This window comes from Lysinibacillus sp. NPDC058147 (assembly GCF_042884205.1).
GTDB lineage: Bacteria > Bacillota > Bacilli > Bacillales_A > Planococcaceae > Lysinibacillus.
Genome location: NZ_JBHVUJ010000008.1, coordinates 1 through 57,671 on the forward strand (window position 1 = coordinate 1; position 57,671 = coordinate 57,671).

Here is a 57,671-nt window from a genome sequence, read left to right on the forward strand (position 1 = left end):
CGTTCGTCCTGAGCCAGGATCAAACTCTCCATAAAAGAAATTTGATTAGCTCAAATTGTTTTGCTGGCATCATGTTTGATGTCCAAAATTGTGTTTCGTTCACTAACTCAAGGTTAGCTACTAAAAACTTTATTGATTACGTTTTGCTTGTTCAGTTTTCAAGGTTCATTACTTTATTTTAAGTGTCACCTCTTGGCGACTCACTAATAATATCAAGAATCTAAAACTATGTCAACACTTTCTCAAAATAAATCCAATAGTTTTTTTAAATCTATTATTCTCCTTCTACATCACTACGTTAAGAAGATTTAACTAGCCTTAATTTAATAATTTAAAAGAGATAATTTTCTCTATTTGACTTGGTTTTTAAAATATTAATATTCTCGCACTTAGCTCGTTACATTTGGATGTTTTGATTTCGACCCTAAATATTTGTCGATTGAAATAATAATAAAAAGGGCAAACACCAATATTAATGGGCTGCCCTTCAATTTTATAAATTTGTTATAATACGTGAAATATAGAAGGTACGATTTTTACCTAAATCAAATATCTCCCCTGAATGGCTTAGTTTGATAAGTGGTCGAGTTGGTGCAAATTTATTTACAAACATTACTTCGCCTTGTTCCAAATTAGATAGTTCAACTATTGTTCCTAAAGGAAGGTCAGCAACAATATCTATCAGTGCACGAACTACTTTAATATCAAACTTCCCAAACTCTGATTCATTAATCATCTCTATGACTTTAAATGAAGATTGCTTAGCTCTATACACTCGCTCACAAGTCATTGCATGGAATACATCTGCAACCGCGATAATTTGAGCAAAAGTAGAAATATTAGCGATTTTTTCTCCTTTCGGATAGCCACTACCGTTTAAACGCTCATGGTGCTGGAAAATAGCCTCTTTCATCGTATCCTTTAAGATCGTTAAATCTTTGACCATATTGTAGCTATAAATCGGATGCTTATAAATTTCATCAAACTCTTGCTCAGTTAAGGTTGTTTTTTTATCGCGAATACGTGGATGAACTTTTGCCATTCCACAATCTGCTAATAACCCTCCAATTGCAACTTGAATTGTAATTCCTTTGTCATAGCCTAATTTTTGTGCAATCACTGAAGAAATCAATGCTGTTGCTACACAATGATGGTACAAATAGTCTTTTGGATTTGAATACTCATTTAATTCAAAAATGATGGTACGATCTTCTAAAACCATTTCTAATAATGGCAAAATGATTTTACGTGCTTTCGCAATATCTACCTTTGCACCAGCTTCCCAATTTTTAAATTCCTTTTTCAACTGTTCAACAGAATTATCATAAACCTTTTTGAAAGTTGGAACAGAATCTATTGGAACAACTAAGTCTGTTTCTTTTATCTCCGTTCGAGTCTCTATACCATCTTTATAAACAGGGACTCTTGAAATATTAAAAGCAAAAAAAACTTGTAAATGCTCATGGGAAATTATCGTGTTTTTAAAAATTATCGGATATTGTGTATTAGCAAAAATATCTTCTGAAATAACTTTACCAACGCGTAACTCTGAAATTGGGACATGTATAGTTTCCACGCAATTAACTCCTCTTCACTATTTCACTCGCTTTAATATAAGGTTAATTTCATTTTATCATGGTTTTCAAAATAATTACTTATTTTTCATGATTTATGCTAAAAAAACCGATGAACGGCAACATGAGCTGTCGTCATCGGTCTTTTAATTATTCTTCTACTGGATCATTTTCTTCGTTAGCTTCTTCTTCTTCTTTTTCAACCTTCGCTACAGTTGCAACAAGCTCTTCATCGCCTAAACGAATTAAACGAACTCCCTGTGTACTACGGCCAATTAACGAGATATCATTCACATCCATACGGATTAGCATGCCGTTAATTGTAATAAGCATTAAATCTTCTGAACCGTCAACAGTTTTTACAGCTACCATTGGACCGTTTTTATCAGTGATTTGAATTGTTTTTAATCCTACACCGCCACGGCTCTGTAAGCGATATTCCTCTTCAGAAGTACGTTTACCGTAACCTTTTGCTGTAACAACTAAAATTTCCTGTCCTGGTTCAACGATTTCCATACCAACTACTTCGTCACCATCACGTAGTTTAATACCTCGTACACCACCTGCAGTACGGCCCATTGAACGAATATCATCCTCTTGGAAACGTACAAGCATACCATCGCGAGTACCGATAATCACTTGTTTATCGCCATCTGTTAAACGAACAGAAATAAGATCATCATCTTCACGTAAACTTATAGCTATTAAGCCATTTGTTCGGATGTTAGCGAATTGAGAAACTGGTGTACGCTTTGTAATACCTGTTTTAGTAGTGAAGATAAAGTACGCATCTTCATCAAATGAACCTACACGGATCATTGCTGTTACTTTCTCACCTTTTTCAATATTGAGTAAGTTAACAATCGGTAATCCTTTCGCTGTACGCCCAAATTCCGGAATCTCATAACCTTTTGCTCTAAATACTTTTCCTTTTGAAGTGAAGAATAAAATTGTATCGTGTGTAGATGTATTCATAAGATGTTCTACAAAGTCATCTTCATTTGTGCCCATACCTTGCACACCACGACCACCACGTTTTTGACTGCGATATGTATTCGCCGCTAAACGTTTAATATAACCATTGTGCGTTAAAGTTACTACCGAATTTTCGACTGGGATTAAATCCTCGTCCTCAATCATTTCTAAACCGCCAGAAGTAATCTCAGTACGTCGTTTATCGTTAAAGCGTTCTTTTAGTTCTAATATTTCAGTACGAATAATATCAACAATTTTAGCTTCATCCGCTAAAATCGCTTTTAATTCAGCAATTAAAATTTGAAGCTCTTGATATTCTGCTTCAATTTTTTCACGCTCTAATCCACTTAAACGAACTAAACGCATATCTAAAATTGCTTGTGCTTGACGTTCAGATAAATTGAATCGTTCCATTAATTGAGGTTTCGCTTCCTCACCACTACGTGAACCACGAATAATAGCAATAATTTCATCGATATGATCAAGGGCAATACGTAAGCCCTCTAAAATATGTGCACGATCTTCTGCTTTTCTTAAGTCAAATTCCGTACGACGACGAATAATAACCTTTTGGTGCTCTAAATAATGATGCAGCATTTCTTTTAAGCCCATTACTTTAGGTTGACCATTTACTAATGACAGCATATTAATACCGAAGCTCGATTGCATGGCTGTTTGTTTATATAAATTGTTTAAAACTACATTGGCATTTGCATCTTTACGAACTTCAATGACTACTCGCATACCACGTCGGTCAGATTCATCACGTAAGTTTGTAATACCATCAATTTTTTTATCGCGTACAAGCTCTGCTATTTTTTCAATAAGCTTAGCTTTATTGACTTGGTATGGTAATTCATGAATAAGAATTGTTTCTCTACCATTTGACTTTTGTTCAATCTCTACCTTTGCGCGAATAATGATGGAGCCACGACCTGTTTCGTAAGCACGGCGAATACCACTACGACCTAAAATTAATCCCCCAGTTGGGAAATCAGGTCCTGGAATAATTTCCATCAATTCTTCTGTTGTAATAGCAGGATTTTCAGAAAGTGCTATCACTGCATCTATCGTTTCACCTAGTTGATGTGGCGGAATATTTGTCGCCATACCTACCGCAATTCCTGCCGCTCCATTTACTAATAAGTTTGGATAGCGACTTGGAAGGACAATCGGTTCCTTTTCTGAACCATCATAGTTATCTGTATAATCAATTGTGTCTTTATTGATATCACGAAGCATTTCCATTGCAATACGAGACATACGTGATTCTGTATAACGCATCGCTGCCGCTCCGTCACCATCGACAGATCCAAAGTTACCATGACCATCGACTAGCATGTAACGATAGCTGAAATCTTGCGCCATACGTACCATTGCATCATAAATGGATGAGTCACCATGTGGGTGGTATTTACCCATTACGTCCCCAACGATACGTGCTGATTTTTTGTACGCTTTATCAGCTGTATTCCCTAGCTCTTGCATACCATATAAAATTCGGCGATGTACAGGCTTTAACCCATCTCGTACGTCTGGTAATGCACGAGAGACGATTACACTCATCGCATAATCGAGGAAAGATGTTTCAATTTCTTTTGTTATATTAACTCCTTTAACACCGGAGCGTTCTTGTTCTGACAAAGTGTAGACCTCCTCTCAAGAAAAATTAAATATCTAAATTAGCATATACAGCATTTTCTTCGATAAATTGACGACGCGGTTCAACTTCATCGCCCATTAAACGCTCAAATGCTTGGTTTGCTTTAATTGCATCATCTAATTCAACTTGTAACAATGTGCGGTGCTCAGGATCCATTGTAGTTTCCCAAAGCTGCTCTGCATTCATTTCACCTAGACCTTTGTAGCGTTGCACATTTGGTTTTGGCATTTTTGGTAGTCGCTCTAAAATTTCTTTTAATGTTTCTTCATCATAGCAATATTCAACATGCTTACCCTGCTTTACTTGATAAAGAGGTGGCTGTGCAATATAAATATAACCTGCCTCTACGAGAGGTCGAAGGAAACGGAAGAAGAATGTTAATAGTAATGTGCGGATGTGGGCACCATCAACATCGGCATCTGTCATAATAACGATTTTATGATAACGAGCCTTTTCTAAAGTAAACTCTTCACCAATACCTGTACCAAATGCTGTAATCATTGCACGAATTTCTGCATTCGATAAAATTTTATCTAAACGTGCTTTTTCGACGTTAAGGATTTTACCACGTAACGGTAAGATTGCTTGGAAATGTCGGTCACGTCCAGATTTCGCTGAACCACCGGCAGAATCACCCTCAACGATATAAATTTCACATTCAGATGGATTCGTTGATGAACAGTCAGCTAATTTACCTGGTAAACTTGATACTTCAAGGGCATTTTTACGACGTGTAAATTCACGTGCTTTTTTAGCAGCGACACGTGCACGAGCAGCCATTAAACCTTTTTCTACAACTTTACGAGCGACAGTTGGATTTTCTAACATAAATCGTTCAAAACCGTCTGAGAATAAGGAGTTAGTAATTTGGCTAACTTCAGAGTTACCAAGCTTTGTTTTCGTTTGTCCTTCAAATTGTGGATCAGGATGCTTAACTGACACAATAGCTGTTAACCCTTCACGAACATCCTCACCAGTAAGATTTGCATCTGATTCTTTTAATAGTCCATTTTTTCGTGCGTAATCATTAATAACACGTGTTAAAGCGGTTTTAAAACCAGACTCATGTGTACCGCCTTCATACGTATTAATGTTATTAGCAAATGAAAAAATATTTGAAGAGAATCCAGCATTATATTGCATTGCAATTTCAACTGAAATACCATCTTTTTCACCAAGAACATCAATTGGTTCATGGATAGGCTCTTTAGATTGGTTTAAATGCTCTACATAAGAACGGATACCACCTTCATAATGGTACGTAGTAGAACGTTCTTCACCTTCGCGTTCATCAGCAATTGTAATCCCAATGCCACGATTCAAATAAGCTAATTCACGAATACGATGTGCTAAAATATCATATTCATAAACAGTCGTTTCTTTAAATATTTCAGGGTCTGCCTTAAAACGTGTAGTTGTTCCATTACGATCAGAGTCACCAATAATCGTTAGCTCTTGAACAGTTTTCCCACGTTCAAATTTAATTTCATGAATATGACCCTCACGATGAACTTGAACAATTGTCTCAACTGATAGAGCATTTACAACAGATGCCCCTACACCATGAAGACCACCTGATACTTTGTATCCTCCACCGCCAAACTTACCGCCAGCATGGAGCACTGTCATAATAACTTCAACAGCAGGCTTACCCATTTTCTCTTGAATACTTACCGGAATACCACGACCATTGTCTTCTACACGAATCCAATTGTCTTTTTCTATCGTTACTTTTATATCTGTACAAAATCCTGCAAGTGCTTCATCAATACTATTATCAACAATTTCCCATACTAAATGGTGAAGACCTTTAGAGCTTGTTGAACCGATATACATCCCCGGTCTTTTACGTACTGCTTCTAAACCTTCTAATACCTGTATCTGATCGGCTTCATAAGCTTGATTTTGTAAACCTTCGTTCTCTATAGCCACGGCTTTCATCTACTCCTTCATAACATCATTGTGTGTAAATGAATGAACAGTCAACCGAGCTGACTATTACCATTCTTTTGTAATCTAAAAAACTCCCCGGGCTAACTTTCTTCAATCGCTCCCTGTTTCACGTGAAACAGCTGTGCATGCTCCATCGTTTCATGATGAATTCCATCAACACTTGTAGTCGTAACAAAGGTTTGAACTTCACCTTGAATGGTATTTAATAAATGCGATTGGCGATAATCGTCGAGTTCCGACAATACATCATCTAAAAGTAGTATGGGTGTTTCATTTGTTTCTTGTTTAATTAATTCAATTTCAGCAAGTTTTAATGAAAGAGCGGTTGTACGTTGCTGGCCTTGTGAACCATATGTCTGAACGTCATAGCCATTTACTAAAAACTGCAAATCGTCTCGGTGTGGACCAACAAGTGTTACACCTCGATCAAATTCACGCGGCTTAGCTTCAATTAGCTTTTTATGCAAGAAGTCTTCAATTTCACTGGAAGTATGTTCTTTTTCAATACCAGCTACTGTGCGGTATTTAATAACTAACGTCTCCTTCCCTTGTGAAATACCTGCGTGAATTGGCTCTGCCCACTCCTGCAATAAATCCATAAATTGAAATCTTTTTCGAATAATTTGGGTAGCTGCGTGAATATATTGTTCATTATAAACCTCGTACATCACGTCATCTGGCATTGCTTTACCTTGGTTCATCTTTAAAAAGTGGTTACGTTGCTTTAAAACTTTTTGAAAGGTTAATAAATCGTGTAAATAGACAGGCGAAATTTGCCCAATCTCCATATCAATAAAACGTCGTCGTATTTGCGGACTTCCCTTTACAACATTTAAATCTTCGGGTGCAAACATCACGACATTCATTTGGCCAATATAATGACTTAGGCGACTTTGTTCTATGTGATTTATCTTACCTTTTTTGCCTTTTTTCGTAATCGTAAGCTCAATTGGTAAAATACCATGCCTTTTTTGAACGGCCCCTTCTATTTTACCATAGTCTGAATCCCAACGTATTAATTCTTTATCGTTCGTCGTGCGGTGGGATTTGGCCATCGCCAATACGTAAATAGATTCCATAACATTTGTTTTCCCTTGAGCATTTTCACCAATGAAAACATTAATTTTTGGAGAGAAGTTTAAAGCTAAGGCATCATAGTTACGATAATTTGTAAGTTTTAATTGCTCTATATGCATAATCTACTGTCCAGCGGTACCAACGATACGAAATCGACCACATCCAGGAATATTTACAATATCACCGTCACGTAATTTACGACCGCGGCGATCATCTACTTCTCCATTTACATATACATCATTTTCATGTAAAAACCACTTGGCCATGCCACCAGAGCTAATGGCATCAGTCATTTTTAAAAGTTGCCCTAATGTGACAAACTCTACATCAATTTCAATGTCCTTCATAGCTGAGTTCCCCTCCAAATACAGACTGTCTATCTCTCTATCATACCTAAAAATTCGCCATAAGTAAAAAAAGATAGCCGCAACTAGCGACTATCATAACGTTTTTCAAAGTATTTAGAGTTTGAAATGATGGAGTTTATTCTCTCCATCAAAAATTGTTTAAATTTTAGTAAGTACGTACAGGTAAAATCAACTGTAAAATAGCATCGTCATGAACTGAACGTAAAATAAACGGTCTCATTGCTCCTGTAAATTGAATGACTACATCTTGACCATCTATTGCTTTCAATGCTTCCATCATGTATTTCGCACTGAAAGAAATTTTCAAGTTTTCCCCCTCTAATGATTCAACAGGAATTTCCTCTTGAACCTTACCTATTTCTGGAGAATTAGAAGAAACTTCAACAGCTTGATTACCTAAAATCTCAAAACGGACAACATTATTACGATCGCCACGAGCAACAAGAGATGCACGATCGATTGCTTGTAATAACGATTTACCGTTAATTGTTAGATTTGTTTGATACTCTTCTGGAATTAAACGTGATGTATCTGGGTAGTTACCTTCAAGTAAGCGAGAGAAGAATAACACTTCTCCAGTTTTAAATAACACTTGTTGGCTTGTCATAACAATTTGCACAAGATTTGTAGAATCTTCTAAAACTTTATTTAACTCATTTAAACTTTTACCAGGAATTACAACGCTGTGTTCAACTTCAGGTAAATTTTCCAGTTGAACTTTACGTCTTGCCAAACGGTGGCTATCTGTTGCAACACAGATTAATGTTTCGTTTTTTATCTGCCAGTTTACACCTGTCAACACCGGTCTACTTTCTGAAGTGGCAACAGCGAATACTGTTTCACGGATAATTGACTTTAATAGATCTGCAGGAATAGTAAATTTTTGATCCTCTGTTAATTCGGGTAATAAAGGATATTCAGCAGCATCAGAGCCAATTAAGTGGAATTCAGATTTACCTGAACGGATATGAGTTTGGAAACCAGTTGTTACTTGAATTTCAACCTCATTTGTTGGTAACTTACGTACAATTTCATTAAACATACGAGCTTGTACAACAATTGATCCTGTTTCTGTAATATGAATTATTTGTTGACCATCTTCTTCAACTGGAATAAATGTTTGAATTGTAATATCAGCATCACTACCTGTTAAGCGAATACCCTCATCTGTTACATCAATTTTTATCCCCGTTAAAATTGGAATAGTCGTTTTTGAACTTACGGCTTTCATGACATCATTTAAACCCTCTAATAAACGGTCACGTAAAATATCAAATTTCATTCGTTTTCCCTCACATATTTATATTATTTATTTATATAAAATAAAAAAGATATAGTAATAGGCCCTGTGGATTTGTGGATAAGTGTTTTCAAGTGAATAAAATCAGTCTATCCACATGTAGATAGACTGTGTATAAGTTTGTGTTTAAACATTAGTGTTGTCCACAGAATTATTTTCCTAGCATGCTTCGAATTTGTTTAATATCTTGCTGTAGTTGAGCGTCATTTTTCAACATAGAAGATATTTTTTCGTGAGCATGAATAACAGTAGTATGGTCACGTCCACCAAATTCTTCGCCAATTTTCGGCAGCGAAAAATCTGTTAATTCGCGAGATAAAAACATGGCGACTTGACGTGGAAAGGCAATTAACTTTGTACGTTTTTTCGCGGCAAAATCCTCTAATCGAATGTTAAAGTGCTCTCCTACTGCATTTTGAATGTCTAATATTGTGACAGTTCGTGGCTTTGAATTAGGGATAATATCCTTTAATGCTTCAGCAGCCAAAGTCGCATTAATATCCTTGTTAACAAGTGATGAATAGGCAACGACGCGAATAAGCGCACCTTCAAGCTCCCGAATATTGGAGTCAATCTGGTTCGCAATATAGAGCATGACTTCATTTGGCACTTCTAGACCATCAGCCTTTGCCTTTTTTCGAAGAATGGCGATACGAGTTTCCAAATCAGGAGGCGCAATATCTGTAATTAGCCCCCATTCGAATCTAGAACGTAAACGATCTTCCAATGTCGGTATTTCCTTAGGAGGACGGTCACTGGAAATAACAATTTGTTTCGATTCTTCATGCAATGTATTAAAAGTATGGAAAAATTCTTCTTGAGTTGATTCTTTTCCAGCTAGAAATTGAATATCATCAATTAGCAGTACATCTACATTGCGATATTTATTGCGGAAATCAAGTGCCTTATTATCTCGAATTGAATTAATAAATTCATTTGTAAATTTTTCAGATGATAAATATACCACTTTCGCATTTGGATTATGTTCCAGTACATAATGACCAATCGCATGCATTAAGTGTGTTTTGCCAAGCCCTACTCCCCCATAGATAAAAAATGGGTTATAAGCCTTCGCAGGCGCTTCTGCGACAGCTAGCGAGGCAGCATGTGCAAAGCGGTTACCAGAGCCAATAACAAACGTATCAAAAGTATATTTCGGGTTTAACATACCTGGTGAAATATCATGGTGATCGTCATTTTTTGCTTGGATAATCGGCGCTGGTAAATCGAAATCGTCCGAATCCTGGTTTTTTTGAACAACAAATTTAATAAGCAAGTCTTCGCCTGTAAGCTCCGTTAATATACCTGTAATCAAATGAATATAATGATTTTCAAGCCAGTCTCGAGCAAACGAATTTGGCGCAGCAATTGTCACAGTAGAACCACTACCATTGTAGGAAAGTAGTTTAGTAGACTTTAGCCACGTTTCGAAGCTTGGTTTAGAAATTTTTTGTTCAACTTGAGCCAGGACATTATTCCATAGTTCTTCTAAATGTTCCAAGCTGCTAATCTCCTTTTCAGTTCAATACAATTACAATACTAAAAGCGCATTTATAGAAACGGTAAATACGTTCATTTTACAACTAGTCCACAAACTCACAAGTTGTGGATAAAAGTTAACCAAAGGCTGTGATAAAAATTATCCACAGCATATTAACAGTTGTGGATAAAATAAAAGTTCATTTCAGTTTTCAACAAAGTGAAGCACAGATATCGTATCAGAAAAACAAAGCTATTTCAATAGTTTGTGAAACTTATCCACACACCTTTCATTTATGCACTCCCAAGTTGTCCACAAGGTCTGCTTATGTGAAAAAGGTGTAGATAAATGTTGTGGATAAAAAATAATGCAAAAAATACTATACACAACTCTGTGTAAAAAAAACAAGTATTCTGTGGATAATTTATATTTGTATCAGTAGAAGATGATCGTAGTAAAAAGATAGACATAGACTCGCTTAATATAGAAATTTATAAAATTCATTGACAAAATCACTAGTTACTTTATATAATATTCAGGTCTGTATGTTGAAAAATTCAACTCAATCAGGAGGTGTCTATATAAATGAAACGTACTTACCAACCAAAAAAACGTAAGCACAGCAAAGTTCACGGTTTCCGCGCACGTATGAGCACGAAAAACGGTCGCAAAGTTCTTGCTGCTCGCCGTCGTAAAGGAAGAAAAGTATTATCAGCATAAAATAAGTCCACTGAGACACATCAGTGGTCTTTTTTTTCTTTATTTTTGGTAAACCTAGAAATGAGGATTAAAGGATAATTATCGAGTAGCAGGTGAAAGAAATGAAAAAACGCCAACGAGTGAAGAAAAACGATGATTTTCAAAAGGTGTTTAAAAAGGGTAAATCTTTCGCTAATCGTCAGTTTGTCGTATATTTTTTAGAAAAAGAGGGACAAGCAGAATTTCGTGTAGGATTATCGGTTAGTAAAAAGCTTGGTAATGCAGTAACACGCAACCAGATCAAACGCTATATTCGACAAAGTATTCATGAATTAAAGGATGAGCTAAAGTCGAATATGGACTATGTTATTATCGCCAGACAACCGGCGGCCACTATGGATTTTCATGAAATAAAACAGAGTTTGCAGCATGTACTACGAATCGCAAAAGTATTAAAGAAGACGTAATATGGATGGCAACCAAAGTGGTGAATAGAAGCGTTTCTGCGCAAAAGTGAAGTTGCTGGAAATACTCACTAGGGTATTTTTAAATAGAATTTCACTACAATATATGAATTATTAGTAACATTACTTAGTAAATATGTGCACATTGTTAGAATATTTAGTAGAGTGAAACGTTATATGCATGATAAAATAACTGATAACTTTATTCAGTAGCAGGAAACTGTAAATGTCTAAAGAAGAGAACGCATATAGTTTTAGAAAAAGTGAATAGTATTTGTAGGGGGAAAAAGGTTGAAGAAACAACTTTGGGTAATTTTGTCGCTAGCATCTGTAGCATTACTACTATCTGGTTGTACAGAATTCAAAGAACCAATCTCCAAAGAAAGCACAGGCTTCTGGAATGAATTCATTGTTTGGCCTTTAGTGTCAGCGATTAAATACTTTGCTGATATGCTCGGTTCATATGCATGGGGGATTATTGTTGTAACGATTATTATTCGTTTAGCGGTTCTTCCATTAATGATTAAACAAACAAAGAGCTCTAAAAAAATGCAAGAAATTCAGCCGAAATTGAAAGAATTGCAAAAGAAGTATGCTTCTAAGGATGCACAGACACAGCAACAGTATCAAAAAGAGATGATGCAGCTTATGAGTGAGTCTGGTGTCAATCCACTTGCTGGATGTTTACCTGTATTCATTCAAATGCCAATTTTAATTGGTTTCTATCATGCGATTAGTCGTATGAATGCTACACCTGCTTTTGATTTAGGGAATTTCTTTATTTTCCCGTTAGCAGAAACTGCGCCAGCACTAGCAATTACTGCTGGTTTAATGCAATTTATCGTTTTACGTACGGGCCCAGCGATGGATAACCCTCAAATGAAAATAATGATGTACATTATGCCATTTATGATTATTGCTTTCGGTATGGCATTACCAGCAGCATTATCATTATACTGGGTAGTCGGTAACATTATTTCGATTGCTCAAAACCTGTTTATTTACAAACCTTGGGAAAAAAATAAAACACAACCTGCTCAAAATGGAGGGGCTAAAAAGTGAAACAACTTACGCAAATAGGCGCAACAACACAAGAAGCGATCTCATTGGCGTTACAGAAACTTGGCAAAACCCGTGAACAAGTAGATGTTGAAGTTTTACAAGAAGGTAAAAAAGGATTTTTAGGTTTTGGGGCACGATCTGCAGAAGTTCGTGTAACAGTAAAGGAAGTACAGGTTCGATCAACAATTGAAGAAGAAAAAGCTGAACAGCAAAATACGACTCAATTTGTCGAACCAACAGTAATAGATGATGTTGAAGCAATAAGTTCACAAGTTTCTGAACAACCAAGTGATATCGAAGCTGTTCAACAAGTCGTAGAGGAACAAAAAGAGGAAGAAGAAACCTCAGTAAACCCAATTGAAGAAGCGAAGGCTTACGTAGTAAATATTGCTGAACAATTGGATATTCATGATCTTGAAATTGAAACGACACGTGAAGGGAAATATGTATTATTTCAACTGAAGAGCGAGAAAGCTGCACTGCTAATAGGGAAACGTGGTCAAACATTAAATTCCTTGCAGCAATTAACACAACTTGTGTTAAATAAAAGTGCAAAACAGTTCTTAATGGTGAAATTAGACGTAGAAAACTATCGTGAACGTCGCCAAGTAGCTTTGGAGTTACTGGCAGATCGTATGGCGGATAAAGCACTTCGCTTAAATCAGCGTGTGACATTTGAGCCAATGCAGTCGTACGAAAGAAAAATTATTCATAATCAATTGGCAAATCGCCTTGATATTGAAACATATTCAGAAGGAACGGAGCCTAATCGTTATTTAGTCATTGAACCTGTAAAGAACGGCTAAACTTCGCTAAACTTCGTAAAAACATACAGGCAAAAATCTAAAGTCATTTTATCGTCATGATAAAATGACTTTTTTTATGTTGTTACTCGTCTCTCGTGAGCGAGTAGCCTAGAACGGAAATCAACCCTTTGTTTTGTCGAAGAACCATACTTTATTCATTGACACCTTAATTACATTGGCAAAATAGTTTTTTTATGATCTAGAAAGAACGTTCTAGCATTTGCAATTTTTGTCGAAGTACGTGTTATAATGTAGAGCTCTCTTATTATCCACAATTGGAAATTATCCTTACTTTAGATTTTATCAAAAATATGTTAGTCTAAGGTGTTAGTAAGTATTGGTCGGTTTTATTTATCCACATGTGGATAACGTTAAGGAGGTCATTTAATGGAGTTCGATACAATTGCTGCGATATCTACACCGATGGGTGAAGGAGCTATTGCTATTGTTCGCTTAAGTGGGGACGAAGCAGTCGCAATTGCAGATAAAATATTCAGATCGCCTGGTGGGAAAAGTTTAACAACAAAAGCTTCACATACAATTCATTATGGACATTTGGTCGATCCAAAGACAAATGAGATTGTAGAGGAAGTAATGCTGTCATTAATGCGCGGACCTAAAACCTTCACCCGTGAGGATGTAATCGAAATTAACTGTCACGGGGGACTAGTTTCGGTTAACCGTGTATTAAAGCTAGTATTAACAAATGGGGCAAGACTCGCGGAGCCAGGTGAATTTACAAAACGCGCGTTCCTAAATGGACGTATTGATTTATCACAGGCTGAAGCAGTCATGGATTTAATAAGAGCAAAAACTGATAGAGCGATGAATGTTGCTTTGGGGCAAATGGATGGCAAATTATCGCGTTTAATTGGTGACTTACGCCAAGCATTACTAGAGACATTAGCGCAAGTAGAGGTTAATATAGATTATCCGGAGTATGATGATGTAGAAGAGATGACGGTACCCGTATTAGTAGAAAAATGTACGTGGGTACGAAATGAAATTATTAAACTTTTGCAAACATCTTCTCAGGGAAAAATATTACGAGAGGGTCTATCAACTGTTATTTTAGGCCGCCCAAACGTTGGGAAATCTTCTCTTTTAAATAGTTTAGTACAGGAGAATAAGGCTATTGTGACAGATATAGCAGGTACAACTCGTGATATTATAGAAGAGTACGTGAATGTACGTGGTGTTCCGCTTCGTTTAGTCGATACAGCTGGTATTCGAGAGACAGAGGATATCGTTGAACGAATTGGTGTTGAACGTTCACGTGAGGCTCTGCGTGGCGCGGATTTAATTTTATTTGTTTTAAACTTCGCAGAGGAATTGACTGCTGAGGATGAGCGTCTCTTCGAAACAATTCAAGCGATGGATTACATCGTTATTGTCAATAAAACAGATCTACCGCAAAAAATTGATGTAGCTCGCGTTAAAGAGCTAGCAGGCAATCATCGCGTTGTGACAACTTCTCTTTTACAGGAAGAAGGTATCGCAGAGCTAGAGGAAGCGATTGCCGCGTTATTCTTTGAAGGGCAAATTGAAGCGGGCGATTTAACATATGTTTCAAATGCAAGACATATTGCATTACTTCATCAAGCACAAGCAACGGTCGAGGATGCATTAGCTGGAGCACAAGCTGGTGTACCTGTTGATATGGTGCAAATAGATGTCACTAGAACTTGGGAAATACTTGGTGAAATTATCGGCGACACAGTACAGGAAAGCCTAATCAATCAGTTATTTTCACAGTTCTGCTTAGGAAAATAATTTTACTAAAGAAAGGAAGATACGAGCTATGCCAACAAATTATGAGGCAGGCACGTTTGATGTTATCGTAATTGGCGCAGGCCACGCAGGATCTGAAGCTGCACATGCTGCTGCCAAAATGGGTGCTAACACACTGATGTTAACAATCAATTTAGATATGATTGCATTTATGCCATGCAATCCTTCCATTGGTGGTCCTGCCAAAGGAATCGTAGTACGAGAAATTGACGCATTAGGTGGCGTCATGGGGAAAGTTATTGATAAAACGCATATTCAAATGCGGATGTTAAATACAGGGAAAGGTCCTGCTGTGCGTGCATTACGTGCACAAGCGGACAAAGTTTTATACCAACAAGAAATGAAACGCATCTTGGAGGAAACTGAGAATTTGACAATTCAGCAAGGAATGGTGGAAGAACTAATAATTGAGGACGGGGAAGTACAAGGTGTTATTACACAAATTGGTGCTATTTACCGCGCTCAAACAGTTGTTATCACAACAGGTACATTCCTTCGTGGTGAAATCATTATTGGTGACGTAAAATATTCAAGTGGTCCTAATAACCAACAACCGTCAATTCGTTTAGCTGATAACTTAAAAGAGCTTGGTTTTGACCTTGTGCGTTTTAAAACAGGTACACCACCACGAGTGAATAACCGTACAATTGATTATGATAAAACAGAGATACAACCAGGAGATGAGGTTCCACGTGCATTCAGTTTTGAAACAACTGAATTCATCATGGATCAGCTACCTTGCTGGTTAACTTATACAAGCCTAGAAACACATGAAATTATCGAGGCAAACCTACATCTTTCACCGATGTACTCAGGGATGATTAAAGGTACGGGTCCACGTTATTGCCCTTCTATTGAAGATAAAGTTGTGCGATTTAACGATAAACCGCGCCACCAAATCTTCCTAGAGCCAGAAGGTCGCAATACACGTGAAGTATATGTACAAGGTTTATCAACTAGCTTACCAGAGCATGTACAAACACGTTTACTAAAATCAATCCCAGGCTTAGAAAACGCAGAAATGATGCGTGCTGGCTATGCTATTGAGTACGATGCAATCGTGCCAACACAATTGTGGCCAACTTTAGAAACAAAACGTATTAAAGGCTTATATACTGCTGGTCAAATCAACGGCACATCAGGTTACGAGGAAGCGGCCGCTCAAGGCGTAATGGCTGGGATAAATGCTGCTGCTAATGTACTTGGTAAACAAGAATTAATCTTAAGTCGCTCAGATGCTTATATTGGCGTATTAATTGATGATCTAGTAACAAAAGGAACAAATGAACCGTATCGCTTACTAACATCTCGCGCAGAATATCGTTTACTACTTCGTCATGATAACGCTGATTTACGTTTAGTAGAGCTAGGTTACAATATGGGAATGGTTACTGAGGAAAGACATGCAAAATTCAATGAGAAAAAAGAGCTGATTGAAAACGAAATTGCACGTCTCCGTGAAGTTATTATTAAACCAAATGAAGTAACACAAGCTACCATTCGCTCTGTAGGCGGTAGTGAGCTAAAAGATGGTATCCGTGGAGCGGATTTATTAAAACGTACAGAAATGCATTATGAATTAGTTTCTTCGTTAATTCCAGCAGATATAGAGTTTTCGGATGAAGTGAAAGAACAAATTGAAATTCAGCTTAAATACGAAGGTTATATTGAAAAAGCATTGCAACAAGTTGAAAAGCTTCATAAAATGGAGAATAAAAAAATCCCAGAAAATATTGATTATGACGCTATTTCAGGTCTAGCAACAGAAGCTCGACAAAAATTAAAACAAGTTACACCACTTTCCATTGCCCAAGCATCGCGAATCTCTGGTGTAAACCCTGCAGATATTTCAATATTACTTGTTTATATTGAGCAAGGTAAAATAGCACGCGTCAGCGGTGAATAATGAACAACAGTAAAGTGAATAAGAGGCGGGCATACCTTTTGTGCCCGCTTCCTATTTTTAAGGCTATGCTATTTTTACAAAGTTGATTTGATGATTACAAATCAATAATAGGGATAGTAAAGCCATATAGAAAAAGGAGACTTTACATGAACGAACAACAATTTATCGAAGCTCTAAAGAAGAAGGGCATTGAACTTTCTGAAAAGCAGATGGCTCAATTCAAAAAATACTTTGAGTTACTTGTTGAGTGGAATGAAAAGATGAACTTAACGGCTATTACGGATTTAGAAGGTGTTTATTTAAAGCACTTCTATGATTCGATTAGTGCCTCTTTCTATTTTGATTTTTCAAAAGTGACGACAGTTTGTGATGTTGGAGCAGGTGCTGGTTTCCCAAGTATTCCAATTAAAATCTGTTTCCCACATTTACATGTAACAATTGTCGATTCTTTAAATAAAAGAATTACATTTTTAAATCATTTAAGTGATGAGTTACAATTAGAGAATATGCATTTTGTACATGCCCGTGCAGAGGAATTTGCTCAAAATGCTAAATATCGTGAACAGTTTGATGTTGTAACAGCTCGTGCGGTAGCACGATTATCGGTCTTATCAGAGTTATGTGTACCACTAGCGAAGCAAGGTGGCTATTTTGTTGCTTTAAAAGCAGCAGCTGGTGCGGAAGAGTTAAAAGATGCAAAAAAAGCATTGGCTACATTAGGGGTTGCACTAAAAGAAGAATTTTCTTTCCAGCTACCTGTTGAAGAAAGTGACCGTATGTTGTATATCTTTGATAAAATAAAAGGAACACCAAAAAAATACCCGCGTAAACCAGGTGTACCAAATAAAACACCGATTCAATAATTAGTGTTTCATGTGAAACTTCTCAAAGTAGAAAATATTTTTTCTATTTTGAGCATACATACTAGTTATGGATGGTTCACGCAAATGACATCTATGAACTATATACATTTTAAGAAATATAATAAATAATAATAGAATAAAACAGAGCAAGATAGTTACTTAAAGGTGGTGCCACTTGGATGAAAAGTCCTTTTTCACGTTTTTTTGGAGGCGGGAATAAAACTGAGCCTATTGTGAAAAATGAAGTAGAACAAGCAGAGGCGGTTCATGCAGCAGAAGAAGTTATAAAGCTACCTATTGATCAAATTGTGCCTAACCGTTTTCAGCCACGTACTATTTTTGATGATGAAAAAATTGAAGAATTATCAAGAACCATTCATACGCATGGTGTGATTCAGCCAATTGTTGTACGTAAAACAGCAGAAAATCAATATGAAATCATTGCTGGTGAGCGTCGTTATCGAGCAATGAAAAAGCTACAATGGACAGAAGTTCCAGCAATCATAAGAAATTTAACTGATAAGGAAACAGCCTCTATCGCGTTAATTGAGAACCTACAGCGTGAAGAATTAACAGCAATTGAAGAAGCTGTTGCCTATCAAAAATTATTAGAGCTTCATGAGCTGACACAAGAAGCTTTGGCCCAACGACTTGGAAAAGGACAATCCACGGTAGCCAATAAATTACGTTTATTAAAGTTGCCTCAAGAAGTGCAGCAAGCTATTTTGAAGCGTGAAATCTCTGAACGACATGCACGAGCATTAATTGCTATTAAAGATCAGCCATTACAGCTAGAAGTTTTACAACAAACGATTGAGAATGATTGGAACGTTCGTCAGTTAGAAGAGCAAATTTATTCTTTATTACATCCAGAGGCAGAAGTTCAAGAAGAAGCGGAACCGAAGAAAGTAAAGCCAAGACGTAAGGCTATTAGTAAAGATGTACGCATTGCTTTAAATACGATTAAACAATCGTTATCTATGGTAACAAAGAGTGGTATAACAGTTAAGACCGAAGAAGAAGATACAGAGGAATATTATCAAATTACAGTGAAAATACCTAAAAAGAAAAAGTAATAAATCGTAATTGAAATTATATTAGAAAAATAAAGAATTGACTTTTATATCTCTATAAAGAGGAGACATTTCAGTAATATTTCTGAGATGTCTCCTTTTTTGCATATATTCTTAATATTTTATACAACTATTTTCTATTTTTTTGATAGAATGAAAGTAAGATAGAGGTATTTAACTTCTTTTAGCAAGTGTTTTTGTAACGAAAGTGTAGTGACAGGTACAGAAGTCTCTCACCTCTATAAGTGGTGAGATAAGTGAACGAGGGTTTAAGTTACTTTTCAGCGGGTACCCAAACATCCGCTTCAAAGCCGATTCCGGACGCAATTATGCCGAGGCATAATAGATCAGTGATTTTACAAATGATTTGTCAAAGTGAACTTTGATAGATGAAAGCAGGTGCTTTTAAATGGGTAGAATTATAGCAATCGCCAATCAAAAGGGTGGCGTAGGAAAAACAACGACATCGGTTAATTTGAGCGCTTGTCTAGCATATTTAGGGAAGAAAGTGCTCTTAATCGATACTGATCCACAAGGAAATACAACGAGTGGACTTGGCGTTAATAAAGGAGAACTTCAAGGCTGTATTTATGATGTATTAATTGATGATGAAAACGTTAAAGATGTCATTCAACAAACAAATGTCGAAAACTTAGCAATCGTTCCAGCAACCATTTCACTAGCCGGAGCAGAAATTGAATTAGTTTCGACAATTTCCAGAGAAGTACGTTTAAAGCATGCACTTCAAGATGTAAAAGAAGATTATGACTATATTATTATTGATTGCCCACCTTCGTTAGGGCTCCTAACAATTAATGCTTTAACCGCTTCGGATGCGCTTATTATTCCTGTACAATGCGAATATTACGCATTAGAGGGGTTAAGTCAGTTGTTATCAACTGTCCGTTTAGTGCAAAAACATTTAAATCAGCAATTATACATTGATGGTGTATTATTGACGATGCTTGATGCACGAACAAACCTAGGCTTACAAGTTATTGATGAAGTAAAAAAATATTTTCAAGATAAAGTATACAAAACAATTATTCCTCGTAATGTGCGTTTAAGTGAGGCTCCAAGTCATGGGCAGCCGATTATCATTTATGACGCAAAATCAAGAGGTGCTGAAGTGTATTTAGAGATGGCGAGGGAAGTGATTAAAAATGGCTAAAGGTTTAGGGAGAGGCATAGGTGCCTTATTTCCTGGAGAGTCTATAGAACAAAGTGGGCAAGTGGAAGAAATACAATTAGAGCTGATCGTCGCAAATCCATTTCAGCCTCGTAAAATTTTCGATGAAGAAGCTTTACAAGAATTAGCTGACTCTATACAGGAACATGGTATTTTACAGCCAATTGCTGTACGTAAAAAAGGACGTAAATATGAAATCGTTGCTGGAGAACGCCGCTATAGAGCGACTCAATTAGCAGGGTTAGAGGTTATTCCGGCTATTATAAAAGAGTTTTCAGATGCGCAAATGATGGAGCTAGCCATTTTAGAAAATTTACAGCGTGAAGATTTGACAGTTATTGAAGAGGCTGAGGCATATCATAGCTTAATGGAGAGCTTACATTTAACACAAGAGGAGCTATCCAAAAGATTAGGTAAAAGTAGACCACATATTGCCAATCATGTTCGTTTACTTGCATTGCCAGAGGATGTTCGAGAGTTTATGAATGATGGAACATTATCTATGGGACAAGGACGAGCGTTACTTGGATTAAAAAATAAAAGAAGAATATCAGAAGTGGCAAATAAGGTCATTAAACAAGGTTTAAATGTACGACAAGTTGAAATGTTAGTACACAACTTAAATGAAGAAGTTTCACGTGAAACAACTCAACCAAAGAAAAAAGATATATTCGTTGCAGCTAAGGAATCACAGTTACGTGATTACTTCGGAACAAATGTACAAATTAGGAAAGCGAATAATAAAGGTAAAATTGAAATTGAATTTTATTCTGAAGATGATTTAGAACGTATTTTAGAAATATTAAATTTACAGGAAGAGTAAGAAAAATATCGATAACGTAATCAGAGCGCCGAACTACAAGGCGCTCTCTATTTTTCTAGAGAGAAGGAAGGGTTGGGATGTGGTATTACTAGGGGCATTAATTAACGCTCTGCTTATTATGGTAGGTGCATTGGTAGGACGAATTTTTAAAAACATACCTGAATCAATGAAGTCTACTGTATTATCTATTATCGGTTTAGCAGTTGCACTTTTAGGGATTAAAATGGGCTTTGAAAGTGATAATTTTATTATTTTAATGATAAGTTTAGTAGTAGGTACAGTAATTGGTGAGTGGCTAGATTTAGATAAGCAAATGAATAGACTTGGACAATGGGTAGAATCTTTATTCAGTAAAAATCGTACTGATAATAATCAAATTGGCATAGCAGAAGGTTTTGTAACGGCCTCTTTAATATTTGTAGTTGGTTCTATGGGTGTCATTGGTGCACTCGATAGTGGTCTGCGTAATGATCATAATATACTTATTACGAAAGGATTAATCGATGGATTTATATCGATAATATTGGCATCTACATTAGGTATTGGAGTACTATTATCTGCATTCCCTGTATTCGTCTATCAAGGATTAATTGCACTTTTTGCAGGTGTTATCAGCTCCTTTATACCAGATGCTGCACTACAAATGTTTATACATGAAATGACTGCTGTAGGCGGTGTTATGATTTTTGCCATTGGTTTAAATATAGCGGGCTTAACTAAGATCAAGGCTGCCAACTTGTTGCCAAGTCTCATCGTTGTCGGTATTGTGGTTGCTATCTTCTATATTTTTCAATGAATAACGATGTGCGGCGAGCAATAGAGCTCTTGAAAGTTTTTCCGCCATTGCATAAGAAATATGAAGTCTTGTATTTTGTAAAACAAGCATTTCCATAAAGCCTCCAACATTGACTATTCCTTTAATGGAAATATCGCCGATGGGAGGTAATTCTTTCTTTACAGCTTTTCCTGGAAAAATAGGTCCATTTTGTACAGAAATATGTCCAACGTTTTGTTCACTTCCGAGGCATGCATCAATCGCAATGATGAAAGGTTTTATAGTATGATTGTGTAGCTGTTGCATAGTAGTGTTTAAATTAAGAGCATGCAAAGGATTGTCTAAAGAGCCTACAATTTCATATGGAAAACTAACAGACTTTTTGAGGAAGCTACCTGTTAATGGACCAAGTGTATCACCTGTACAACGGTCACTTCCAATACAACAGAAAATAAGGCGTTCATGATGAAAGGGTATATGTTCTAAAAATAATGTACTTAACTGCCAAACGATATTTTTACTTTCATGATGAAGAGAATAAGGGAGTAATAATTTTGGTATAGTATTCATAAAAAAACTCACTTTCCTTTTTATTTGTAAGAAGTGCTCGATTTTTATGCAGTATACGCAAATTTTTAGCAAGTTATTCAAGAGGTGGTATAAATGGATTACTTTAACGAAAAGGTATTAAAGCACTATTGGGACATGTTGATGTCAGAGGATCTTTGGATAAATATAACAAAAGCTTCAATGAAGATTACTGTTATTTTGATTGCATCTTGGTTAGCTGTACGATTAGGTAAAAAGTTTATTAAGAAAGTGTTTTTAATGCGGATGAGTTCACCTTTAAACCACTCAGAACGCCGACAAAAAACAATTTCAAGATTATTACAAAGCGTCATCTCCTATGCCGTTTATTTTTCAGCAATCATGGCGATTCTTCCTATCTTACACATTCAGATAGCAGGTTTATTGGCGGGAGCGGGGATTCTTGGTTTAGCAATCGGTTTTGGTGCGCAGAGCTTGGTAAAGGATGTCATTACTGGATTCTTTATTATTTTTGAAGATCAATTTGGTGTTGGCGATTATATAAAAATAAATGCAGCTGAAGGAACTGTTGTAGAGATAGGCTTACGTACAACAAAGATTAATGGTTCTACTGGAGAGCAATTTATTATACCGAATGGTTCGATTGGTGATGTTGTCAATTATTCTGTCAACAACTCTAAAATTTATATAGATTTACAAATGACGACCGATGCCGATTTTGAAAGAGCAGAATCTATTATTAAAAAGTATTTAAATACTTTACCTGAAATTCATAAAGAACTTGTAGCAGTACCTGTCTTTTTAGGTGTACAAAATGTTAAAGGTACAGAGGTAACGATTCGTATAGCCGCAGAAACATTACCACAACAACAATACGGGGTGGCTCGTACTATTCGTCGCGATGTTACAAAACTCTTTGAAGAAAATAATATACCAATGGCTCATCCGAAAATGATGTTCTATGGTGTGAATGGAAATGAAGAGGGGGAGAAATGAGTAATATGGAAGCGAAGAAATTTGGTTTAAACGATGTTGTTGAAATGAAAAAGCAGCACCCATGCGGCACAAATAAGTGGAAAATTATTCGAATGGGGGCAGATGTACGCATTAAATGTGAAGGCTGTCAGCATAGTGTCATGATTCCACGTCGCGAATTTGAGAAAAAAATGAAAAAGGTTTTAATTTCCGCTAGTGAAGACTAACTTCGATGTGTATTAGACTTTTTATGAGTGAATCAATATAATAGATAGGGTTATACAGTGATTAATCAGTGAGGACTTCTGTAACCTCACAGTATCCGTTAGTACGGGAAATTTTGAACAGATCATAGAAAGGTTGTGTCCATTCATGGCATTAACAGCTGGAATCGTTGGTTTACCTAACGTAGGAAAATCAACATTATTTAACGCAATTACAAAAGCGGGCGCATTGGCTGCAAACTATCCATTCGCAACAATCGATCCAAACGTCGGTATTGTTGAAGTACCAGACGCACGTTTAGATAAATTAACAGAATTAGTAATACCTAAAAAAACAGTACCAACAGCATTTGAGTTTACTGATATTGCTGGTATCGTAAAAGGCGCTTCAAAAGGTGAAGGTTTAGGGAACAAATTCCTTGCTCATATTCGTGAAGTAGATGCAATTTGCCAAGTAGTACGTTGTTTCGTAGATGAAAATATTACACACGTATCAGGTGCAGTTGATCCAATTGACGATATTGAGGTTATTAATCTAGAGCTTGCCCTTGCCGATTTAGAATCTGTTGATAAGCGATTACAACGTGTTAGCAAAATGGCAAAGCAAAAAGACAAAGAAGCAATGATTGAAGAACCTGTTCTTCTGAAAATTAAAGAACAATTAGAAAACGGTCGACCAGCACGCGCTGCAGAGCTTTCAGAGGACGAACTAAAGGTTATTAAAGGACTTCATCTTTTAACAATTAAGCCTATGCTTTATGTGGCAAACGTTTCAGAAGATGAAGTTGCTGACGCAGATAATAATGAATATGTACAAAAGGTACGTGAGTATGCAGCTGCTGAAGGTGCTCAAGTTATCACAATTTGTGCCAAAATCGAGGAAGAAATTTCTGAGCTTGATGATGAAGAAAAAGCAATGTTCTTAGAAGAATTAGGCATTAAAGAATCTGGTTTAGATCAATTAATCCGTACTTCATATGATTTACTAGGACTAGCAACTTATTTCACTGCTGGGGTACAAGAGGTACGTGCATGGACATTCCGTAAAGGCATGAAAGCACCACAATGTGCTGGAATCATTCACACAGACTTTGAACGTGGATTTATTCGTGCAGAAACAGTTGCCTTCAATGATTTAGTAGAGGCTGGTTCTCAAGCAGCTGCTAAGGAAGCTGGTAAAGTACGTCTTGAAGGTAAAGAATATGTAGTGCAAGACGGCGATATTATGTTATTCCGTTTCAATGTGTAAAATACGAACAGGGGCAATCTTTTAAAAGATTGCCTTTTTTTGTCTATATACTTATCTGAATTTTCAATCCGGAGGGTAGGCTAGTATGACTATATTACAAATAAAAGAGCGTGGTTTAGAAATTGAAGAGTTAGGTAGATTACCAGAAGATATATTAGAGCTTATTTATGAACATCAATTGTTTAAACTGTTCACAGCAAAGGAATTAGGCGGTAAAGATTTAGATTTACTAGAAGGTATTAAAGTATTCCAACAGATGTCTGTACTTGATGGTAACTTTGGCTGGCTTGTCACAATAGGTACAGGAGGTAATGCATTTATTCCAACATTAAACAAAGAGGTTTGTGAAAAAATATTTTCACCAAGAAATGCAGTCATCGCAGGCAGTGGCTATCCTACAGGCACAGCAGTAAAAATAGATGGGGGCTACCGTGTAACAGGTCAATGGAAGTATTGTAGTGGAGCAGATTATGCTACAACTTTTACGATGAATTGCTTTGTTGAGAATGAAGGTATTAGAACAGATGAAATCGTTAGTTGCTCCGTAAATCGAGATCAAGTAGAAGTTCTTAATGATTGGCAAGCAATAGGCTTAAAAGCGACAGCTAGTCATACGATCCGTGTGCAAAATGTTTGGGTGCCACGAGAGGAAACGTTCCAATTGGGCACAATTAAAAACAAGTATGAAAGTGCAGTACATAGTTTTCCGTTTGGCGCATTTGCGGAAGCTTCTTTTTTAAGTGTTTGCCTTGGGATAACAGAAAATTTCTTAGAAGAGACAGCTATTTTAGTGAAGGATAGAAACCATGACCCAAGCCGTACAGAACGTTTGGGCGCCATACAATTTATATTGATGCAACAACAGAAGAACTTTAGACAGCTTGAAGAGCAATTTTATTCAATGTTAGATGAATACTGGAAAAAACATAAAGAAGGTCATGAGTTGACCGATGAAGAACTACAACAATTTTCTCGGATGAGTAAAGACATTGCAGCAGCTTGCGTAGATATTTCCAATAACTTAATACGTAGACTTGGTATGGATGCGATTACAGAGACATCTTCGATTAATCGTATTTGGAGAAATTTATATACAGCAGCACAGCATGGTTTTTTAACGCCATAATCTTGTTTCAATAATAGAATCTGCTTGGATTCAAGCAGATTCTATTTGTAAGATGAATTACCTCAGTTATCTCTTTTCCTCAGGCGTATATACATAAAGCTTTGGTAAATGAGGATCATCCTGTATTAATGCATTTTTTGGATATTTGCACAATTCTTTATACATGGAAAAATCACCTACTGCCCCAGCTATTAAAAAAGCCCCAACTAATATGAAAACAGTACTGTTAAAATAGAAACCAGCAATTGTAGGGAGGACGCCAGTTGTCCAGAATGGAAGTAATAAAGCTTTTTTCATTGCATGATTTGGTAAAGGTTGTTCGGTTGTTGCGTATGCTATCCCAAGCTCTAAATTCAGGCCGTATTTTAACGATTTAAAGGGAACGCCTCCGAAGACCATAAAACCAATTAAATGAAAGGCTTCATGTAAGACAATGAATACAATATACAGGATGGTAAAAAGTATGGACCCACTAATCATACTCCAAAATGAAAAATCAAAATCTTTAAAGCAAATATATTGAATAGCTACAAATAATATGACTAGACCGCTTGTGACAACAATATTGTCCATCATTAATTTTTTTATATCCAACTCTATTACGATTGGTTCTTTATCTGGTAGCATGAAGATCATCCTTCCATTCATGAATTAAGTTCATTATATAGAATGAATTGTTAGTTTGCGACTTGAAAGACATGTATCTATATGTTACAATTCATTGATGTGAGTAATAATTATTACTTGCTCCTTGCTCCCTGTGTACAGGAGAGCCTAAGTCCATAAGGAGGTGTAAACAGATGAGAAAATACGAATTAATGTACATCGTACGTCCGAACATTGAAGACGAAGCGAAGAAAGCTTTAGTTGAACGTTTCAACGAAATCTTAACTTCTAACGGTGCAGAAGTCATCGAATCAAAAGAGTGGGGCAAACGCCGCTTAGCTTATGAAATTCAAGACTTCCGCGAAGGTTTCTACCAAATCGTGAAAGTAAACGCTACTTCAGAAGCAATTAACGAATACACACGTCTTGCTAACATTAGCGAAGATATCATTCGTCACATTGCGGTTCGCCAAGAAGCGTAATTATTTATTTTTAACAAAATGCTGAAAAGGAGGTTGCATTTCTGATGATAAACCGTGTCGTATTAGTTGGAAGACTAACAAAAGATCCTGAGCTACGCTATACGCCTAATGGTGTTGCGTCTACAAGATTTACAGTTGCTGTGAATCGAACATTCTCAAACCAACAAGGTGATCGCGAAGCTGATTTCATTAGCTGTGTTGCATGGCGCAAACAGGCTGAAAACTTAGCAAACTTCATGCGAAAAGGAAGTTTAATTGGAGTGGAAGGCCGCATTCAAACAGGCAGCTATGAAGGACAAGATGGTAAACGAGTATACACAACAGATGTAGTGGCAGATAGCGTACAGTTTTTAGAGCCTCGTAATGCTAGCGGTGCTCCTGCTCCTCAATATGGTGGGCAGAATACTTACGGTAATAATCAACCGTCATATGGCGGTGGACAACCACAGCAACAGTTTGGTGGTGCTATGCCAGGGCAGGGTTCATTTGGCGGCGATGCTTATCAGCAAAATCAACCACCTATGAATCAGCCGAATTATACACGTGTAGATGAGGATCCATTTGCTAATAGCAAAGGACCGATAGAAGTATCTGAGGATGATTTACCATTCTAATACTTCTAAAATAAAAAATGATAAGGAGGAGACACACTATGGCACCACGTCGCGGAGGCCGCAAACGCCGTAAAGTTTGCTACTTCACTGCTAATAACATTACGCATATCGACTATAAAGATGTGGATTTATTAAAAAAATTCATCTCTGAGCGCGGTAAAATCTTACCACGTCGCGTAACTGGCACTAGCGCTAAGTACCAACGTAAATTAACTTCAGCTATCAAAGTTTCTCGTATCATGGGATTACTTCCATTCGTAGCAGAAGACAAATAAGATATAAATAAAGGCACAACAAGGTTTAATCAACTTTTGTTGTGCTTTTTTATTTATAAAAAGTGGAGTTGCTGCTAAAGAAGGCTAATCTTGTAACATGGAAGGTGGGAATGGTTAGCCTTATTTTAGTAATATGGTTGATTTTATCTCAGTAATTGCTCTATAAATTACCATTTGCCATTAGTATAAGAATTTATTACACTTTTAAGAGACATGAATAAAGAAAAAATGAAATATTAGAGATTGAGAAACAAAACGCTATCGTATTTCTGAACGTATGAATGAGATGACCAATCGACTAAGTAACATTTTTAAAAAACAAAACGGCTTATAATCATTTCGATTAAAAGCCTTTTTTCGTGTAGTAGTAACTGTTTTAAAGCAGATCAATTTTTTTTGGTAAAAAATTTAAATATATATAAAAGAATTTAATGAGTGAATTTGTTATGCTTTTTCGGTAAAAGATCTCCTATATAGCTATGTATTTTACGCTTTAGTCATTACTTCTACAAAATTAATGACAAAGCATCCAGTTGTTCTTAGCGTTTTTTGTTCAATAACCTGAAAAAATGGTACAATAAAGGTCAGTAAGTTTGACTGAAAAAAGGAAGGTTTTCAATGCCGAAAAATCAAACAAAGGCGCTTGTACAAGGCTCAATGATGGCCGCAATCTTTACGATTCTAATGCTTATTTCTGCATATGTACCATTCATTTTTATAGTAGGTCTAATATTTGCTCCACTACCGATTGCTTGGTATAGCGCAAATTACAAGCGTTCCTCAACAATACTCGTAGCAGTAGTAGGATGTATCTTAACCGCTTTAACGAGTGGCATAGCTATGTTACCATTTGCCTTTATTTTGGCATTACTTGGTGTCGTTATAGGAAGTGCGATTAAACTAAAGAAGAGCAAGCTTTACCTATTCATGTCGTCTGGGGTTGCTATTCTTCTATCAACGGCAATTGTCTATGTAGGCTATGTTCAATTTGCTGGTATCAATATTATTAACATGAGCACGGAGCTTTTACGCGAAAATTATGAGCAATCAAATGAATTTGCAAAAACTGTAACAGGTCAAGTAGCGTTTCAGTCAGAGCAAATAGAGGCTATGTTAAAAATAATTGAGCTGACAATACCTGCAACAGTAACAATCTTTGCATTTGTAACAGCTTTTATTATCATAACGTGTAATTTCCCTGTTTTAAAACGTCTTGGTTTAGACGTTCCAAAATTTGCACCGTTCCAAAATATGCGTCTACCACGGTCTATTTTATGGTATTACATGATTATTTTATGTATTAATTTATTTATGCGTCCAGAATCTGGATCTACATTAGATATTATTGTTTTAAACGTTTCTTATATTTTATGGATGTTATTAATCCTACAAGGGATTTCCTTTATACATTACTTTATTTCTAAAAAGGAAATGCCGAAGGGTGTTAAATGGATTGCTACTTTGTTAGCCTTACCACTATCATCCTTTATGATATTGCTAGGAATCGTAGATTTAGGTTTCGACGTACGTTCACTTGTGAAGGGGAAAACTAAAGAATAAGGGGCTGATGTAATGGGGACTTTTAGAAAACGACCAATCCGCTATCCGCTTTTTGTTCTTTCCATTTTTGGCATTGTGACGTTCGTGCTTCTATGTATTTGGAATATCGGGATAGGTATAGGTTATGGAGTAGGTTTTGTTCTATTAATGGCTTATACGTGGAAGGTAGAAAAGATTACCTTTGATGAAACAGAAAAGCATATTGAATCCATCTCTTTCCGCATGAAAAAAGTTGGGGAAGAGGCATTGCTTGAAATGCCAATTGGGATTTTACTTGTCAATGATCAATATGAAATAGAATGGTCGAATCCATATATGCAAGGCGTTTTAAATATGGAAAACTTAGTAGGTGAAGGGATCGTTAATATATCTGACGACATTTACGTGCTAATGAAGAGCGAAGAGACAAACGAAGATACGATTACGCTCCGTGATCGTAAATATCGAGTTTATTATAAAAAAGAAGAGAATTTACTATATTTCTTTGATATTACTGAGCAGATAGCTATTGAAAAACAATACTACGCAGATCGTACAGTTATTGCGATTTTATTTGTTGATAACTATGACGAAATTACGCAAGCAATGGATGACCAACCACGTAGTTTAACGAATACGATGGTGACATCAATCGTTAATGATTGGGCAGCTGAGCAAGGAATATTTGTCAAACGAATATCATCCGATCGTTTTTTAGCTGTATTAAACGAATCCATTTTAATGGAGCTTGAAAAGAAAAAATTTGCCATTTTAGATACCATTCGAGAAAAAACAGCGCAAAAAAATATGTCATTAACATTAAGTATTGGTGTTGGGGCAGGATCATCTTCATTAGTAGAGCTTGGTGAACTAGCACAATCAAGTTTAGACCTTGTTTTAGGTCGTGGTGGTGATCAGGTTGCCATCAAGCAACCTTCAGGAAAGCTAAAGTTCTACGGTGGGAAAACGAATCCAGTTGAGAAACGTACACGCGTTAGAGCACGTGTTATTTCCCATGCACTACGTGATTTAATTCAGGAAAGTGACCAAGTGTTTGTTATGGGACATAAAAACCCTGATATGGACTCTATTGGTGCCTCTGTTGGTGTGCGTAAAATGGCACAAATGAATGATGTGAAAGGCTATGTGATCGTAAATTTTGAAGAATTAAACGGAAGTGTAACACGTTTAATGAATGAAATAGAGAGTAAATCGGATTTCTATGAGAATTTCCTAACGCCAGATGAAGCTGCGGCAAGAATGACAGAAAAATCATTGCTCGTAATTGTCGATACACATAAACCTAATTTAGTCATCGATGCACACCTATTGAAGCTGGCTGAAAAAGTTGTAGTGATTGATCATCATCGTCGAAGTGAAGATTTTATAGAAAATCCAACGCTTGTTTACATGGAGCCATATGCATCATCTACAGCAGAGCTTATAACAGAGTTACTTGAGTATCAGCCAAAACGTGCAAAGATTAATATGTTAGAGGCTACGGCATTGCTGGCGGGAATTATTGTCGATACGAAGAGTTTTACATTGCGTACAGGAGCCCGTACGTTCGAAGCGGCTTCTTATTTAAGGACAAATGGTGCCGATACAGTGCTAGTACAGCGATTATTAAAAGAAGACGTCGATACGTATATCGAGCGTTCTAAAATAGTGCAAACAGTTAAGTTCGTGAAGCCGGGTATTGCTATTGCTGTAGGTGAGGAAGCGAAAGTGTATGATTCTGTACTAATTGCGCAAACAGCAGACATTTTACTAACAATGAAGGATGTTGGTGCTTCCTTTGTCATTGCGCACCGTTCAGATGGCAAAATCGGCATAAGTGCAAGATCACTTGGTGAGGTAAACGTACAGCTTGTTATGGAAAAGCTAGGCGGCGGCGGACATTTAACAAATGCAGCTTGCCAAGTCGAAGCAAATTCCATTGCTGGAGTAGAAAAATATTTAGAAGAGGCCATAAATGAGGTACTCGAAGGGAGTTCGGAATCATGAAAGTAGTATTTTTAAAAGACGTTAAAGGAAAAGGGAAAAAAGGGGAAGTTAAAAATGTAGCAGACGGCTACGCACAAAACTTCTTAATTAAAAATGGCTATGCTGCTGAAGCAAATGCACAAGCATTAAGCCAATTAGAAGGTCAAAAGAATTTAGAAGCTAAAAATGCTGCTGCCGAATTAGCTGAAGCGAAAGCATTAAAAGAAAAATTAGAAGCTTTAACAGTAGAATTAAAAGCAAAATCAGGTGAAGGTGGTCGCCTATTTGGCTCAGTATCTACAAAGCAAATTGCTGATGCACTTCAAAAAACGCATGGCATAAAAATTGATAAACGTAAAATGACTTTAAGCGATGGAATTCGTGCGCTAGGCTTTACAAATGTACCTGTAAAACTACATCATGAAGTATCTGCAGCATTAAAAGTTCATGTAACGGAAGAATAAGGGGCGACGATCCATGAACGAACCGATGATGGATCGCGTTCCACCGCATAACCGGGAAGCAGAGCAATCGGTTATCGGTGCAATTTTCCTCGATCCTCAATCGTTAATCACTGCATCTGAAATTTTGCTAGCAGATGATTTTTATCATAATGCACATAAGACAATTTTTGAAACGATGCTACGTTTAAGTGATCAAGGAAAAGCGATAGATGTTGTAACAGTTACTGAAGAATTATCAGCTAAAAAAGAAATTGAGGATGTTGGCGGGCTATCTTATTTACTAGAGCTCGCCAATGCTGTCCCTACAGCTGCTAACGTCGCCCACTATGCGAAAATTGTCGAAGAAAAGGCTCTTTTACGTCGTTTAATTCGTGTAGCTACTAAAATAGTAGAAGATGGCTATACTCGTGAAGATGAGGTAGAAGCATTACTTGGTGAAGCAGAGAAGAAAATGATGGAGGTAGCCAATCGTAAAAATGCCGGTGACTTTAAGCATGTAAAAGACGTATTGGTGGAAACCTTTGATAACATTGAAAAACTCCAATCTCAAAAAGGTGATGTTACAGGTATTCCGACAGGCTTCCGTGATTTAGACAATATAACAGCTGGCTTTCAGCGCAACGATTTAATCATTGTAGCGGCACGTCCTTCTGTAGGTAAAACAGCCTTTGCGTTGAATGTCGCACAAAGTGTTGCCGTGCAAGCACGTGAAAATGTCGCGATCTTCTCATTAGAGATGGGTGCTGAGCAACTAGTTATGCGTATGCTTTGTGCAGAGGGAAATATAGATGCACAAGTTTTACGTACAGGTGCTTTAACAACGGAAGATTGGGGTAAACTAACTATGGCGATGGGGAGTTTATCGAATTCTGGAATTTTTATTGATGATACACCAGGTGTACGTATCAATGAAATTCGAGCAAAATGTCGACGTTTAGCACAAGAGCATGGTCTCGGTATGATTTTGATCGATTATTTACAGCTCATTCAAGGTAGTGGTAAGCCAGGTGAGAACCGTCAGCAAGAGGTATCTGAGATTTCACGTTCTTTAAAAGGTTTAGCGCGTGAATTAAAGGTTCCTGTCATTGCATTATCACAGCTATCTCGTGGCGTTGAGCAACGTCAAGATAAGCGACCAATGATGAGTGACTTGCGTGAATCGGGAAGTATTGAGCAAGATGCTGATATTGTTGCCTTCTTATATCGTGATGACTATTACGATAAAGAGTCTGAGAGTAAAAATATGATTGAAATTATTATTGCTAAACAGCGTAACGGTCCAACGGGTACAGTTACACTTGCTTTTAAAAAGGAATTCAATAAATTCATTAATGTGGATTGGTCGCAAATGCCGCCACCACCTCCACGTGATTAAATAATAATCTTCATTCATAGGAAAAAAATCCTTTTTCAGAGGAAACTCAACGTTAGAGATTACGCCAAGACTGAATTAATCTGAATGTTAGATAATATTCATACCATTCTGTTATTAAACACGAACGTTGAATCATATTTTTTGATTTTATGTTCGTGTTTTTAAGTATTTTTGTTGACTAGGCGTTTCTATCATTGTTACAATAATTAACGGCTTAAAAATTGAGATACAAATCGTATCTAACGGAGGTGCTGACTATGACATCAGTTGTAGTTGTAGGAACACAGTGGGGAGACGAAGGAAAAGGTAAAATTACAGATTTCCTTTCACAAAAAGCCGATGCAATCGCTCGTTTTGCAGGCGGTGATAATGCAGGACATACTATTAAATTTGATGGTGAAACTTATAAGTTACATTTAATTCCATCAGGTATTTTCTATAAAGAAAAAACGTCAGTAATCGGAAATGGTCTGGTTGTTAATCCAAAGTCATTAGTTACTGAGCTTAGAGGCTTACAAGAACGTGGCGTTGATACAGATAATTTACGAATTTCTAATCGTGCGCATGTTATTTTGCCATATCATATAAAGCAAGATATCGCTGATGAGGAAAGCCGTGGCGATAATAAAATTGGTACGACTTGTAAAGGGATTGGACCATGTTATCAGGATAAAGTAGCACGTATCGGTATCCGTATGGCTGATTTACTAGACAAGGATGTATTTGAAGAAAAACTACGTCAAAATTTAGCAATTAAAAATAAGTTATTTGAGAAATTTTACGAAGTTGAAGGCGTAACATTCGAAGAAATTTTCGAGGAATATTACGGCTATGGACAAGAAATCGCAAAATATGTAACTGACACGTCTAAAATCTTAAACGATGTACTAGATGAAGGTGGCAAAGTGTTATTTGAAGGAGCACAAGGTATTTTACTTGATGTCGATCAAGGTACGTATCCATTTGTAACATCTTCAAATCCTGTTGCTGGTGGAGTAGCGATTGGTGCTGGTATTGGTCCTTCACGAGTTACAAGTGTTATTGGTGTATCTAAAGCCTATACTTCTCGTGTTGGCGATGGCCCGTTCCCAACTGAATTATTTGATGAAGTAGGTCAACAAATTCGTGAAGTTGGTCGTGAATACGGTACAACAACTGGTCGCCCACGTCGTGTAGGTTGGTTCGATACGGTAGTTGTGCGCCACTCACGCAGAGTAAGTGGTATTACGCATCTTGCGCTTAACTCAATCGATGTTTTATCTGGTTTAGAAACAGTTAAAATTTGTACAGCGTATAAATATAAAGATGAAACGATTACTGAGTATCCAGCAAATCTTCATATTATTGAACAATGTCAACCAATTTATGAAGAGCTTCCAGGCTGGTCAGAAGATGTTACAGGCTGCAAAACATTAGAAGAGCTACCTGAGAATGCACGACGCTATGTAGAACGCGTGAGTGAATTAACTGGTATTGAAATTGCTACTTTCTCTGTTGGTCCTGCACGTGAACAAACAAACGTTTTAGTGGACGTTTGGGAAGCATAATAATTATAAATCAAAAAAGGACGTACCATATGCGGTACGTCCTTTTTGTCATTAGTGAATATCTCTCTTCTTGAAGCGGCCACCTTTAACCTCGGCAATATTCCCAATTGCTAGGAATGCATGATCATCAATTTCAGCGACGATTGATTTAAGCTTCGATTCCTCTAATCGGGTAATGATAGTAAAAATAACCTTTTTATCGTTCCCCGTATAAGCTCCCTCACCATGAAGGAAGGTTACTCCTCGGCCAAGTCGGTCCATAATGGTCTGTCCAATTTCATCAATGTCGTCACTAATGATATAAACAGATTTTGATTCCTCCATCCCTTGAATGACGATGTCAATCATTTTATAGGCGATATAATATGCCAGGATAGAGTACATTGCTTGTTCCCACGTAAACACAAATCCCGCTATCATAAAGATGAGTAAATTGAAGAACATAATAATTTCACCAACGGAGAACGGTGTTTTTCTATTAAATAAAATAGCTAAAATTTCTGTCCCATCTAATGAACCACCATAACGAATGACGATGCCGACACCAATACCTAAAATCATACCTCCAAAAACTGTGGCCAAAAGCGTATCTTGGGTAAACGGGTTTAGATTATGTAAGAAAAGTGTTGTTAATGAGAGTACTGTAATTCCGAGTCCTGTGGAAAGTGCAAAAGTTTTACCGATTTGTTTATAGCCTAAAAAGATAAAAGGTAAGTTTAAAATGAAGATGAAAATACCAAGAGGTAAATTCAATAAATGAGAAGTGATAATGGAAACACCTACGATTCCACCATCCATAATGTGGTTTGGCACTAAAAATAGTTCTAGCCCCAATGCCATAATGAATGCACCCAATGCCACCATAATGGTTCTAATTATAAGTTTACGAACAGTATTCTTACGTTGGGGTTTTCTTACTTTAGGGGTTATTCCAGAGGTCTGTGAATCATTCAAATTAATCGCTCCAATCAACTAGTATATCCTACCTTTATTTTATCTGAATATTAAAAAAGTAAAAAGCGATAAGTCTAAAATTATATTAATAGCTACAAAAATAGGAATTATGTAACAATTAATAGAGAATTAATACATTTACATTACAAAAAGATGAAAACAGTCAAACCATATTTTCTTTATGGTACAGTGAAGTGGTGCAAAAGATCTTTGTGGGTAATTGATCCTACAATAGGTTAAAGTTGGAAGGGGCTTTATTAATGAGTTCGTCTTGGTCAAGAAAAGAAAAAAACAATAGATTCACTTATAATTTTTCTTCAATTAAAAAGGTATCCATTATTACAGTTGTTATGACAAGTTTAACGTTTAATGTAGGTTTTGCAAAAGAAAATCATAAAGAAGATTTAAACAAAATTAATCACGTTTACGTGGGAAATAAAAATATAGATGCGGTCTCTAATGAAGTATTTAGTAATCAAATTACTGATGAGAATATTTTGGAGAAATTAGAGCAATCTTTAGCAGTTAAATCACCAGCTTTTACATTATTTGTAGATCATAAGCCTGTAGTTTCTTTAAAAGATACAAAAGCCTATGAAGATACTATTCGAATGCTAAAGTTACAATATGTTTCACAGCAAGAGCTAAATAGTATATATGTTAACCAGCAATCTACGAGTATCCCACCATTACAAACTGGTGAAACGCGCCTTTTAGATATTTCTTTTAAACAGGAAATTTCAGGTACAACACAAAAAGTAGCACCAAATGCTATTTTAGCGCCTGAGGAAGCTGTGAAATATTTAATGACAGGTTCTCTTGAGCGAGAAACATATAAAATTCAATCAGGTGATGTTTTAGGCTCAGTTGCCCAAAAACATGGATTAACAACAGCTGAGCTATTAGCGTTAAATCCTGGTATCACTGTTGATACAGTTTTGCAGATCGGGCAAGCATTAAACGTAACAGTCGCTAAACCATTAGTAACACTTGAGATGAAACAGGAGAAGAAAGTTACTGATAAAATCCCGTTTAATAAAATAGTTGAAGAAGATCCAGCGATGTATAAAGGTGAGAAAGTAATTAAACGACAAGGCGTTAATGGAAGAAAAGAAACATCATATTTATTAACGTCTGAAAATGGGACTCGTATATCCAAAGTTGCGTTAGAAGAAGAGATTATACAACAACCAGTTGACGAAATTGAAGTAGTTGGTACGAAGGTGATTTCTTCTCATGGTACGGGTGAATTTACTTGGCCAACAGTGGGTGGCTATATTTCAAGTGGAATGGGCCAACGTTGGGGAGAACTCCATCGTGGTATTGATATTGCCCGCCCTAGTAATTACAATATTTTAGCTTCAGATAATGGTGTTGTTGTCGCAGCTGGTGTCTCTGGTAGTTACGGTAATCGTATTGTAATTAATCATAATAATGGTTATACAACGCTTTACGGACACCTATCTTCAATTAAAGTGGAAGTAGGGCAAGTAGTAGAAAAAGGTTCAGTTATAGGTATTATGGGCTCTACTGGAAATTCAACAGGTACACATCTACACTTTGAAGTTAAGAAAAATGGTTCGTTAGAAAATCCATTATCATATGTAGGGCGTTAATCAGTTCGAATAGAAGGCAGTCCGAAATAGGGCTGTCTTTTTGTATATTTTGTATATAAATCTATGTTATTTCCCGAGAAATATTTGTCGAAATATAGTTGGATATAATATCAGGATTTAGAATAATGCATAGAAGCTAAAAGCATGGTAGAGTTAAGGGTAGTAACTTTAAAAATACACAACGTTTAATAATAGATAAATAGCGAAAGGGAGAAAAATATATGGACAAAACCATTTTAGTTGTTGACGATGAAAAACCAATCGCAGATATTTTACAGTTTAATTTAATAAAAGAAGGCTACAAAGTTATTTGTGCTTATGATGGAGATGAAGCACTAGAGAAGGTTGAGGAAGAACAACCAGATTTAATGCTTTTAGATATAATGTTACCTAAGCGTGATGGGATGGAAGTTTGTAGAGAAATACGAAAAAAATATGATTTCCCTATCATTATGTTAACAGCAAAAGGCTCTGAGATTGATAAAGTGTTAGGATTAGAAATGGGCGCAGATGATTATGTGACAAAGCCTTTTAGTACACGTGAACTTATTGCGCGTGTAAAGGCAAATATGCGCCGCTTACAGGTAGTAGCCCCTACTGCCGAAGAGGTTGAAGAAGAATCCAATGAAATTGTAGTAGGTTCTCTTGTTATTCAGCCAGATGCTTACTTGGTATTGAAGCGTGATGAGGCAATTGAATTAACGCATAGGGAGTTTGAATTATTACATTACTTAGGTAAGCATATCGGTCAAGTAATGACGCGTGAACATTTATTGCAAACTGTGTGGGGCTATGATTATTTTGGCGATGTACGAACAGTAGATGTAACAATTCGTCGTTTACGAGAAAAAATAGAGGACAATCCTAGCCATCCAGCTTGGATTGTAACTCGTCGTGGTGTAGGTTATTATTTACGAAATCCTGAACAGGAGTAAAAAGGAATGCAGAAAGTAAGCTTCTTTAAATCAATTCATGTCAAGCTAGTATTAATTTATATTTTACTGATCCTCCTTGCTTTGCAAATAATAGGAATATATTTTGCGCGTGAATTAGAGTCAAATTTAAAAACCAACTTTCGAGATTCCATTTTTCAACGTGTCGATTTGATGCAATATAGCATTCGTGAAGAAATGTTAAAAGAACGCGATGATAGTATGCCATCTCTTGAAGAAAGCCTGAAAACGATTGTAATGGAGTTTTCTGCGGGATTGAAGGATGTTTCTACTGGAGATATTTTAGGAATCCGCGTCATTGATAATAGACAACGTATTCGCGCCACATCAGAGATAGACAATCAAAATTTGATTGGACAGCGCTCGAATAATGATCTTGTACGCCGTGCAATCTCTGCAGAAACATTATTTGAAAACATCAAACTGGATAATAAAACAAGAAATCGAGTATGGGTGTTAGCTTCACCAATTCGAGATGGTGCAGGTCCTGATGATGAAATCATAGGGGTACTCTATATTGAAGCTAATATTGAATCGGTTTTCAAACAAGTAAATGACATTAACCAAATTTTCCTCGGTGGTACGGCAGTGTCCTTGGTGATTACTATCTTTTTAGGAATTTTAGTGGCACGAACAATTACACAGCCTATTTCAGATATGCGTAAGCAGGCACAGGCGATGGCAAAGGGTAACTATTCTCGAAAAGTGCGGGTTTATGGTACAGATGAGATAGGGCAGCTTGCTATAACCTTTAATCATTTAACGAATCGCTTGCAGGAGGCGCAATCTACTACAGATGCTGAGCGGCGAAAACTCGATTCGGTCCTAAGTAATATGACTGATGGCGTTATTGCGACAGATCGAAAAGGGCGTATCATTCTTATTAATGATCCCGCACTAGAGCTGTTGCATATTTCAAGAGATATTACATTAGGTCGTCCTATTGCATCTGTTTTAGGTATTGACCAAGATTATAGTTTTGAGGATTTAATTCACATGAATGATGCGGTGAATTTAGATTTCAGTACGGCAGATGCACCGTATATTTTACGTGCGAATTTCTCTGTTATTCAAAAAGAAACAGGCTTTATTAATGGTCTAATTACCGTCCTGCACGATATTACGGAACAGGAAAAAATAGAGATGGATCGTAGGGAATTTGTATCAAATGTGTCGCATGAATTACGGACACCATTAACGACGATGCGTAGTTATTTAGAGGCGTTAGCAGATGGTGCATGGAAAGATGAAAATATCGCTCCAACATTTTTAAATGTTACACAAACAGAGACAGAGCGTATGATTCGCTTAGTAAATGATTTATTACAGTTATCCAGAATGGATAGTTCAGATTATGAGTTGAATAAGGACATTGTTCTATTCAATTCATTCTTTAACCGTATTATCGATCGTTTTGAAATGTCTAAGTCAGATAAAGTGATGTTTGAACGTTTATTCCCAGAGGCATCTTACTATGTAGAAATTGATACAGATAAGGTGACACAAGTTATCGATAATATTATTTCCAATGCTATTAAGTATTCTCCAGATGGAGGTAATATTCGCTTTGGCTTTACAGCGCAAGGAGATATGCTGAAGGTTATGATTTCTGATGATGGTATGGGAATTCCTAAAGAAAATGTAGGGCGTATTTTTGAGCGTTTCTATCGTGTAGATCGAGCTCGAGCTCGATCTATGGGAGGCACTGGTCTAGGGTTGGCTATTGCCAGAGAAATGATTGAAGCTCATGATGGGAAAATATGGGCTGAGAGTGAGGAAGGACATGGAACAACGGTTTTCTTCACATTACCACTTAATTTAGATGATTTTGACGAGGCAGGTGAGTGGGAATGAAATATATAGAACCCGTTAAATCAGTTGTTTTATTCCTACTTGTTATGTTAAGTGTAGTGTTAACCTTTATGATTTGGACATATACGCCAGATTATAAATTTATTGAACAGACTGAAGGAAAAGAAATCCTAATTGGACCGCAAAAAAAAATGGAGGATGTCATTCGTCCGTATAAAGCCATTTATCGTTTTGATAAGGAATTTACCGGAACCATATCTAATGGCGTAATGGAAGATATTATGGAAGCATTTCAGGGATGGAATATCCTAGATTTAATGCCCGTTAACAATAATCTTACGGCCAACGCTGTAAACGAGATGATTCGTACTAATAATTGTATGACTGTCTTTTTTGCGGGTGAGATTCCTTACTCTGCCTTTAACACAATTTTTCAGTTCGCTGATAAGGAGCTACCTGAAACAACCTTTAATCGTATGATTATAGATTGGAGTAATTATAGTAACAAAGATATACAGGTGTTTTTCATTAGCGGTAATAATGAAGTATTGATGCGTTCACATGTCAGTCTAGAAAATGCTAATCAATTTGTACGAAATATTATTGAACCGGCGAAAACATACGGCAATTTTAAAGAAGTAGAGCGTGATGGCTTTACCTCTCTTTATGTGGCTAACGAAAAAATTGAATCTGCGAAATATACGTATTTTATCGATATGCAATCACCTGATATTTTTAAGAATGTGTTATTTACAGAACCAAACAATGTTCTTCGCACTGACGAAAGTGCAACCACTGAAAAATATCAAGATGGTATGTCACTAATGACAGTGGATAAGAATTTAAAATCATTGATTTTTGTCTATCCAACTGCAGAAAGTAGTGTAAGAATAGAACCTTCCAAGCTCCTGACAGATAGTTATGAATTTATCAATGAACACGGAGGCTTTACAGCTGATTATCGCTATGTATCAACAAGTACAAGTAATAATCAATTAGATTATCAGCTATATTTACAAGGATTACCGGTTTATAGTGACCAGGCTATAAGTCGAATTACAACAGTTTGGGGAGATAATCGTATTTTCCGCTACAAGCGCCCATACTTTACTTTAGATACAGACGTTCCATCCGAAAAGGAGATTAAAGAATTGCCATCAGGATCGGAAATCGTTGAAAAGATTCAAAAGCTTAATAACATTGTATTATCAGATATAGATGAAATTGTTGTGGGCTACTATTTAACACAAGATCAAAGTGAACTAAATATGACATTAGAACCGTGCTGGTTTGTTATTCGTAACGGTGTATGGACGAAACTGACACCTGAAACATTGGGAGGTGTCAAAAATGGATTGGAATAGAACAAAATCTATTTTCATATTCGTTTTTTTAATCTTAAATATCTTCTTGTATTCGTTATATTTTAAATCCTATAATGAAGCGAAGAGCATAGAGATACCTGGCGAAAAAACAATAGAAGCCCGTTTAAAGGATGATAATATTACGTATGGTACACTGCCAAATAGTAATGAATTTGTTGTGTATATTACAGGCAAAGTCCATACATTTAAAAGTACTGATTTTAACGATGACAATCAGCGAGGAAATATTAATGATGAGACACATCCAAGTGTTGTTTTTATAAACCCTGTGAAATTACGGAATATTGATGATACAAGCATTACAGAGTTTGTTCATGCAAACGTTAAAGAAGGCGATTCCTATGCTTTATGGAAGGTAGATCGTGAGGAACGAGTCGCAACCTTCTTCCAAAAGAAAGGCAATCGAATGTTTTATTATAATGAGAGTGCCTTATTAAAAGTACAGTGGAATACAGACAACGAAGTTACAATGTATGAACAAACGATGCTCGATGATATCGAAGAAATGGAGAAACAGGAAACTGTCATACCACCACTTCAAATTATCCAGACACTTTATAATAAAGGGCTATTAAAGCCAGAATCGAGTATTACACAAATGAAGTTAGGTTACTCGACAAAAGGTTATTTAACACAAACGCAAGTGTTAGTACCAACATGGGAAGTACAAGTGAAATTAGATGGAGAAACAGAAGAATATTTTGTCAATGCTAGTGAAGGAAATGTAATAGAAATCCAAGGAGACAAGCAAAAGGCTGAAGAGGAAGACTGGGGAGTTGAATAATGCGATTTAGTGTTTTAGCAAGTGGCAGTACAGGAAATTCGATTTATGTAGAGAATGAAGATCACGCATTTATTGTCGATGCTGGTCTCAGTGGCAAAAAAATGGAGCAACTATTTACAAAAATCGACCGCAATATGAAACAGCTAAGTGGCATTTTCGTTACACATGAGCATAGTGATCATATTAAAGGAATAGGTGTATTGGCACGAAAATATAGTGTACCTATTTATGCCAACGCCAAAACGTGGCAGGCGATGGATGGGCTAGTCGGTGAAATACCTTTAGAGCAACGTTTTGAATTTGAAATGGACACTGTAAAGCATTTTGGTTCATTAGCTGTTGAATCCTTTGCTGTATCACATGATGCAGCCGATCCAATGTTCTATAGCTTCCATGAAAATGGACGTAAGCTTGTTGTTATTACGGATACAGGCTATGTTAGTGACCGTATGAAGGGTATCATTCGAGGTGCTGATTCCTTTGTGTTTGAAAGTAACCACGATGTGAATATGTTGCAAATGGGGCGTTACCCATGGTCTATAAAACGTCGTATTTTAAGTGATGTAGGGCACGTTTCTAATGAGGATGCAGCTATAGCAATGAGTGACGTAGTATTTGAAAAACCGACAAATATTTATTTATCACATTTAAGTATGGATAATAACATGAAAGAACTTGCGCGCATGAGTGTCACACAAACTTTGCAATCCTGCGGCATTATTGTTGGAGAGTATTTAAATTTATTTGATACAGATGCAGAAGAGCCGACGAAATTAGTTACCGTTTAATGATTAGCATCAGTTAAAAATATCGAAGCTTTAATGAGGCTGTTCAATGGCATTTTATAAAAAATGCTTTGAACAGCCATTTTTATGTCCATTTTATTTATTTTTCATCTGATTTTAATGTTTGAATTGTAATATTAGACTAACAACTAGCAAATACTAATAAAGGAAAGGATGAGGAAAATGGGCTATTTTCAAGATGATGATAAAAATAATGATTTATTAAAAAATGATGAAATACAGAAGTCACCTCTTCAGGAGCGACTGGAACAAGAGGAGCGAGAAACGCAAGAGAAACGTCATAAAAAGAAAGGCGGTGGCGGAGGTAAAGGTGGTTATTTATTTACCGGTTTTATCGGCGTCATCATAGGGGCGTTACTCGTTTGGCTCATGATGCCTGGACTTGTTAATCAAATGCCAGGTACAACGACAAGTAGCACAGGTAATAAAAATGACACAACTATTAATCAAGTTGCAACAGAAGTGACAACTGATGTTACGAAAGCAGTAGATAAGGCTTCAGATTCTGTTGTAGGAATCACAAATATTCAAGAAGTATCAAGTGGCGGATTCTGGAGTCCACAATCTTCAACAGAACAGCCTGCAGGAAGCGGTTCAGGTGTTATTTACAAAGTTCAAGGTGATAAAGCCTTCATCGTGACAAATAACCATGTTATTCAAGGTGCAAAGCAGTTAGAAGTAACGATGCCAGATGGTACGAAAGAAGTAGCACAATTAGTTGGTCACGATGTTTGGACAGACTTAGCAGTCATTTCAATCAGCTCTAAAGATGTTAAGACAGTAGCGACATTTGGTAACTCAGATGTATTAAAACAAGGTGAAACAGTAATTGCCATTGGTAACCCACTCGGTTTAGAATTTTATGGCTCTGTTACTACGGGTGTTGTTTCTGGTAAGGATCGCTCTGTACCAGTTGACGTAAACGGTGATGGCAATGTAGATTGGCAGCAAGAAGTATTACAAACAGACGCAGCTATCAATCCTGGTAATAGTGGTGGTGCGCTTGTAAACCTTGCTGGTGAATTAGTCGGCATTAACTCCATGAAAATTGCGCAATCCTCTGTTGAGGGTTTAGGTTTCTCAATTCCGATTAACTCAGCAATTCCAATTATCGAGGAATTAGAGAAGAATGGTGAAATGAAACGTCCAACAATGGGTGTCTCATTATTAGACTTAACGGATGTTCCGGCATTCTATCAACAGCAAACGTTAAACTTGCCAAAAGACTTAACAACAGGTGTTGTTATTACAGATGTTGTAGGGAACTCTCCAGCTTCAAAAGCAGGCGTTAAACAATACGATGTAATTGTTGAAATGGATGGCAAAAAGATCGAAACAGCAATAGATTTACGCAAACATTTATATAACGACAAAAAAATTGGTGATAAATTAACGCTGAAAGTATACCGTCAAGGTAAGTTAGTGGATCTATCACTTACATTAACAAATGGCGATTCATTGTAAATGAGAAATCAGTGGAGATTTTAAAATCTCCACTGATTTTTTTGTGGAATTTAAAAATATTATTTATCAAACGGAGATCAACCCCACATTATAGTGATGAGTTAAAAATATTTGGAGGCATTCGAATGAATTATTAAGAATGATTTAGAAAATATTGTGGATAACTAGAAAATTGTGAATAATAACATATACATGGCTAGTGGCGGTAGAAAGCCTATTCTTCCATACTCGCCTGACCTTTGTTACAATAGATTGTGGATAACATAGACCGAATTGTGAATAAGTTTGTGGAAATTTCGGAAAATAAGAAGAGGTGTAAAAATGGAAAAATACAGCTGTGAAAACCATATAGAACACGCTTTAGACATGTTTGTGGCTGAGCAAAAAGAGTTCCCAATTATGGATAAAATCGAAGAGGATAAAAAGTTATCCACAAAATGTAGCTACTGTGAACGACCTGCAGAATATCTTGTATCAAGTAAATAACTTTACACAAGATATAGGAATTGCTTGTGGATATGTTGATAACTTTTGTGGATAATTTGTTTGTAAATGAATTGTAAAGGTGGATAACGTGTGAATATAACGATTGTATCAGTCGGAAAACTAAAAGAAAAGTATTTAAAAATGGGAATAGATGAATACGTAAAACGTCTTGGTGGCTACGCAAAAATGGATCTAATCGAAGTACCAGATGAAAAAGCACCCGAGCAACTAAGCGAAGCAGAAATGGAAATCGTAAAGAAAAAAGAGGGTGAACGTATTCTATCTAAAATCAGCCCAGATACATACGTTATCGCCCTAGCCATTAACGGCAAAATGAAGACCTCTGAACAAATGGCGACAGATCTTGAATCCCTAATGACCTACGGCAAAAGTAAAATCGCGTTCGTCATCGGCGGTTCCCTTGGTTTACACGATGATGTATTGAAACGATCTGATGAGCAACAATCCTTTGGAAAGATGACATTACCGCATCAGCTAATGAAGCTGGTTTTGGTAGAGCAGGTTTATAGAAGTTTTAGGATTATGAAGGGTGAACCGTATCATAAGTAAGTGAGTTTTTAAAACAGGCACATTCGCATGAAGCGAATGTGCCTATTTGATTTGTATTTTTACTAAAGTATCTGTTGCATCTAAATAAGTCACTTTACAGGCAACCGTTTCTTCTTTTAAGTAAGAAAATTCATCGCCGTCTGCCGAAATATTTAAACCGTCAATGTAAATATTATAGTAGTTCGAATGTGAACCAAAACGACCACCACTTTCCTCAAAAAACGCAATTTCACAAATACCCTCGGCGGTTTGATAATTCTCAAGGTTATTATTAATAATGTCTATTAACCCTGTAACGACCAAGTACAGCGCACATAGCATAAAAAAACCACATACGATTACTACAAGATAGAAATCTTTATGCGTTCGTTTTACCATAAGGAAGTGTGCAATTATACCGATTAAAACAATAAGACCTAGCCCAGCAATTATCGTTGTAGAATAAATTTCACTCAAGGATGATTGCTTCTATCATTTTGTTTTTTGTCTAATAGATGACTAATGAAAGTTAGCAGACTTGCACAAACTGCAACTACTCCACCGACCCATGTTACATTCATCAAATGTCCTTGATGGTATACAATTCCGCCTAATGCAGAACCAAAAGCGATACCTACATTACTTGCCACTGGCATAAGTGAAGCAGCGAGCCCTGTAGCACTTGGATGATAAATTCCGGCGAGGTCTATTAAATAAAGCTGAGTAGATGTTGTTAAGAGGATGGCCATCAAAGACATTAATCCGATGTTTACTAAACCTAAAATAAAATGATTTGTAGTCCAAAATAAAGTTGTCAGAACAAATGCTTGCACGAGAAAAACGAACCGAAGGCGACCTATTGCATTATGGCTGGCAATTTTACCGGCGAGAATGTTGCTGAAAATCGAGATAAATCCGTAGCCAAATAAGATTAAACTAATTGAATTATTTGGTGCCCCCATTTCCTTCAAGATAGGAACTAGGTACGTAAAGACGGCATAAGTTGCGCCGAACCCGAGAGCAGGAATGAAAAAAGCCATCAAAATTCGTGGCTTTGTCATTAATGAAAATTGATCTCGTATCGAACTGCGAATTTGGCTAAGTTTATCAGGTAAGACAAAAAAGGATGCCAAAAACGCCAATCCTCCTAAGAAAGTGGTTAACATGAAAGTGGCATTCCAGCCGTATCGTTCAGCGATCATAATACCAATTGGCACTCCAACTACATTTGCAAGTGTGAAACCACCGAAAACGAATGATATAGCAAGTCCGCGTTTTTTAATCGGCATTGTTTCACTTGCAACAATCATGGCTAGAGAGATTAATACTCCTGTTACAATCGCTGTCATAATCCGGAGTGTTAGAAGCATGATGTAGCTCGTTGAAATTACGCACAAAGCATTCAAGACGATGAAAGCCCCTATCAAAAACAACATCCATTTACGCTTTGGAAAATGACTTGTTGCTGACATCACTAATGGTGTGGCGATGGCAAATGTGATTGCAAACGCAGAAACGAGTGTACCTGCTTTTGCGTTTGTCATCTGAAGGCTTGAAGAAATATCTGTTAAGATTCCGACAATAACAAATTCGCTTGTCCCTAGTACAAATGTTAATAGAGTAAGTGTTAAGATGAGCAACCAATGTCGCTTGGATAATTTTGAAGGATGCATAAATGCCTCTTTTCTTAGATGAATGTAAATGTGTCACAAAGTAGATATACAGCCTAAACATCATACCATAAAAATTTTTTGCAAGAAAAAACCGAACTTAAACCTATTACGGATAACCCTTTCATAAGTAAGTGCGGTTTTATTATGCATCTAGTTGGAGATAATCTTTTTTTTAGGGATTGCTTTATAATAAATATCAAAAAGAGAAATTGCGCTGTGCAATTTCTCTTTTTTGCTTGAACTGAAATTAATTATAACTCGGTAATTTCATTATTATTTTTATTACCGTTGCCATTGCCATTGCCATTGCCGTTGCCATTGCCATTCCCTGGCTTTATAACCAATACATCAAATGTTAGTGTGTGCTCACCATACGTTACCGTAATCGTCGTATTACCTTGACCTTTTCCTTTTACAGTCCCTGCTTTTACAGTAGCTATTTTATCATTCGCTACTTCGTAGGTTGCAAGCTTTGTAACATCTTTTTCTGTTGTTTTACCATCAAAAGTAGTTACTTCAGTAATCTTAACTGCAACTTCTTTACCTATTCTAGTTTCAACCTGAGCTTGGTCGATTTCTAGTGTTACTATTGGTTCTTTTACAACAGGTGCTTTAACTGTCACATTTACAGTAATTTTATTATCACCGTATGAAATAGTAATTGTAGTCGTGCCCTCACCTACTGCAGTTACTAATCCATTTACTATTGTTGCGACATTTTCATCTCCAACAACATAAGTAGCTTTTGAAGTTACGTCTTCTTCTGTTGCCTCACCTTCTGCAGGCGTTGACGTTTCTGTTACCGTAAGTTGTGTAGTTTCTCCAACTGTTAGGTCTAGCTTAGTTGGGTTTACAGAAAGTGCTACTACTGGTTCTACTACTTCTTTTTCATATATCTTCGATTCACCAACATTCCCGGCAGCGTCTTTAATTATTACTGATACAGCAGTTGTTTCTGCTGTTACTGGGAATGTGAAGCTACCGTCTTGATTTAATTCAAAAGCAACTGGCGCTTGTACTTCGCCATTTACCGTCGAAACATAGGAAGCTTTTAATTTATCATTTAAATTGTAATCTAAACCGTATAAATATAACTCTTCATTGTAGTCGATATACTTATCTGTTATCTGTCCTGTAGCGACACCTTTAGCTACTGAACCAGTAATTTCTGGTTTAGTCGTTTTCACGATAATTGGTCCAACATAATCGGAAACTACTCCGGATGCTGCAAGACCGGTGAAGTCAATTGTATACAGACCATCTGGAATCGTTGTGGCAGGTTTTGGTCCCCATGGCTTGTACTGCCCACCAATATTCAGCGTATAAGATCCTTTTCCTAGCGCAGTACCTGCATGTAGATAACCGATGTAGCCGTCTCCGTATTCTCCACCTTCAGGATTCATAATATCCCAAAGTTCGATATAGTTAGTTGTTACATCTCCAGTTAATGTGAATGAAAGTACAGCTGAGTCTTTTACGCCATCTCCGTTAAAGGATAGGTCTGTTTCTGTAATCTTAAAATCTTTAATTTCAGTTGCTGCCGCGCCGCCAAAATCCGCTGCGAATGGCAATGAAACTTCTGTATCTCCACCGCTGATGTAAATATACCCTAGTATTTCAGAGCCTTTTGGAGCCGTAGCTTGTGAAGCAGTTAATGTGAAATTTAAAACTTGCTCACCAGCTAGATTAAATGTCGGCTGATCTACTGTAACAGTTGCATCACCAAATGTTTTTGTCACATCAATTGATACGTTATAATTGCCGCCGTTCCCTTTAATATCTTTTACTAAAACTTGTTTCGTTACTGAAATATCCCGGTCTTTAAGTGATTGTGGACCGAAAGTAACTGTACCTTTCAAGTTTTCTGTAACTGCACCAGTTCCATCTAAAATTGCGCTATCAAGTGCATAGGCAAGAATTTCTGGATGAGCTGCTGCATAAGGATTTACACGCCCAGCACCCTGAGAAAACACATCGTATTTTGTTTTATCTATAACCTTTGCTGTATTAGAAAGCGCCACTTTTACATCGAACGCGTTCCAATCAGGATTTGCTTGTTTAATTAATGCTGCAATACCTGCAATATGTGGTGTTGCCATAGAAGTTCCTGTTTTACGACCATATGCTTCCCCATAATCTGCATCTGGGAAATCTTTTTTATACATTGGAATCGTTGACATAATATTTGTTCCAGGTGCACTTACATCTGGTTTAATATCAAAGTTTGGTGTAGAAGGTCCACGTGAACTTGAATCGTTTACATCATCTCCCAATGTCTTTGTGGAAGCAAATTTACTAAAGCTTACTTTTCCAGTTCCGCCTGCTAATGCAGCGCGAATTGCAGCACCATCCGTTTGTGACATATCAAATGTTGGCAGAAACTCAAATGAATCACCAAGGAATGTGCCTGAAATGTTCGGTGCATTCGTTCCACCAGCAAAGTTATGAATAATTGTTGCGACTGCTCCTTTTGCCTTTGCATTCGCAATTTTATCAACGAATGCGATACTGCCGCGAGAAATCAATGCCACTTTACCTTTTACATCAATTCCTTCAAAGTCTTTTACTTCCCCGTTTCCAGGAACTGCAACTAGGTCAAATTCTCCTTGAAGCTGTGTTGCTAATTCTTTCCCAAATGTCGTTCCCATTAATGGAAGCTGTTTTGTTAAGTTGTAGTTACCAACTGTAACATTCACTTCCCCGTTATACATTGTTTCAGGATTTGTTGTGTTACCAACAGCAATTCCTAAACGAGCAGTTGCAGGCGTGCCCATTGTTCCGCGATTTGGACCTTCGTTTCCTGTTGCAACTACTCCGATTGTTCCAGCCATCATTGCATTATTAATAGCAAATGAACCAGCATCCGTTTCAGAGTTAGCTCCCCCGCCAAGTGAAAGGTTGATAACGTCCATTTTTTCTTTTACAGCAGTTTCAATTGCTTTAACAATACCAGATGTAGCTCCACTTCCGTATGCCCCAAGGACACGGTAAGCATAAAGGTCTACTTTTGGAGCAATTCCTTTAATACCGAATTTGTTAGCTCCAATTGCTGCAATTGTTCCAGCAACATGTGTACCGTGAGAAGTATAGAACGCGCTTCCCTTTTCATTAAATTCAGGTGTCCCGGCTGGACGCTCCGAAGGCGATGTTTCCGATGCATCGTCATCTGCCCGAGGCTTCGTGTAAGTTGCTGAATTCGGAATAAAGTTTTTTCCACCTTTGTAATTTCCGGCAAACTCAGGGTGATCTACATCAATACCAGTATCTAATACCGCTACTTTTATTCCTTGTCCTTCAAGTCCTTCCTTCCAAAGCTGTTCGATACCAAGGAAAGAATTACTTGTATTCATTTGAGCTTCTAATTGATCTTCCTTAATAAGTTCCGATGATTTCATCGTATTATCTTCTGATGCGGAAACAATTGCATCAGGTTCGATTAATGTAATTCCTTCTACTGTAAGCAGTTTCGGGAGATCATTCGCTTTCACAGTTGCCGCAAAACCGTTTAAAACAGTATCAAATGTGTACCCTTGAGTCATCTGAACATTTTTAGCAGCTAACTCTTCTTTAACTTCTGCTTGTTGTGCTTTTACATTTGAAAGAACTTCATTTGCTTGGGCTTTAGAGAATTTTTGGCCTTTGACTTGGCTCATTCCTTGCTCTAGTGCCACTGGCTTTTCAGATAAATGTATGATGACTGCGACATCTTGATTGCCTGATACATTTTGTAAACTTTCGTGAAGAGTTGGACCATCCTTAGACAAGCTTAGCTGTTCAGCGATAGCCGCCTTTAGTTGAATTATGCTTTCACTTTGACTATCCTGCTTAAATGGTTTCGATTCTTCAGCGCTAGCACTCGACAATGGAACAAAAAGAGAAAGCACCAAAATTAAAGCTAGAATACTACTTAAGAACTTCGTAAACTTAAACTTTTTCAAATCTCATTTCTCCCTCCACTTTTAATTGTCACACTTTTCAGTTTAGTGTGATATTTCCAATTTATCACAAGGGAGCTAATCCGAATATCTGAATATCTGAATATTGCAAAATATTGGTAATTAGTATCAGTTTATTAAAGATAGATTAAATCTATCTTCCTAGTAATTTAATAAAAAAGTAGAACTTTTAAATGAGAAATGACTTATAGTAATTCATTAATTTTTTCAATTAATCCTATCAAGGCAGCAGTTGTAGGTACAGTCGGCGGTGTAGTTGCTTATAGAAAATTCATGTCCGTAAATTAGCAAAAAAGTAGGTACAAGAAAAAATCTTGTACCTACTTTTTTTATGTTGTCGCAATTTCCACAACTTCTGCACCCACATGTACGGGTGGTTTACGATCTTTCTATGGGGCAGATTCTTCTAATTGTTTCCCAAGCTGTAGAAGGGTTAACTCATCTGCGAAGCGTCCTGAAAGAACCTTTCTAAAAAGTATGTACTTATTAGAAAGGCTCCATCTGTTTACTATGTCTTAATCTGTCAATCCAGCAGATGGTTCTTTATGCTGGATATGACTTGAAATCCAGCCGATGATAAGAGCGAGTAAAAGGTAAATGAGTAAAAACAATCCCTGTGTGGCTAAGTTTGACCAGCCCCCAAGGGAAACGACTTCCTGGAAACCCTTTAGTGAATGCGCCATCGGCAAGAATCCTCCGATCTTAGCTAACATTGGATTTTCGAGTTCACCTGGGAAAGTTCCGCCACAGGTTGCTAGTTGAAATACTAATAATGTGACGGCTAGTAATTTACCGAGATTCCCCATGAGAATAATAAGCATGAGAATGAAGGTCATGAAAGTTAATGATACGATAATACTTGATAGGATAAATAACGGTACACTGGCTACTGTTAATTTAAATCCTAAAAGTACTACGAGATCCACGATAAGAGTCTGTATTAATCCCACTACGTAAACTAATCCTAGTTTATTGATAAAGTGAACGGTGCCGGTCACTTTTAGAAGTTCTCTACGTCCTAGTGGCAGAATATTGGCTGCCATAATGCCTCCTACAAATAAAGCAAGAGACAAGAAATAAGGAGCGATGCCAGTTCCATAGTTCGGAACTTTAGATAAATTGGATGCTACCAATTCAATCGGTTGTGCAAACATCGTTGTGGTAGAATCATTGTTTTGAAGATTAGACGTTTTTTCCGCTGCTTCATTTAGTTTTGTTGTTAACTCATTTGAGCCAGCTGCCAGAGAAGAAAGCCCATCTTGTAGTTTCATTAATCCGCTTGACTCTTGACCGATTCCACTAGCGAGAGTTGTGATTCCGGTGTTAAGTGTTGTGTAGCCTGTCATCCATTTTGTAAATCCGCTGGCGAATTCAGTCGTTCCCGCATGTAATTGTTTTGCGCCTTCAGTAGCCTGAGTTAGTTTAGCACCAAACGTTGCCATACCAGTTTGAAGTGTGGCCTGTCCAGTAGCGATTTTTTTTGCAGCTACTCCTACCTGGTCTTGTCCAGCTTTTAAAGTAGTTTCTGCTACAGATAATGCCTCTGATAAAGCAATAATTTGTTGAAATTTCTGATCCTGTTTCGCTTCGGGATGGTCAGTTACATATTGGGCTAATTGTTCCTTCAAATTGCTAGCGACACTAGCTGCTTGTTCTTGTCCTTGAACTAACTTTGTATTTCCATTGGACCAATTTGTAATACCTTGGTTTACTTGATCCATTCCTGATTGCAGTGAGTATTCACCTTCAGTAAGTTGTTGTAATCCTTTATATAAGGAGTCAGAACCGGTTGTGAGTGCATTTACACCATTAGATAAGCTATCTTGTCCAGCTGAAAGTTTAGTGCTACCTGTTTTAAGCTGTTGTGCCCCTTCATCTAAACTTTGAATGCCATCTGTCAATTTGACGCTTCCACTTTTTGCGTCAACTGTTCCGTCATAAAGCTTCTGTGCCCCAGTGCCTGCCTCAGTGAAGCCAATAGAAACATCCTGAAATTTAGTTAGAATCGTTTCGGAGTAGAACTTTGTGACGCTAGCGTTGATTTTTGTTTCCATTTTTTCAACAGCGGTTGTAGTAATTTGTGATGCTACATAGTTTTTCCCCGGATTGACTTCATATAAAAGCTTAGACGGTTTTGGTGTTTTATCCATTAAAGTTGTGATGTTTTTAGAAAAATCCTTTGGAATGGAGATGACCATATAATAGTCGCCTGCTTTAAGTCCCTTTTTGGCGGTCTTAGCAGAGACAAATTGAAAGTTTAATTCTTTACCTTTCTTCAATTGATCAACAAAGTCATCACCGATGTGAATGGATTCATCATCGATTGTAGCTCCTTCATCGAGATTAACGACTGCTACGGGAAGTTTATCTAATTGTCCGTATGGATCCCAGTATCCTGCTAAAAAGAATCCTACGTAAATTAAAGGAACGAGAGTAAGGAAAATTAAAGCGATTCGTCCATGCTTATGTTTCCAAATGGCAACTAAGTCTTGTAATACTAATTGTAATCCTTTCACGAAATATCCTACCTTTCTATCCTTAAAAGATTATTTCATCATAATCTAATATGTTGATGTTGTATAATACATAAAAAGTTATTACATAATAGATTTGAATCTATGTTAAAAGGGGAGTCTACATGGAATTTTTGCAGTTAAAGTACTTTCAAACAGTTGCTCGTCTGGAACATATGACGAAAGCAGCAAAACAACTTCAAATTGCCCAGCCATCGCTCAGTAAAACGATTTCCCGTTTAGAGGAAGATTTAGGAGTTGAATTGTTTGACCGGGAACATCGGAAAATTAGTCTGAATGCAGCCGGAAAAATTTTTTTAAACCGTGTGGATCGGGCTTTTGCAGAATTGAATGAGGGTCAAAGAGAGTTGAATCAATTTATTGATCAAGACCAAAGGAGTATTACATTAGCAGTTACGATTCCAAGAGTATTACCTGCATTATTAGGTTCATTTTTATCGAAATATCCTGATGTTCGTTTTCAACAGTTTCTAAAATCCATTTCCTCTATGAAAAAAATGCTGATGGAGGGAGAGGTGGATTATTGTATTTCTTCAATTCCAATTGAAGGAGAGGACATTAGATGGGAGCCTCTCATTACTGAAGAAATATTTTTAATCGTGCCACCTAATCATCGGTTAGCAGGGAGGGAAAGCGTTCGGCTTGAAGAGGTGAAGGATGAAGCATTTATTAGCATGAATACAGGCTATGGCTTCCGAAACTTAACCGACCAGTTTTGCAGGGAAGCGGGATTTGTCCAAAATATCGCTTTTGAAGGCGACGAACCCACTGTTATTTCAGACTTAGTTAGGCAGGGATTAGGTGTTGCTTTCGTTTCTGAATTATCATGGGTACCTAAGTCAGGAGAGTTTCCACATAAACTTCGAATAGTCGAACCAGCTTGTCAACGAACTATTGGGTTAGCCTGGTCCGAAAAGCGCTACTTTACACCAATTGCTAAGCAGTTTCGCCAATTTGTTGTAGAATACTTTTTAACAATTTCTCAAAATTGATTAGATGACCTCTAATATAAAAGAAAAAATAAGCTGTATAGAAAGTTTAATTTTTAATAACTTCTTTACAGCTTATTTTTTAAATCTTTATATAAAACATGCATCTAAGTTCATCGATCAACACGCTAAAAAAATGATCATGTATGCCACAAACTTGTACTGGGCATAAACATAATCAAGATTTATAGTAAGGGCTATTATCGTTAACTTTTGATTGCTAAGCCACTAAAAGAAACTGGTCCAACAATATTTGCTTGCGTGTTGGGTGTAATATTCTCAGCAAAAACCTGATAGAAGCTAGCACCAGCTGGTAAATTGGAATCAATAGCTTGGAATGTAAAGACGTAATTTTGTTCTGAACCAGTTGATTCTACTCCATCTTGCGTATTATAGATTTCTTTCCCGTTACGGAAGACTCTAAATACAATTTGGGAAATACCTGTAACTCCTGCCACACCAACGCTTGCAAGTAGCTCAACGTTATTATTTCTTGAAGCTGTGCCTGGGATATTTATTTGAATTGAAGCTAAAAGAACTCTAAATGGAGCTTGTGGGATAGGAAAAGCAGTTTCTGGGTTAAACGTACTTAGAGGTTCAGTTGCTTGGTAATCAAGAACTTGTGCCATTTTATCACCTCCTTTTGCTAGGATACTATAAGATATGTTCTATATTAGAGCTCCGATTGTGTAGTAAACTAAGCCGTGTTATTTTTTTAAAGTTTTTTAGTTAATCCGTTCTAGCTCTACTGAAATTTGTTGGGTGTCAGCTCTCAATTAAAGTTATGTAGATTTATTAGGGAGAAATTTTTCATAAGTTTGAGGAATAAAATATGTGAAAAGGTATGTGAACATAGTTGTTTTGCATACCTTTTTAGATGAGATGAATTTATATTTGAGGCAAATCTTCTTTAAAAGATGATGATAGATATTCTTTTTACATTGAAATGAGCCAAATAAAATCATCCTCAATAATAATCTGAATGTCTAGACCTAGGCTGATCAACTTCTCAGCTTTTAATTGTTTCGCACTTATACCACGACGTTTGTCCCCAAGAATAAGGAAATCTGTATCCTGTGTAACAGCTACTTGCATAACCCCTCCATAAGCTCGTACTTTTTTTGTAGCTTCTGAACGTGTCATAGTGGAGAGGGCCCCAGTAAAGACGATTTGTTTATTATAAAATGGATGCATCAAGCATTCGGATGGGTCAGAAAGTAAGATGACTTCTGTGTTGTCTTTATTGTTGTTCATGTTTACTCTCCTTAATTGAAATGAAAGATTTTTTCCTGAATTTTAGGTGAGATTGATTGATAGGATGTAGGTAACAAAGGAATACCTCTCTACATTTAAACTATTCATGAAGAATAGTATCATATAGATCCTTTCTACATGAATATTTGTACCAATAGATAAAAAGGGTATGTGAATTTAAATTGATTTCGTACACTTTTTTCCAAAAGAAGGATTTTATAAATGTTGCCCGAACTATGAGATAGAGAGAACAAAAAAATAAAGTTCTTGTCCCACAAGCTAGCTTATTAGCAAAGGGAAAATAAGGGGAAAAGGATGGTTCATAGTGATTCAATTTCAAAAAAATAATATTACAGTTTTTCAAAGTGCATTATATATGACTACCTCGGCAATCATTCAAACTAATGAAGCAGTCATTATGACAGATCCCAATTGGTTACCTACAGAAATTGAAGAAATTAAGAGCTATATCAACAAGATTAAAGGTGATAAGCAACTATTTATTATTTACACACATAGCGATTTTGATCATATTATTGGATCAGGGGCATTCCCAGAAGCTAAGGTAATTGCATCTAAACAATTTGATGAAAATCCTAACAAAGAAGACAGCATTCAAAAAATTAAACAATTTGACCAAAGATATTATTTGAATAGAAGCTATTCGCCGGTATATCCAACTGTAGACATTGTTGTTTCAGAAGATGGGCATAAATTAGAATTAGATTCCCTAACCATGACATTTTATCAAGCACCTGGTCATACGAATGATGGATTATTTACAGTTATTGAGCCTTATGGACTGTTTCTTTCCGGCGATTATTTGTCAGATATTGAGTTTCCGTTCATTTTTAGCAATTATAAAGACTATGTAAATACGGTCAATAAAGCTGGAAATATTTTACTTAACCATCAAATAACGACCCACATACCTGGACATGGTTTGACAACGCAAAATCAACTGGAAATTCAAAAAAGGATAACCGATTCAAAGTATTACTTAGAGCAGCTTCTTCATGATAATGGAGAGTTAGAAAGATATTTAAGCCGAGAATATCCATTTTTTGAAGGGATGGAAAGCATTCATACTGCCAATAAAAAGATGGCTAAAGAAAATTTTTAGTCGATATGTTTTAGAGAAAATGTCCTTGAAGGACCGTATCGAGTGCGATTAACTCTAGAAAGTGAAGTATTAAAAGGCTTTATTTAAGTAGACCGATCATTTTAGACGGTCTCCTTTTTCTTAAACTTGTCCTTCATCCATTAATGTATGAGTATTACCTTCTAAAAGGGGGAGCATTCATTAGATTCTATAGATATTCACTAACTTTTCCGTACATATTTTCTGCACATTTTCCAATACTATATCTAGATTATTTATCAAATTAACACGAAGGGAAGAGGCAAAATGGCTAAGCACTCAGATATGAGCTGGAAACAGGATCATCCAAGCACTTTGTTTGGGAACTCTGTCCAAAAGGCAGAACGTTTGTTGAAGCATGCAAAGTCACATCCGGAGGAGATAGCGATTGAGCATGCTTTCAATCAAATCGAACATGCAGAAAATGCATTCATGAATGCAAAGCAATTTGGTGAGCATTTGG

51 protein-coding genes (1 of these 51 running past the window's edge) are annotated in these 57,671 nt (G+C 36.7%); 35 read left to right on the forward strand and 16 right to left on the reverse strand.

From position 1 onward, the window contains the following. Positions 1-493: 493 nt before the first annotated feature. From ACFVT8_RS19680 to dnaA, 7 genes are all read right to left on the reverse strand, one after another. A complete protein-coding gene (locus tag ACFVT8_RS19680) occupies positions 494-1,576 on the reverse strand; it encodes an HD-GYP domain-containing protein (protein ID WP_387084742.1) in 1,083 nt (360 codons plus the stop codon). Between the two features lie 148 nt (positions 1,577-1,724). Beyond that, positions 1,725-4,193, reverse strand: coding sequence for a DNA gyrase subunit A (gene gyrA, locus ACFVT8_RS19685; protein ID WP_387084743.1), 2,469 nt, complete (start codon positions 4,191-4,193; stop codon positions 1,725-1,727). A 25-nt stretch (positions 4,194-4,218) separates the two neighbouring features. Continuing rightward, the gene (gyrB, locus tag ACFVT8_RS19690) at positions 4,219-6,153 is read right to left on the reverse strand and encodes a DNA topoisomerase (ATP-hydrolyzing) subunit B (RefSeq protein WP_387084744.1); all 1,935 of its coding nucleotides are present in this window, start codon (positions 6,151-6,153) and stop codon (positions 4,219-4,221) included. 92 nt (positions 6,154-6,245) lie between these two features. Continuing rightward, positions 6,246-7,361, reverse strand: a complete 1,116-nt coding sequence (gene recF / locus ACFVT8_RS19695) for a DNA replication/repair protein RecF (RefSeq protein WP_323654844.1) — start codon at positions 7,359-7,361, stop codon at positions 6,246-6,248. Between the two features lie 3 nt (positions 7,362-7,364). After that, entirely contained in the window at positions 7,365-7,589 is a 225-nt protein-coding gene (gene yaaA / locus ACFVT8_RS19700; RefSeq protein ID WP_068985825.1) for a S4 domain-containing protein YaaA, read from the reverse strand. 166 nt (positions 7,590-7,755) lie between these two features. Beyond that, a complete protein-coding gene (gene dnaN, locus ACFVT8_RS19705) occupies positions 7,756-8,892 on the reverse strand; it encodes a DNA polymerase III subunit beta (RefSeq protein WP_387084746.1) in 1,137 nt (378 codons plus the stop codon). A 169-nt stretch (positions 8,893-9,061) separates the two neighbouring features. Beyond that, the gene (gene dnaA, locus ACFVT8_RS19710; protein ID WP_387084748.1) at positions 9,062-10,411 is read right to left on the reverse strand and encodes a chromosomal replication initiator protein DnaA; all 1,350 of its coding nucleotides are present in this window, start codon (positions 10,409-10,411) and stop codon (positions 9,062-9,064) included. 564 nt (positions 10,412-10,975) lie between these two features. Here dnaA and rpmH point away from each other — a divergent pair. The 11 genes from rpmH to ACFVT8_RS19765 all read left to right on the forward strand — a co-directional run bounded on the left by rpmH (position 10,976) and on the right by ACFVT8_RS19765 (position 21,862). Then, entirely contained in the window at positions 10,976-11,110 is a 135-nt protein-coding gene (gene rpmH / locus ACFVT8_RS19715) for a 50S ribosomal protein L34 (protein ID WP_004233310.1), read from the forward strand. 101 nt (positions 11,111-11,211) lie between these two features. Next, on the forward strand, positions 11,212-11,556 hold the full coding sequence (gene rnpA, locus ACFVT8_RS19720) for a ribonuclease P protein component (RefSeq protein WP_387084750.1): 345 nt from the start codon (positions 11,212-11,214) through the stop codon (positions 11,554-11,556). A 288-nt stretch (positions 11,557-11,844) separates the two neighbouring features. Next, the gene (yidC, locus tag ACFVT8_RS19725; RefSeq protein WP_387084752.1) at positions 11,845-12,615 is read left to right on the forward strand and encodes a membrane protein insertase YidC; all 771 of its coding nucleotides are present in this window, start codon (positions 11,845-11,847) and stop codon (positions 12,613-12,615) included. Further along, on the forward strand, positions 12,612-13,421 hold the full coding sequence (jag, locus tag ACFVT8_RS19730; RefSeq protein ID WP_387084754.1) for an RNA-binding cell elongation regulator Jag/EloR: 810 nt from the start codon (positions 12,612-12,614) through the stop codon (positions 13,419-13,421). Before yidC ends, jag begins: the two co-directional genes overlap by 4 nt. A gap of 387 nt (positions 13,422-13,808) precedes the next feature. After that, positions 13,809-15,194 (forward strand): tRNA uridine-5-carboxymethylaminomethyl(34) synthesis GTPase MnmE, encoded by a 1,386-nt coding sequence (gene mnmE / locus ACFVT8_RS19735; protein ID WP_387084756.1) that lies wholly within the window; start codon positions 13,809-13,811, stop codon positions 15,192-15,194. Positions 15,195-15,222: 28 nt separating this feature from the next. Further along, positions 15,223-17,118, forward strand: coding sequence for a tRNA uridine-5-carboxymethylaminomethyl(34) synthesis enzyme MnmG (gene mnmG / locus ACFVT8_RS19740; protein ID WP_387084758.1), 1,896 nt, complete (start codon positions 15,223-15,225; stop codon positions 17,116-17,118). Positions 17,119-17,264: 146 nt separating this feature from the next. Continuing rightward, entirely contained in the window at positions 17,265-17,981 is a 717-nt protein-coding gene (gene rsmG / locus ACFVT8_RS19745; RefSeq protein ID WP_387084761.1) for a 16S rRNA (guanine(527)-N(7))-methyltransferase RsmG, read from the forward strand. Between the two features lie 179 nt (positions 17,982-18,160). Beyond that, the gene (noc, locus tag ACFVT8_RS19750; protein WP_387084763.1) at positions 18,161-19,057 is read left to right on the forward strand and encodes a nucleoid occlusion protein; all 897 of its coding nucleotides are present in this window, start codon (positions 18,161-18,163) and stop codon (positions 19,055-19,057) included. Positions 19,058-19,463: 406 nt separating this feature from the next. Continuing rightward, positions 19,464-20,225, forward strand: coding sequence for a ParA family protein (locus ACFVT8_RS19755; protein ID WP_387084765.1), 762 nt, complete (start codon positions 19,464-19,466; stop codon positions 20,223-20,225). Then, positions 20,218-21,066 (forward strand): ParB/RepB/Spo0J family partition protein, encoded by an 849-nt coding sequence (locus ACFVT8_RS19760; RefSeq protein WP_387084767.1) that lies wholly within the window; start codon positions 20,218-20,220, stop codon positions 21,064-21,066. The genes ACFVT8_RS19755 and ACFVT8_RS19760 overlap by 8 nt, the downstream gene beginning before the upstream one ends. Positions 21,067-21,145: 79 nt before the next feature. Next, the gene (locus ACFVT8_RS19765; protein ID WP_387084769.1) at positions 21,146-21,862 is read left to right on the forward strand and encodes a DUF554 domain-containing protein; all 717 of its coding nucleotides are present in this window, start codon (positions 21,146-21,148) and stop codon (positions 21,860-21,862) included. Here ACFVT8_RS19765 and yyaC read toward each other — a convergent pair. Continuing rightward, complete coding sequence (gene yyaC, locus ACFVT8_RS19770) at positions 21,779-22,411, reverse strand: spore protease YyaC (protein WP_387084771.1); 633 nt, start codon at positions 22,409-22,411, stop codon at positions 21,779-21,781. The two genes, ACFVT8_RS19765 and yyaC, sit on opposite strands and share 84 nt — an antisense overlap. A 93-nt stretch (positions 22,412-22,504) precedes the next feature. Between yyaC and ACFVT8_RS19775 the strand changes: the two genes are divergently transcribed. The 4 genes from ACFVT8_RS19775 (at position 22,505) to ACFVT8_RS19790 (ending at position 25,964) form a co-directional block, all read left to right on the forward strand. Next, on the forward strand, positions 22,505-23,386 hold the full coding sequence (locus tag ACFVT8_RS19775; RefSeq protein ID WP_387084773.1) for a mechanosensitive ion channel family protein: 882 nt from the start codon (positions 22,505-22,507) through the stop codon (positions 23,384-23,386). 5 nt (positions 23,387-23,391) lie between these two features. Then, entirely contained in the window at positions 23,392-23,592 is a 201-nt protein-coding gene (locus tag ACFVT8_RS19780) for a DUF951 domain-containing protein (protein WP_387085031.1), read from the forward strand. A gap of 145 nt (positions 23,593-23,737) precedes the next feature. Beyond that, positions 23,738-24,838: a redox-regulated ATPase YchF gene (gene ychF, locus ACFVT8_RS19785; RefSeq protein ID WP_387084775.1), complete on the forward strand. Its 1,101-nt coding sequence runs from the start codon at positions 23,738-23,740 to the stop codon at positions 24,836-24,838. An 85-nt stretch (positions 24,839-24,923) separates the two neighbouring features. Then, positions 24,924-25,964 (forward strand): acyl-CoA dehydrogenase family protein, encoded by a 1,041-nt coding sequence (locus ACFVT8_RS19790; RefSeq protein WP_387084777.1) that lies wholly within the window; start codon positions 24,924-24,926, stop codon positions 25,962-25,964. 66 nt (positions 25,965-26,030) lie between these two features. On the opposite strand, the gene ACFVT8_RS19795 is transcribed toward ACFVT8_RS19790, so the two are convergent. Further along, positions 26,031-26,591, reverse strand: coding sequence for a DUF3267 domain-containing protein (locus tag ACFVT8_RS19795; RefSeq protein WP_387084779.1), 561 nt, complete (start codon positions 26,589-26,591; stop codon positions 26,031-26,033). A gap of 173 nt (positions 26,592-26,764) precedes the next feature. Between ACFVT8_RS19795 and rpsF the strand changes: the two genes are divergently transcribed. The 8 genes from rpsF to ACFVT8_RS19835 all read left to right on the forward strand — a co-directional run bounded on the left by rpsF (position 26,765) and on the right by ACFVT8_RS19835 (position 34,852). Beyond that, the gene (rpsF, locus tag ACFVT8_RS19800) at positions 26,765-27,052 is read left to right on the forward strand and encodes a 30S ribosomal protein S6 (RefSeq protein ID WP_053482932.1); all 288 of its coding nucleotides are present in this window, start codon (positions 26,765-26,767) and stop codon (positions 27,050-27,052) included. Positions 27,053-27,096: 44 nt separating this feature from the next. After that, the gene (ssb, locus tag ACFVT8_RS19805; RefSeq protein WP_387084781.1) at positions 27,097-27,666 is read left to right on the forward strand and encodes a single-stranded DNA-binding protein; all 570 of its coding nucleotides are present in this window, start codon (positions 27,097-27,099) and stop codon (positions 27,664-27,666) included. 38 nt (positions 27,667-27,704) lie between these two features. Beyond that, positions 27,705-27,941, forward strand: coding sequence for a 30S ribosomal protein S18 (gene rpsR / locus ACFVT8_RS19810; protein WP_012296211.1), 237 nt, complete (start codon positions 27,705-27,707; stop codon positions 27,939-27,941). Positions 27,942-28,559: 618 nt separating this feature from the next. Beyond that, entirely contained in the window at positions 28,560-29,501 is a 942-nt protein-coding gene (locus ACFVT8_RS19815; protein WP_387084784.1) for a YybS family protein, read from the forward strand. Positions 29,502-29,513: 12 nt separating this feature from the next. After that, entirely contained in the window at positions 29,514-31,487 is a 1,974-nt protein-coding gene (locus tag ACFVT8_RS19820; protein WP_387084786.1) for a DHH family phosphoesterase, read from the forward strand. After that, complete coding sequence (rplI, locus tag ACFVT8_RS19825) at positions 31,484-31,930, forward strand: 50S ribosomal protein L9 (protein WP_053482928.1); 447 nt, start codon at positions 31,484-31,486, stop codon at positions 31,928-31,930. The genes ACFVT8_RS19820 and rplI overlap by 4 nt, the downstream gene beginning before the upstream one ends. A 13-nt stretch (positions 31,931-31,943) precedes the next feature. Next, positions 31,944-33,305: a replicative DNA helicase gene (gene dnaB / locus ACFVT8_RS19830; RefSeq protein WP_053482927.1), complete on the forward strand. Its 1,362-nt coding sequence runs from the start codon at positions 31,944-31,946 to the stop codon at positions 33,303-33,305. A gap of 257 nt (positions 33,306-33,562) precedes the next feature. After that, positions 33,563-34,852: an adenylosuccinate synthase gene (locus ACFVT8_RS19835; protein ID WP_387084789.1), complete on the forward strand. Its 1,290-nt coding sequence runs from the start codon at positions 33,563-33,565 to the stop codon at positions 34,850-34,852. A 51-nt stretch (positions 34,853-34,903) separates the two neighbouring features. Here the strand turns inward: ACFVT8_RS19835 and ACFVT8_RS19840 are convergent, their stop codons facing one another. After that, positions 34,904-35,716, reverse strand: coding sequence for a YitT family protein (locus ACFVT8_RS19840; protein ID WP_387085033.1), 813 nt, complete (start codon positions 35,714-35,716; stop codon positions 34,904-34,906). 350 nt (positions 35,717-36,066) lie between these two features. Here ACFVT8_RS19840 and ACFVT8_RS19845 point away from each other — a divergent pair, with 350 nt between their 5' ends. From ACFVT8_RS19845 to rlmH, 9 genes are all read left to right on the forward strand, one after another. Next, positions 36,067-37,422, forward strand: coding sequence for a peptidoglycan DD-metalloendopeptidase family protein (locus ACFVT8_RS19845; protein WP_387084791.1), 1,356 nt, complete (start codon positions 36,067-36,069; stop codon positions 37,420-37,422). Positions 37,423-37,643: 221 nt separating this feature from the next. After that, the gene (yycF, locus tag ACFVT8_RS19850; RefSeq protein WP_053482923.1) at positions 37,644-38,357 is read left to right on the forward strand and encodes a response regulator YycF; all 714 of its coding nucleotides are present in this window, start codon (positions 37,644-37,646) and stop codon (positions 38,355-38,357) included. 6 nt (positions 38,358-38,363) lie between these two features. Continuing rightward, a complete protein-coding gene (gene walK / locus ACFVT8_RS19855; protein WP_387084793.1) occupies positions 38,364-40,229 on the forward strand; it encodes a cell wall metabolism sensor histidine kinase WalK in 1,866 nt (621 codons plus the stop codon). Further along, a complete protein-coding gene (locus ACFVT8_RS19860) occupies positions 40,226-41,551 on the forward strand; it encodes a YycH family regulatory protein (RefSeq protein WP_387084795.1) in 1,326 nt (441 codons plus the stop codon). The genes walK and ACFVT8_RS19860 overlap by 4 nt, the downstream gene beginning before the upstream one ends. Continuing rightward, positions 41,538-42,356, forward strand: coding sequence for a two-component system regulatory protein YycI (locus tag ACFVT8_RS19865; protein WP_387084797.1), 819 nt, complete (start codon positions 41,538-41,540; stop codon positions 42,354-42,356). The genes ACFVT8_RS19860 and ACFVT8_RS19865 overlap by 14 nt, the downstream gene beginning before the upstream one ends. Further along, positions 42,356-43,144 carry an MBL fold metallo-hydrolase gene (locus ACFVT8_RS19870; protein ID WP_053482919.1) on the forward strand — a complete coding sequence of 263 codons (789 nt, stop codon included), beginning with the start codon at positions 42,356-42,358 and terminating at the stop codon, positions 43,142-43,144. The genes ACFVT8_RS19865 and ACFVT8_RS19870 overlap by 1 nt, the downstream gene beginning before the upstream one ends. Before the next feature lie 180 nt (positions 43,145-43,324). Continuing rightward, complete coding sequence (locus ACFVT8_RS19875) at positions 43,325-44,626, forward strand: S1C family serine protease (protein ID WP_387084799.1); 1,302 nt, start codon at positions 43,325-43,327, stop codon at positions 44,624-44,626. Between the two features lie 321 nt (positions 44,627-44,947). Then, on the forward strand, positions 44,948-45,112 hold the full coding sequence (locus ACFVT8_RS19880) for a CxxH/CxxC protein (RefSeq protein WP_049662644.1): 165 nt from the start codon (positions 44,948-44,950) through the stop codon (positions 45,110-45,112). A gap of 90 nt (positions 45,113-45,202) precedes the next feature. Next, positions 45,203-45,682, forward strand: coding sequence for a 23S rRNA (pseudouridine(1915)-N(3))-methyltransferase RlmH (gene rlmH / locus ACFVT8_RS19885; RefSeq protein WP_387084802.1), 480 nt, complete (start codon positions 45,203-45,205; stop codon positions 45,680-45,682). Between the two features lie 42 nt (positions 45,683-45,724). Here the strand turns inward: rlmH and ACFVT8_RS19890 are convergent, their stop codons facing one another. The 4 genes from ACFVT8_RS19890 to ACFVT8_RS19905 all read right to left on the reverse strand — a co-directional run bounded on the left by ACFVT8_RS19890 (position 45,725) and on the right by ACFVT8_RS19905 (position 53,806). Next, complete coding sequence (locus tag ACFVT8_RS19890) at positions 45,725-46,138, reverse strand: hypothetical protein (RefSeq protein ID WP_387084803.1); 414 nt, start codon at positions 46,136-46,138, stop codon at positions 45,725-45,727. After that, the gene (locus tag ACFVT8_RS19895; RefSeq protein WP_387084804.1) at positions 46,135-47,334 is read right to left on the reverse strand and encodes an MFS transporter; all 1,200 of its coding nucleotides are present in this window, start codon (positions 47,332-47,334) and stop codon (positions 46,135-46,137) included. The genes ACFVT8_RS19890 and ACFVT8_RS19895 overlap by 4 nt, the downstream gene beginning before the upstream one ends. Before the next feature lie 251 nt (positions 47,335-47,585). Continuing rightward, positions 47,586-51,272, reverse strand: coding sequence for a S8 family serine peptidase (locus ACFVT8_RS19900; protein WP_387084806.1), 3,687 nt, complete (start codon positions 51,270-51,272; stop codon positions 47,586-47,588). A gap of 533 nt (positions 51,273-51,805) precedes the next feature. After that, a complete protein-coding gene (locus ACFVT8_RS19905; protein ID WP_387084808.1) occupies positions 51,806-53,806 on the reverse strand; it encodes a YhgE/Pip family protein in 2,001 nt (666 codons plus the stop codon). 122 nt (positions 53,807-53,928) lie between these two features. Between ACFVT8_RS19905 and ACFVT8_RS19910 the strand changes: the two genes are divergently transcribed. Further along, complete coding sequence (locus ACFVT8_RS19910; protein ID WP_387084810.1) at positions 53,929-54,816, forward strand: LysR family transcriptional regulator; 888 nt, start codon at positions 53,929-53,931, stop codon at positions 54,814-54,816. 203 nt (positions 54,817-55,019) lie between these two features. On the opposite strand, the gene ACFVT8_RS19915 is transcribed toward ACFVT8_RS19910, so the two are convergent. Then, positions 55,020-55,442, reverse strand: a complete 423-nt coding sequence (locus ACFVT8_RS19915; RefSeq protein ID WP_387084812.1) for an exosporium protein C — start codon at positions 55,440-55,442, stop codon at positions 55,020-55,022. Positions 55,443-55,749: 307 nt separating this feature from the next. After that, positions 55,750-56,067, reverse strand: coding sequence for a BRCT domain-containing protein (locus tag ACFVT8_RS19920; protein WP_387084814.1), 318 nt, complete (start codon positions 56,065-56,067; stop codon positions 55,750-55,752). A gap of 325 nt (positions 56,068-56,392) precedes the next feature. Between ACFVT8_RS19920 and ACFVT8_RS19925 the strand changes: the two genes are divergently transcribed. Continuing rightward, entirely contained in the window at positions 56,393-57,190 is a 798-nt protein-coding gene (locus tag ACFVT8_RS19925; protein WP_387084816.1) for an MBL fold metallo-hydrolase, read from the forward strand. 285 nt (positions 57,191-57,475) lie between these two features. After that, on the forward strand, positions 57,476-57,671 hold the 5' portion of the coding sequence (locus ACFVT8_RS19930; RefSeq protein WP_142510053.1) for a hypothetical protein. The gene runs 74 nt beyond the window's last position; only the first 196 of its 270 coding nucleotides appear in the window; its start codon is at positions 57,476-57,478; the stop codon falls past the right edge of the window.

Excerpts from the sequence above, each read along its gene's own strand:
- gyrB (WP_387084744.1), bottom strand. The coding sequence starts at position 6,153 with ATGAAAGCCGTGGCTATAGAGAACGAAGGTTTACAAAATCAAGCTTAT.
- recF (WP_323654844.1), bottom strand. The coding sequence starts at position 7,361 with ATGCATATAGAGCAATTAAAACTTACAAATTATCGTAACTATGATGCC.
- yaaA (WP_068985825.1), bottom strand. The coding sequence starts at position 7,589 with ATGAAGGACATTGAAATTGATGTAGAGTTTGTCACATTAGGGCAACTT.
- dnaN (WP_387084746.1), bottom strand. The coding sequence starts at position 8,892 with ATGAAATTTGATATTTTACGTGACCGTTTATTAGAGGGTTTAAATGAT.
- rpmH (WP_004233310.1), top strand. The coding sequence starts at position 10,976 with ATGAAACGTACTTACCAACCAAAAAAACGTAAGCACAGCAAAGTTCAC.
- rnpA (WP_387084750.1), top strand. The coding sequence starts at position 11,212 with ATGAAAAAACGCCAACGAGTGAAGAAAAACGATGATTTTCAAAAGGTG.
- mnmE (WP_387084756.1), top strand. The coding sequence starts at position 13,809 with ATGGAGTTCGATACAATTGCTGCGATATCTACACCGATGGGTGAAGGA.
- mnmG (WP_387084758.1), top strand. The coding sequence starts at position 15,223 with ATGCCAACAAATTATGAGGCAGGCACGTTTGATGTTATCGTAATTGGC.
- rsmG (WP_387084761.1), top strand. The coding sequence starts at position 17,265 with ATGAACGAACAACAATTTATCGAAGCTCTAAAGAAGAAGGGCATTGAA.
- noc (WP_387084763.1), top strand. The coding sequence starts at position 18,161 with ATGAAAAGTCCTTTTTCACGTTTTTTTGGAGGCGGGAATAAAACTGAG.
- ACFVT8_RS19755 (WP_387084765.1), top strand. The coding sequence starts at position 19,464 with ATGGGTAGAATTATAGCAATCGCCAATCAAAAGGGTGGCGTAGGAAAA.
- ACFVT8_RS19760 (WP_387084767.1), top strand. The coding sequence starts at position 20,218 with ATGGCTAAAGGTTTAGGGAGAGGCATAGGTGCCTTATTTCCTGGAGAG.
- yyaC (WP_387084771.1), bottom strand. The coding sequence starts at position 22,411 with ATGAATACTATACCAAAATTATTACTCCCTTATTCTCTTCATCATGAA.
- ACFVT8_RS19775 (WP_387084773.1), top strand. The coding sequence starts at position 22,505 with ATGGATTACTTTAACGAAAAGGTATTAAAGCACTATTGGGACATGTTG.
- ACFVT8_RS19780 (WP_387085031.1), top strand. The coding sequence starts at position 23,392 with ATGGAAGCGAAGAAATTTGGTTTAAACGATGTTGTTGAAATGAAAAAG.
- ychF (WP_387084775.1), top strand. The coding sequence starts at position 23,738 with ATGGCATTAACAGCTGGAATCGTTGGTTTACCTAACGTAGGAAAATCA.
- ACFVT8_RS19790 (WP_387084777.1), top strand. The coding sequence starts at position 24,924 with ATGACTATATTACAAATAAAAGAGCGTGGTTTAGAAATTGAAGAGTTA.
- ACFVT8_RS19795 (WP_387084779.1), bottom strand. The coding sequence starts at position 26,591 with ATGCTACCAGATAAAGAACCAATCGTAATAGAGTTGGATATAAAAAAA.
- rpsF (WP_053482932.1), top strand. The coding sequence starts at position 26,765 with ATGAGAAAATACGAATTAATGTACATCGTACGTCCGAACATTGAAGAC.
- ssb (WP_387084781.1), top strand. The coding sequence starts at position 27,097 with ATGATAAACCGTGTCGTATTAGTTGGAAGACTAACAAAAGATCCTGAG.
- rpsR (WP_012296211.1), top strand. The coding sequence starts at position 27,705 with ATGGCACCACGTCGCGGAGGCCGCAAACGCCGTAAAGTTTGCTACTTC.
- ACFVT8_RS19815 (WP_387084784.1), top strand. The coding sequence starts at position 28,560 with ATGCCGAAAAATCAAACAAAGGCGCTTGTACAAGGCTCAATGATGGCC.
- ACFVT8_RS19820 (WP_387084786.1), top strand. The coding sequence starts at position 29,514 with ATGGGGACTTTTAGAAAACGACCAATCCGCTATCCGCTTTTTGTTCTT.
- rplI (WP_053482928.1), top strand. The coding sequence starts at position 31,484 with ATGAAAGTAGTATTTTTAAAAGACGTTAAAGGAAAAGGGAAAAAAGGG.
- dnaB (WP_053482927.1), top strand. The coding sequence starts at position 31,944 with ATGAACGAACCGATGATGGATCGCGTTCCACCGCATAACCGGGAAGCA.
- ACFVT8_RS19835 (WP_387084789.1), top strand. The coding sequence starts at position 33,563 with ATGACATCAGTTGTAGTTGTAGGAACACAGTGGGGAGACGAAGGAAAA.
- ACFVT8_RS19840 (WP_387085033.1), bottom strand. The coding sequence starts at position 35,716 with ATGGTGGCATTGGGTGCATTCATTATGGCATTGGGGCTAGAACTATTT.
- ACFVT8_RS19845 (WP_387084791.1), top strand. The coding sequence starts at position 36,067 with ATGAGTTCGTCTTGGTCAAGAAAAGAAAAAAACAATAGATTCACTTAT.
- yycF (WP_053482923.1), top strand. The coding sequence starts at position 37,644 with ATGGACAAAACCATTTTAGTTGTTGACGATGAAAAACCAATCGCAGAT.
- walK (WP_387084793.1), top strand. The coding sequence starts at position 38,364 with ATGCAGAAAGTAAGCTTCTTTAAATCAATTCATGTCAAGCTAGTATTA.
- ACFVT8_RS19860 (WP_387084795.1), top strand. The coding sequence starts at position 40,226 with ATGAAATATATAGAACCCGTTAAATCAGTTGTTTTATTCCTACTTGTT.
- ACFVT8_RS19865 (WP_387084797.1), top strand. The coding sequence starts at position 41,538 with ATGGATTGGAATAGAACAAAATCTATTTTCATATTCGTTTTTTTAATC.
- ACFVT8_RS19870 (WP_053482919.1), top strand. The coding sequence starts at position 42,356 with ATGCGATTTAGTGTTTTAGCAAGTGGCAGTACAGGAAATTCGATTTAT.
- ACFVT8_RS19875 (WP_387084799.1), top strand. The coding sequence starts at position 43,325 with ATGGGCTATTTTCAAGATGATGATAAAAATAATGATTTATTAAAAAAT.
- ACFVT8_RS19880 (WP_049662644.1), top strand. The coding sequence starts at position 44,948 with ATGGAAAAATACAGCTGTGAAAACCATATAGAACACGCTTTAGACATG.
- ACFVT8_RS19895 (WP_387084804.1), bottom strand. The coding sequence starts at position 47,334 with ATGCATCCTTCAAAATTATCCAAGCGACATTGGTTGCTCATCTTAACA.
- ACFVT8_RS19910 (WP_387084810.1), top strand. The coding sequence starts at position 53,929 with ATGGAATTTTTGCAGTTAAAGTACTTTCAAACAGTTGCTCGTCTGGAA.
- ACFVT8_RS19915 (WP_387084812.1), bottom strand. The coding sequence starts at position 55,442 with ATGGCACAAGTTCTTGATTACCAAGCAACTGAACCTCTAAGTACGTTT.
- ACFVT8_RS19920 (WP_387084814.1), bottom strand. The coding sequence starts at position 56,067 with ATGAACAACAATAAAGACAACACAGAAGTCATCTTACTTTCTGACCCA.